The organism is Gleimia hominis (genome assembly GCF_002871945.2).
GTDB lineage: Bacteria > Actinomycetota > Actinomycetes > Actinomycetales > Actinomycetaceae > Gleimia > Gleimia hominis_A.
The window spans coordinates 922446-980116 of the sequence record NZ_CP126963.1 but is presented as its reverse complement, the minus strand read 5'-3'; the positions used below and the strand labels follow the sequence as shown (position 1 = coordinate 980116).

The 57671-nt window shown below is 56.3% G+C and carries 44 protein-coding genes and 3 rRNA genes (2 of these 47 cut by a window edge); 36 read left to right on the top strand and 11 right to left on the bottom strand.

Going from position 1 to position 57671, the window contains the following annotated elements; genetic code table 11:
• Positions 1-592 carry the 5' portion of a 3-methyl-2-oxobutanoate hydroxymethyltransferase gene (gene panB / locus CJ187_RS04395; protein WP_102217265.1) on the bottom strand. 245 nt of this gene lie to the left of the window's left edge, so 592 of the gene's 837 nt are visible here — the first part of the coding sequence; the start codon lies at positions 590-592; the stop codon falls past the left edge of the window.
• Positions 593-727: 135 nt separating this feature from the next.
• On the opposite strand from panB, the gene pheS reads away from it, so the two are divergent.
• The 11 genes from pheS (at position 728) to CJ187_RS04340 (ending at position 18902) form a co-directional block, all read left to right on the top strand.
• A complete protein-coding gene (pheS, locus tag CJ187_RS04390; protein ID WP_102217266.1) occupies positions 728-1792 on the top strand; it encodes a phenylalanine--tRNA ligase subunit alpha in 1065 nt (354 codons plus the stop codon).
• 5 nt (positions 1793-1797) lie between these two features.
• Entirely contained in the window at positions 1798-4422 is a 2625-nt protein-coding gene (pheT, locus tag CJ187_RS04385; RefSeq protein WP_102217267.1) for a phenylalanine--tRNA ligase subunit beta, read from the top strand.
• A 122-nt stretch (positions 4423-4544) separates the two neighbouring features.
• Positions 4545-5036 (top strand): flavodoxin domain-containing protein, encoded by a 492-nt coding sequence (locus CJ187_RS04380; protein ID WP_102217268.1) that lies wholly within the window; start codon positions 4545-4547, stop codon positions 5034-5036.
• A 325-nt stretch (positions 5037-5361) separates the two neighbouring features.
• The gene (locus tag CJ187_RS04375; protein WP_102217278.1) at positions 5362-5886 is read left to right on the top strand and encodes an arginine repressor; all 525 of its coding nucleotides are present in this window, start codon (positions 5362-5364) and stop codon (positions 5884-5886) included.
• A gap of 96 nt (positions 5887-5982) precedes the next feature.
• On the top strand, positions 5983-7227 hold the full coding sequence (locus CJ187_RS04370) for an argininosuccinate synthase (protein WP_102217269.1): 1245 nt from the start codon (positions 5983-5985) through the stop codon (positions 7225-7227).
• A 36-nt stretch (positions 7228-7263) separates the two neighbouring features.
• Positions 7264-8682, top strand: coding sequence for an argininosuccinate lyase (gene argH, locus CJ187_RS04365; RefSeq protein WP_102217270.1), 1419 nt, complete (start codon positions 7264-7266; stop codon positions 8680-8682).
• 58 nt (positions 8683-8740) lie between these two features.
• On the top strand, positions 8741-10006 hold the full coding sequence (gene tyrS / locus CJ187_RS04360; protein WP_102217271.1) for a tyrosine--tRNA ligase: 1266 nt from the start codon (positions 8741-8743) through the stop codon (positions 10004-10006).
• A 522-nt stretch (positions 10007-10528) separates the two neighbouring features.
• Positions 10529-12083: ribosomal RNA gene (locus CJ187_RS04355) — 16S ribosomal RNA — on the top strand.
• A gap of 430 nt (positions 12084-12513) precedes the next feature.
• Positions 12514-15660, top strand: a 23S ribosomal RNA gene (locus tag CJ187_RS04350).
• A 218-nt stretch (positions 15661-15878) separates the two neighbouring features.
• A 5S ribosomal RNA gene (gene rrf, locus CJ187_RS04345) occupies positions 15879-15996 on the top strand.
• The 16S, 23S and 5S rRNA genes sit together here, the layout of an rRNA operon.
• A 635-nt stretch (positions 15997-16631) precedes the next feature.
• Complete coding sequence (locus CJ187_RS04340; protein ID WP_102215588.1) at positions 16632-18902, top strand: bifunctional metallophosphatase/5'-nucleotidase; 2271 nt, start codon at positions 16632-16634, stop codon at positions 18900-18902.
• 177 nt (positions 18903-19079) lie between these two features.
• On the opposite strand, the gene CJ187_RS04335 is transcribed toward CJ187_RS04340, so the two are convergent.
• The 3 genes from CJ187_RS04335 to CJ187_RS04325 are packed head-to-tail and all read right to left on the bottom strand — an operon-like array spanning position 19080 to position 22966.
• Positions 19080-20549 (bottom strand): cupredoxin domain-containing protein, encoded by a 1470-nt coding sequence (locus CJ187_RS04335; protein ID WP_102215589.1) that lies wholly within the window; start codon positions 20547-20549, stop codon positions 19080-19082.
• Positions 20536-21777 (bottom strand): hypothetical protein, encoded by a 1242-nt coding sequence (locus tag CJ187_RS04330; protein WP_102215590.1) that lies wholly within the window; start codon positions 21775-21777, stop codon positions 20536-20538. The genes CJ187_RS04335 and CJ187_RS04330 overlap by 14 nt, the downstream gene beginning before the upstream one ends.
• A complete protein-coding gene (locus CJ187_RS04325) occupies positions 21764-22966 on the bottom strand; it encodes a hypothetical protein (protein ID WP_102215591.1) in 1203 nt (400 codons plus the stop codon). Before CJ187_RS04325 ends, CJ187_RS04330 begins: the two co-directional genes overlap by 14 nt.
• Before the next feature lie 188 nt (positions 22967-23154).
• On the opposite strand from CJ187_RS04325, the gene CJ187_RS04320 reads away from it, so the two are divergent.
• The 17 genes from CJ187_RS04320 (at position 23155) to CJ187_RS04240 (ending at position 41154) form a co-directional block, all read left to right on the top strand.
• Entirely contained in the window at positions 23155-25848 is a 2694-nt protein-coding gene (locus CJ187_RS04320) for an HAD hydrolase-like protein (protein WP_102215592.1), read from the top strand.
• The gene (locus tag CJ187_RS04315) at positions 25832-25954 is read left to right on the top strand and encodes a hypothetical protein (RefSeq protein ID WP_269843558.1); all 123 of its coding nucleotides are present in this window, start codon (positions 25832-25834) and stop codon (positions 25952-25954) included. Before CJ187_RS04320 ends, CJ187_RS04315 begins: the two co-directional genes overlap by 17 nt.
• Positions 25954-26775: a TlyA family RNA methyltransferase gene (locus CJ187_RS04310; RefSeq protein ID WP_102215593.1), complete on the top strand. Its 822-nt coding sequence runs from the start codon at positions 25954-25956 to the stop codon at positions 26773-26775. The genes CJ187_RS04315 and CJ187_RS04310 overlap by 1 nt, the downstream gene beginning before the upstream one ends.
• 97 nt (positions 26776-26872) lie before the next feature.
• Positions 26873-27718, top strand: coding sequence for an NAD kinase (locus tag CJ187_RS04305; protein ID WP_102215594.1), 846 nt, complete (start codon positions 26873-26875; stop codon positions 27716-27718).
• Complete coding sequence (gene recN / locus CJ187_RS04300) at positions 27715-29370, top strand: DNA repair protein RecN (RefSeq protein ID WP_102215595.1); 1656 nt, start codon at positions 27715-27717, stop codon at positions 29368-29370. The genes CJ187_RS04305 and recN overlap by 4 nt, the downstream gene beginning before the upstream one ends.
• 2 nt (positions 29371-29372) lie before the next feature.
• On the top strand, positions 29373-30566 hold the full coding sequence (gene steA, locus CJ187_RS04295) for a putative cytokinetic ring protein SteA (protein WP_102216509.1): 1194 nt from the start codon (positions 29373-29375) through the stop codon (positions 30564-30566).
• 13 nt (positions 30567-30579) lie between these two features.
• Entirely contained in the window at positions 30580-31509 is a 930-nt protein-coding gene (locus tag CJ187_RS04290; RefSeq protein ID WP_102215596.1) for a copper transporter, read from the top strand.
• Positions 31510-31540: 31 nt separating this feature from the next.
• Entirely contained in the window at positions 31541-32371 is an 831-nt protein-coding gene (locus CJ187_RS04285; RefSeq protein ID WP_102215597.1) for a hypothetical protein, read from the top strand.
• On the top strand, positions 32368-34014 hold the full coding sequence (murJ, locus tag CJ187_RS04280; RefSeq protein ID WP_102215598.1) for a murein biosynthesis integral membrane protein MurJ: 1647 nt from the start codon (positions 32368-32370) through the stop codon (positions 34012-34014). The genes CJ187_RS04285 and murJ overlap by 4 nt, the downstream gene beginning before the upstream one ends.
• Positions 34004-34636 carry an NUDIX domain-containing protein gene (locus CJ187_RS04275; protein WP_102215599.1) on the top strand — a complete coding sequence of 211 codons (633 nt, stop codon included), beginning with the start codon at positions 34004-34006 and terminating at the stop codon, positions 34634-34636. Before murJ ends, CJ187_RS04275 begins: the two co-directional genes overlap by 11 nt.
• 178 nt (positions 34637-34814) lie before the next feature.
• The gene (locus tag CJ187_RS04270; protein ID WP_102215600.1) at positions 34815-35504 is read left to right on the top strand and encodes a helix-turn-helix transcriptional regulator; all 690 of its coding nucleotides are present in this window, start codon (positions 34815-34817) and stop codon (positions 35502-35504) included.
• A 33-nt stretch (positions 35505-35537) separates the two neighbouring features.
• Complete coding sequence (gene sufB, locus CJ187_RS04265; protein ID WP_102215601.1) at positions 35538-36983, top strand: Fe-S cluster assembly protein SufB; 1446 nt, start codon at positions 35538-35540, stop codon at positions 36981-36983.
• Positions 36980-38164 carry a Fe-S cluster assembly protein SufD gene (gene sufD, locus CJ187_RS04260; RefSeq protein WP_102215602.1) on the top strand — a complete coding sequence of 395 codons (1185 nt, stop codon included), beginning with the start codon at positions 36980-36982 and terminating at the stop codon, positions 38162-38164. Before sufB ends, sufD begins: the two co-directional genes overlap by 4 nt.
• Before the next feature lie 70 nt (positions 38165-38234).
• On the top strand, positions 38235-38987 hold the full coding sequence (gene sufC, locus CJ187_RS04255; RefSeq protein ID WP_102215603.1) for a Fe-S cluster assembly ATPase SufC: 753 nt from the start codon (positions 38235-38237) through the stop codon (positions 38985-38987).
• Positions 38988-38993: 6 nt separating this feature from the next.
• Entirely contained in the window at positions 38994-40277 is a 1284-nt protein-coding gene (locus CJ187_RS04250) for an aminotransferase class V-fold PLP-dependent enzyme (protein WP_102215604.1), read from the top strand.
• 6 nt (positions 40278-40283) lie between these two features.
• A complete protein-coding gene (gene sufU, locus CJ187_RS04245) occupies positions 40284-40757 on the top strand; it encodes a Fe-S cluster assembly sulfur transfer protein SufU (protein WP_102215605.1) in 474 nt (157 codons plus the stop codon).
• Positions 40750-41154 (top strand): metal-sulfur cluster assembly factor, encoded by a 405-nt coding sequence (locus CJ187_RS04240; RefSeq protein ID WP_102215606.1) that lies wholly within the window; start codon positions 40750-40752, stop codon positions 41152-41154. Before sufU ends, CJ187_RS04240 begins: the two co-directional genes overlap by 8 nt.
• An 86-nt stretch (positions 41155-41240) precedes the next feature.
• Here CJ187_RS04240 and CJ187_RS04235 read toward each other — a convergent pair whose 3' ends face one another.
• The 5 genes from CJ187_RS04235 to CJ187_RS04215 form a co-directional block, all read right to left on the bottom strand.
• Positions 41241-43217 carry an ABC transporter permease gene (locus CJ187_RS04235; RefSeq protein ID WP_158237687.1) on the bottom strand — a complete coding sequence of 659 codons (1977 nt, stop codon included), beginning with the start codon at positions 43215-43217 and terminating at the stop codon, positions 41241-41243.
• A gap of 371 nt (positions 43218-43588) precedes the next feature.
• On the bottom strand, positions 43589-44248 hold the full coding sequence (locus tag CJ187_RS04230; protein WP_102215608.1) for an ABC transporter ATP-binding protein: 660 nt from the start codon (positions 44246-44248) through the stop codon (positions 43589-43591).
• A gap of 515 nt (positions 44249-44763) precedes the next feature.
• Positions 44764-45795, bottom strand: a complete 1032-nt coding sequence (locus CJ187_RS04225; RefSeq protein WP_102215609.1) for a CPBP family intramembrane glutamic endopeptidase — start codon at positions 45793-45795, stop codon at positions 44764-44766.
• 210 nt (positions 45796-46005) lie between these two features.
• A complete protein-coding gene (gene tgt, locus CJ187_RS04220) occupies positions 46006-47304 on the bottom strand; it encodes a tRNA guanosine(34) transglycosylase Tgt (protein ID WP_102215610.1) in 1299 nt (432 codons plus the stop codon).
• A gap of 13 nt (positions 47305-47317) precedes the next feature.
• Positions 47318-48058: a queuosine precursor transporter gene (locus tag CJ187_RS04215; protein WP_102215611.1), complete on the bottom strand. Its 741-nt coding sequence runs from the start codon at positions 48056-48058 to the stop codon at positions 47318-47320.
• Between the two features lie 25 nt (positions 48059-48083).
• On the opposite strand from CJ187_RS04215, the gene CJ187_RS04210 reads away from it, so the two are divergent.
• Complete coding sequence (locus CJ187_RS04210) at positions 48084-49694, top strand: ABC-F family ATP-binding cassette domain-containing protein (protein ID WP_102216510.1); 1611 nt, start codon at positions 48084-48086, stop codon at positions 49692-49694.
• A 109-nt stretch (positions 49695-49803) separates the two neighbouring features.
• Here CJ187_RS04210 and CJ187_RS04205 read toward each other — a convergent pair whose 3' ends face one another.
• Positions 49804-50055 carry a hypothetical protein gene (locus CJ187_RS04205; protein WP_284668004.1) on the bottom strand — a complete coding sequence of 84 codons (252 nt, stop codon included), beginning with the start codon at positions 50053-50055 and terminating at the stop codon, positions 49804-49806.
• A 95-nt stretch (positions 50056-50150) separates the two neighbouring features.
• Between CJ187_RS04205 and lipB the strand changes: the two genes are divergently transcribed.
• Both lipB and lipA read left to right on the top strand, forming a co-directional pair.
• Positions 50151-50801 carry a lipoyl(octanoyl) transferase LipB gene (gene lipB, locus CJ187_RS04200; protein WP_102215613.1) on the top strand — a complete coding sequence of 217 codons (651 nt, stop codon included), beginning with the start codon at positions 50151-50153 and terminating at the stop codon, positions 50799-50801.
• A 1-nt stretch (position 50802) separates the two neighbouring features.
• Positions 50803-51822 (top strand): lipoyl synthase, encoded by a 1020-nt coding sequence (gene lipA / locus CJ187_RS04195; protein WP_102215614.1) that lies wholly within the window; start codon positions 50803-50805, stop codon positions 51820-51822.
• A gap of 157 nt (positions 51823-51979) precedes the next feature.
• Here the strand turns inward: lipA and CJ187_RS04190 are convergent, their stop codons facing one another.
• The gene (locus CJ187_RS04190) at positions 51980-53515 is read right to left on the bottom strand and encodes a class I adenylate-forming enzyme family protein (RefSeq protein WP_102215615.1); all 1536 of its coding nucleotides are present in this window, start codon (positions 53513-53515) and stop codon (positions 51980-51982) included.
• An 83-nt stretch (positions 53516-53598) separates the two neighbouring features.
• Here CJ187_RS04190 and CJ187_RS04185 point away from each other — a divergent pair, with 83 nt between their 5' ends.
• From CJ187_RS04185 to CJ187_RS04165, 5 genes are all read left to right on the top strand, one after another.
• Positions 53599-54066 (top strand): SixA phosphatase family protein, encoded by a 468-nt coding sequence (locus CJ187_RS04185; RefSeq protein ID WP_102215616.1) that lies wholly within the window; start codon positions 53599-53601, stop codon positions 54064-54066.
• A gap of 461 nt (positions 54067-54527) precedes the next feature.
• Positions 54528-54959 (top strand): division/cell wall cluster transcriptional repressor MraZ, encoded by a 432-nt coding sequence (gene mraZ, locus CJ187_RS04180; protein ID WP_102215617.1) that lies wholly within the window; start codon positions 54528-54530, stop codon positions 54957-54959.
• Between the two features lie 109 nt (positions 54960-55068).
• On the top strand, positions 55069-56058 hold the full coding sequence (gene rsmH / locus CJ187_RS04175) for a 16S rRNA (cytosine(1402)-N(4))-methyltransferase RsmH (RefSeq protein WP_102215618.1): 990 nt from the start codon (positions 55069-55071) through the stop codon (positions 56056-56058).
• Entirely contained in the window at positions 56055-56471 is a 417-nt protein-coding gene (locus CJ187_RS04170; RefSeq protein WP_102215619.1) for a hypothetical protein, read from the top strand. Before rsmH ends, CJ187_RS04170 begins: the two co-directional genes overlap by 4 nt.
• A gap of 81 nt (positions 56472-56552) precedes the next feature.
• On the top strand, positions 56553-57671 hold the 5' portion of the coding sequence (locus CJ187_RS04165) for a peptidoglycan D,D-transpeptidase FtsI family protein (RefSeq protein ID WP_102215620.1). The gene runs 639 nt beyond the window's last position; the window shows 1119 of its 1758 coding nt (coding positions 1-1119); it begins with the start codon at positions 56553-56555; its stop codon lies beyond the right edge, outside the window.

The following is a 57671-nucleotide window of genomic DNA, read 5'->3' as shown; positions in this document are numbered from 1 at the left end:
GCACCATCTCTAAAACCAATGCGAATGCCCCCGCTTCCTGCACTGCTTCCGCGTCGGCTATCAGCTTCTCTGCCCCTAAACCGCGCCCCTGCATCCGCGGGCCACCCAGCGTGTTAACGGACTGGGGTGTGAACCCTAAGTGCGCGCACACCGGGATCCCACTGGTGGTCAACTGCTCGATCACGTCGGCGCGTTCCACTCCACCTTCCAACTTCACCGCGTCCGCCCCAGCACGCATAAGTTCCGCAGCGGCCTCAAACCCGCGGTACTTATCACCCTCGTAAGTGCCAAACGGCATGTCCGCAACCACCAGTGGGCGGTGCACAGACCGGGCGACCGCACCGGTGGCGCGCACCATGTCATCCAACGTGACTTTCACAGTGGTGTCATACCCCAACTGCACGTTCCCGTACGAATCACCCACCAAAATCATGTCCACCCCAGCGGCTTCCATAATGGGGGCGGTGAGGGCATCATACGACGTTAACATCGTCAGCTTCCGCCCAGCAGCCTTCGCCGCAGCCACGTGCTGCACTCGCCAACGCTTCGGTTCTTTAAAGGAAATCTCAGTATCCGAGTTATTTGTAGTCATGCTTCTATTATCGCCTCAAGAAAAAGAAAAGCTGGCACGGCGTGTCTAAAGATGGACGGAATTGTCTCAACTACCCATGTGCGCGATAGTCTAAAAGATGTAAACGTACGTTAATCGTGGTGGTTGAATCTAATTATGGAACTAAATCCTCTAGACAAAACAGCAATGGAGCAGGCGGTGAAACAGGCCGTCAGCGCCATAGAAGCGGCAGGGGACCTGGAAGCACTAGCTCGTGTCAAGAGTGAACACATCGGCGAGGCTTCTGCGGTAACGGCTGCTAACCGGGAAATCAAAAACCTTCCCGGAGCTGACAAAGCAACAGCAGGCCGCGCGGTCGGAGCTGCCCGCAAAACTATTAACGAAGCCTACTCCGAGCGCAAAACCCAGTTGGAACGCGAACACGAAGCACACCAACTCGAAGTGGAAACCGTGGACATAACCACGCCCGCAAACCGTTCCCTCCCCGGCGCGTGCCATCCGCTGCAGACAATCCAAGACGAAATCACCGACTTCTTCGTATCACTCGGATGGGATATCGCCGAAGGCCCTGAAGTAGAACACGAGTGGTTCAACTTCGACGCCCTAAACTTCGACGCAGACCACCCCGCGCGGCAAATGCAAGACACGTTCTACATCGACGGACGTTCAGTTGGCGGACAAGACCCAACGGATGCACACCTCGTGCTCCGCACCCACACTTCGCCCGTGCAAGCCCGAGAACTACTGAGCCGATCCGTACCGCTCTACGTGGCGTGCCCCGGCAAAGTATTCCGCTCGGACGAACTGGATTCAACCCACACCCCAGTTTTCCACCAAGTTGAAGGGCTGGCGGTAGACAAAGGCCTGACCATGGCAAACCTCAAAGGAGTGCTCGACCACTTCGCGCGCGCCATGTTCGGCCCGGAAGCGAAAACCCGGCTGCGCCCAAGCTACTTCCCATTCACCGAACCCAGTGCCGAAATGGACCTATGGTTCCCACAGAAGAAAGGCGGCGCCGGATGGATCGAATGGGGTGGCTGCGGCATGGTCAACCCCAACGTCCTCAAAGCCTGCGGCGTGGACGCAAGTGAATACACCGGTTTCGCATTCGGCATGGGCCTGGAACGCACCCTCATGCTGCGCCACTCCATCGCTGACATGCACGACATCGTAGAGGGAGACCAGCGTTTCTCCCTCCAGTTCCCCGGGAAGGTGAAGTAACAAAAATGCCTAACGTACCTATCTCTTGGTTAAAAGACCACGTTGAGGTCCTGCCGGGCACGGACGCGCGGACACTCGCGCAGGCCCTCGTGAAAGTCGGGCTGGAGGAAGAAGAAATCCACCCCGCGCAGGTAACGGGCCCCCTCGTGGTGGGTAAAGTCCTCACGCTGGACGCGAAAAAGCAAACGAACGGTAAGGTCATTAACTACTGCCGCGTTGACGTTGGGACGCACAATGACCCGCCCGGAACGGGCAAGGAACCGTCCGAACTGCCATCACGCGGCATTATCTGCGGGGCCCATAACTTCGGTGTCGGCGACTACGTGGTGGTGTCGCTGCCGGGCGCAATCTTGCCGGGCGAGTTCAAAATCAGTGCCCGCAAAACATACGGCCACATTTCCGATGGCATGATTTGTTCTGAACGGGAACTGGGGCTGGGCACAGATCACGATGGCATTATTGTGCTCAACAAGCAGCACGCAAAAGAGGACATTCCCCCCATCGGGGAAGACGTGATTGAGTTCTTGGGATTAGGACAAGAACTACTTGAAATCAATGTCACCCCCGATCGCGGATACTGCTTCTCGATGCGCGGGGTGGCGCGCGAATACGCGCACTCAACGGGCGCGCACTTTGCCGACCCCGGGCTGGCAACTACTCCGGAAGCAAACGAGAAGGGCTTCCCCGTAGAAGTTGAAGACGACGAACCATTGCGCGACCACGTTGGTTGCAACCGCTTCGTCACCCGCGTGGTACGCGGCGTTGACCCACAAGCCCCAACTCCTCGGTGGATGGTTGAGCGGCTCGAAGCAATGGGGATGCGTTCGGTTTCGCTCGCGGTCGACATCACCAATTACGTGATGCTCGACCTGGGCCAACCATTGCACGCCTACGACCTATCCGACCTAGCCGGCCCACTAGTGGTCCGGCGCGCTCACCCGGGGGAGAGCCTGCGGACCCTCGATGACGTGGAGCGGAACCTGGATCCGGAGGACCTGCTGATTACAGACTCGCCCGACGGTAAGCGGGCGAGCCGCATCCTGGGGCTTGCCGGGGTAATGGGCGGGCAGTACTCCGAAGTGGAGGAGTCCACGACCGACGTCTTGATCGAAGCTGCGCATTTTGATGCCGTATCGGTTGCCCGTTCAGCACGCCGGCACTTCTTACACTCGGAAGCGTCAAAGCGGTTTGAACGGGGCACGGACCCGTTGCTCCCACCCGTGGCGGCGGACATGGCTGCACGTCTGCTCGCAAAGTACGGGAATGGCTCAGTTGATCACGGCGTGTTCGACCTGAATTTCGTGCCGGATCCCGAACTCATCATCATGCCGGTCATGGAGCCACAACGTCTCACGGGCGTCGCGTATCCGCCCGAGCGGGTAGTGGAACTTCTGGAAGAAATCGGGGCGCAAGTGGAAGGAGATGATCCACTGCAGGTCACGGTGCCGTCTTGGCGGCCAGACCTGAAACAACCGTGTGACCTGGTCGAAGAGATCGCCCGCCTAGACGGATACGACAACATTCCTTCCGAACTTCCACAGGCACGGGCCGGTCAGGGTGTTCCCCCGCGGATGATGATGCGCCGCCGCACGCAGCATCTACTCGCTGACCTTGGGTTCGTTGGGGTTGGATCCTACCCGTTCATCGGTGATGCACACGACCTGCAGCTGATCCCTGATGATGACGAGCGCCGGCAGACAATCGAACTGCGGAACCCGCTCGTAGAGGCGCGCCCGAAACTGCGTACCAACGTGTTGGATTCGCTGCTGGACGTGGCTCGGCGCAATCGCGCGCGAGGAGCGGAATCAATCCGGGTTTTCGAAATGGGAATGGTAGCCCGCCCGCAGGGCGTAGTCCCGCACGATATTCCTTCAGCGCAGCAGCGTCCCCACCCCAAAGAAGTAGGTGGCTTGCATCGCGGTACACCTAAGCAGCCGTGGCACCTGGGGGTTGTTGCCGGAGGTCGTGCGCAAGGCGGGGACCTCGAGCGCGACTACGATTGGAAAGACGCCACGGAACTTGTGCAAGAACTGGGCCGTGAACTGGGAGTAACCATCCAGATCAGCGCGCTGTACCGGCAACCGGGCGGGCAACTGCCTCACGGGCGTCCGACACCAAAACCACTGCAAGACCCCGCGTATGCAGCGCCCTGGCACCCGGGGCGCAGCGGAATCCTATTCGTTTCACAAAAGAAGCGGATTGTTTCCATTGGACGCGTTGGTGAGCTGCACCCACGCGTAATCGATGCGTACGCCCTGCCTGCCAGGTCGATCGCTTTGGAACTTGACCTGGAGGCTTTGTTCAAACTAATCCCAGACACGCCGGTGGAGCCGCACGCGATTTCCAGTTATCCGCCTGTCAAGGAAGATATTGCGATCGTTTTGGACCAGCAGATTCCAGTTTCGATGGTGCTCGACACGATCCGCTCGGCTGGTGGTCCGCTGCTAGAAGACGTTTCGCTGTTTGACGAATATGTGGGAGACCAGATTGAGGAGGGGAAGCGTTCCCTCGCGTTCGCGCTTCGCATGCGGGCCACAGATCGCACGTTGAAAGCGAAAGAAGCTGCGAAGGTGCGTGGGGAGATAGTGGATAAATTATCGAACCAGTTGGGTGCCAAACTGCGGGCTTGACAAACTGACGCGCGGTTTTGCATACAAATGGAAACAGTTTTTACCTGAGTATGTTGCGGAAATCTCCCCACTCTGGGACCTTATGAGTGGGGAGAAATCCAATTGAATGACAAAATGAGGGTATGAAGATTTTGGTTGTTTGGGCTTCCCGCCATGGAGCGACGAAGGAAGTCGCTGATGTTGTGCGAGAAGAGTTGTCAAACGGTGGCCACGAGGTGACGTTAAAAGAAGCTAGCGAAGTGACCACGCTCGATAACTACGACGGCGTAGTTCTTGGGTCTGCAGTTTATTTGACGCAGTGGGTTGACACGATGCGTCGGTTCGTTTCGAAGTTTTCGAAGCAGTTGCGCGAAAAACACTTGTGGGCATTCTCTGTGGGCCTGTCTGGAGTGCCGGGTGGAAACGTGGTGGATCCGGTCCGGGTCGGGCCAGTTTTGCTACGGATTAATCCGATTGACGAAACTACTTTTGCCGGCCGTCTGGAGCCGCGGGAGTTATCTTTGAGGGAACGTTCCGTAGCCCGGCTGGGTGGTGCGCAAGAGGGAGACTATCGGGATTGGGACGAGATTCGGCGCTGGAGTCGCTCCGTTTCTGATATGGCGAAAACTCTTTAAACACTCGTGCGCGCGAGCGCGACTGCGGACTCGAGCACGTGTGGTCGGCTGCGCGTACAAGAGCGCGCACAGGATAAGTTCGCGAGTGAGTGGGATCGCTCGCAGTTAAGTGGGCTAAGTTGACGATTCGGGCACCGAGATCATTCTCGGTGCCTGTCGTGTTTAGTGGCCTGAATGCGGGTTTGGCATCGCTGCGGGTTCAGTTGGTCCGCAAAGATATTTGCATGTATACTCTTTTGCATGAATGACTATTCGTTAAGTGGGGGGGTACCCACATGACGCGGATGATACTCGTGCAACCAGTGAAGAACGGTAGTGGATGCAAATGAGCGAGCCAGAAATTATGCGTAGAACACCTGACTCAAAGGCGGGGCGCCACGCAATTATCGAACAGATCCTGTCTACCCAGGCAATTACGTCGCAATCCGAGCTGCGCGAAGCCTTGCAGGAGCGGGGTATCAGCGCCGCGCAAGCCACATTGTCGCGCGACTTATTGGAGATCCGCGCTACCAAGGTTAGAGACGCCGACGGCCGCCAGGTGTACGCGATTTCTAAGCACGAGGAGATTTCTGGTAGCGACACTCCAACTGCCGCCCAGTTGCAAAAATGGGCGTCAGACCTGCTTGTTGGCGGTGCGACAGCCGGGAACCTCATTGTATTAAGAACGCCCGCAGGAGCCGCGAACCTACTGGGGTCCGCGCTCGACTATGCCCGTCACGAACCCGTCCTGGGGCTGGTGGCGGGGGACGACACGATCATTGTGGTGTGCACTTCGGCGCAAGCCGCATCGGAATATTGCGAGCAGTTGCTCGACTGGGCTGAAGGCAAAACGCAAACCGAAGGCAAGTAACCGAAGGCAAAGCCCAAACCGAACGCAAGTAACCGAAGCTAAGGCATAAACCGAACGCAAGTAACCGAGCGGGAGACCGCGCAATTAGGAGTTGAAATGACTGATAAGAACCGTATTGTATTGGCCTACTCCGGTGGTCTAGATACCTCAGTGGCAATCGGTTGGATAGGTGAGCAGACCGGCAGTGAAGTGATTGCGGTGGCCGTGGACGTGGGGCAGGGCGGTGAAGACCTGGAGGTCATCCGCCAGCGCGCGTTGGACTGCGGGGCTGTGGAGGCCTACGTGGCGGATGCGCGCGAGGAATTCGCGGATGATTACTGCATTCCCGCGCTTAAGGCAAACGGGTTGTACCAGGGTAAGTACCCGCTTGTTTCCGCGATTTCGCGGCCGTTGATTGCGAAGCACCTGGTGCGGGCGGCCCGCCAGTTCGGGGCGACAACTATGGCGCACGGGTGTACGGGTAAGGGTAATGATCAGGTTCGTTTCGAGGTGTCGTTCACGTCGATGGCTCCGGATTTGAACTGTATTTCGCCGGTGCGGGATTTAGCGTTGACGCGGGATGTGGCGATTGATTATGCAACGAAGCATGATTTGCCGATTGAGACGACTAAGAATAACCCGTTTTCGATTGACCAGAACGTGTGGGGCCGGGCGATTGAAACGGGTTTCTTAGAGGACTTGTGGAATGCGCCCACCAAGGACGTGTATTCGTATACTGACGATCCGACGTACCCGCCGCTGCCTGATGAGGTTGTGATTTCGTTTGAGCAGGGGGTACCCGTTGCGCTCGATGGTAAGCAGATGAGCATGCTGGAGATTATTCAAGAGCTGAATCGTCGCGGTGGAGCGCAGGGGATTGGGCGGATTGATATTGTTGAGGACCGCTTGGTTGGCATTAAGTCTCGCGAAATTTATGAGGCCCCTGGGGCGATGGTGTTGATTGAGGCACACAAGGAGCTGGAGAACGTAACGATTGAGCGTGAGCAGGCCCGTTTTAAGAGCCGGGTTGACGAGCGGTGGGCGGAGTTGGTTTATGACGCTCAGTGGTTTTCGCCGTTGAAGGGTTCTTTGGATGCGTTTATTGAGGATACGCAGCGTTACGTCACGGGGGATATTCGGATGACGTTGCATGCGGGGCGGGCAACCGTCACGGGGCGGCGTTCAGATTCGTCCTTGTATGATTTCAACTTGGCTACGTACGAGACTGGTGACACGTTCGATCAGTCGCATTCGCGCGGGTTCATTGAGATTTATGGGATGGCTGCGAAGTTGGCGGCGGCACGCGACGTGCGGTTCGGAAATGGGGTCGACTTCGGGGTTGGTAACCTAGCGAACGAGTGAGTTAGCTAGTTAGCCCGCGATATTTTGGAGGTAGTTGTGGTTCAAGGCGCTGATCAGAAGGTGAGTTTGTGGGGTGGCCGGTTTAGTGGTGCGCCCTCGCAAGCGTTGGGAGCGTTGTCGGTGTCCACGCATTTTGATTGGCGCTTGGCACACGTGGATATTGCGGGTTCGAAGGCCCATGCCCGGGAGTTGGCGCGGGTTGGTTTGTTGACGTCCGAAGAGTTAGAAAAGATGCTTGAGGCGTTGAGTCAGTTGGATGCGGACGTTACCTCGGGTGTTTTTGCGCCTAATTCGGATGATGAGGACGTACACACCGCGTTGGAGCGGGGCCTCATGGAACGGGCGGGTGCGTTGGGTGGCAAGCTGCGTGCGGGCCGGTCGCGGAATGACCAGATTGCGACGCTTATCCGGATGTATTTGCGTGAGGAAGCGGGGCATCTGGCGGGTAACGTGTTGGATTTGGCGTCGGCTTTGATTGGGCAGGCGAAGGCTGTGGGGGATGCGGTGATGCCGGGGCGGACGCACATGCAGCATGCACAGCCGGTGCTCGTGGCCCACCATTTGTTGGCGCACGTGTGGCCGTTGTTGCGCGATGTGCAAAGGCTGGTGGATTGGGATCGGCGTGCGGCGAAGAGCCCATATGGGGCGGGTGCGTTGGCTGGGAACACGTTGGGAATGCATCCGGAGCGGATCGCTAGTGAACTGGGTTTCGACGCGGCGTGTGAGAACTCGATTGATGCCACGTGCGCGCGTGATGTTGCGGCGGAGTTTTCGTTTATCGCCACCATGCTGGGGGTTAATCTCTCGCGGCTTGCGGAAGAGATTATTATTTGGAACACCGTGGAGTTTGGGTATGTCACGTTAGATGATTCATTTTCTACGGGCAGTTCCATAATGCCTCAGAAAAAGAACCCGGATATTGCGGAGCTGGCGCGCGGTAAGGCAGGTCGGATGATCGGCGATTTGACGGGGTTGATGTCGGTTTTGAAGGGGCTTCCCCTGGCGTATGATCGCGACCTTCAAGAAGATAAGGAACCGGTGTTCGACCAGGTTGATACGTTGGACGTGCTGCTGCCTGCGATGACGGGGATGGTGGAAACCATGGTGTTGCACACGGAACGCATGGAGTATTTGGCGCCGCGTGGGTTTTCGCTCGCGACTGATATTGCAGAATGGCTGGTTAAGCGCGGGGTCGCGTTCCGGCAGGCGCATGAGATTTCGGGTCATTGCGTGGCGCTTGCCGATAAGACGGGGCGGGAGCTGTGGGATTTGACGGATGCGGAGTTCGCGCAGATTCACTCGGCCTTAACGCCTGAGGTTCGCAGCGTTCTGTCTGCTCACGGTTCGGTGTCTGCGCGTAGCGGCAAGGGGGGTACTGCTCCGCAGCGGGTGCGTGAGCAGCTTGCGGATGCGCAGCGCGAAGTGGACAATTTACGCGCCAAGTTTGACGCGTAGGCGGCTGTGTGCGGGATAATAGCCACGTCTAATTTCATTTTCTTGGAAGGAAGTTTCAGTGACTGACCTGATTGAAGAGCTGCAATGGCGTGGGTTGATTCGCCAGCACACGGATTTGGATGCGTTGCGCAAGACGCTTAACTCCGGGCCGGTCACTTTCTATTGTGGTTTCGATCCGACCGCACCTTCTTTGCATCATGGTCATTTGGTGCAGTTGATTTTAATGAGGCACTTGCAGCGCGCTGGGCATAAGCCGCTTGCTCTCGTTGGGGGAGCGACGGGCTTGATTGGTGACCCGCGTATGTCTGGTGAGCGGAAGTTGCAGTCTCGTGACACGGTCGCGGGTTGGGTTGAGAAGCTGCGGGAGCAGATCAGTAGGTTCCTAGATTTTGAGGGGCCCAATGCGGCTCAGATGATTAATAATCTGGATTGGACGAGCGAGCTTTCCGCGATTGATTTGTTGCGCGATTTAGGTAAGTACTTCCGGTTGGGCACGATGTTGAGTAAGGACACGGTTGCCAGGCGGCTCGAGTCGAAGGAGGGCATCTCGTTCGCTGAGTTCGCCTACCAGATTCTTCAGGCAAATGATTTCTTGCAGCTGTACCGCCGGTACGGGTGTGTGTTGGAAACCGGTGGGGATGACCAGTGGGGCAACCTGGTGGGGGGCATGGACCTCATCCATAAGACGGAGGGGAAGGATGTTCACGTCTTAACCACGCCGCTCATCACGAAGGCTGATGGCACGAAGTTCGGTAAGTCCGAGGGTGGTGCCGTGTGGCTTTCTGCGGACATGCTGACCCCGTACGCGTTCTACCAGTTCTGGTTGAACGTCGACGACGCAGACGTGATTCGGTTCCTGAAGGTGTTCACGTTCGTGCCTCGTGAGGAGATTGAGCAGCTGGCTGTACAGGTGGAGCAGGCTCCACACAAACGGGCTGCGCAGAAGCGTTTAGCTGCGGAGGTGACGGAATTGGTTCACGGCCCACAGAATCTTCAGCAGGTAATAGCTGCTACAGATGCGCTGTGGGGTCGTGCCGATTTGCATGAGGTAGATGCGGGGACTCTAACGGCAGCGACGAGCCAGTTGCCTAATGGCACGGTAAAAATTGGTGAGGACACGATAGTTGACGCACTCGTCGCAGCTGGTTTGGAGAAGGGGCGGGGAGCTGCTCGGCGTACCGTAAGCTCCGGTGGTGCCTACATTAATAACCAGAAAGTAGCCGGGGAAGACACGGTGATTAAGGCTAGTGATCAGCTTGCCGACGGGTCAGTACTAATCCGGAGGGGAAGGAAGAACCTCGCCGTCTTGTTCCCACAGGGCTGACGGACGTTACTTGAGGCCTCTTCGCGGCTGAACGCTATTTCGGGAGCGCGCCAGCAAGGCGAAAAAACAAGTGGAAATGTGGTGTCGCGTAAGTCACCACATATCCATTTGCATATCTAAAAGCAGATCGTCTAAAGTTAATGATCGTTGCGAGGGAGTGATTCGGGAAACCGAGTCTTCCGCAGCAACTAAAGCAAACTAAAGATGACGTGTTTGAAACAACAAAGTTTGATTTTGACATCCGATTCTTTCTCGGTTATGCTTGAGAAGCTGCACAAATGAAGCGGTAACGCTCGTGCAGCAATATCACACTCACATGAATGACTAGCGATTAGTATTCGCTTCTCGCGTGTGTGGTGGGGTTGTTTGTGAACTTGATAGTGTGTTTTCTTGGCTTTTTTGCTTTTTGTTTTTGTTTTTTCTTTTGTTTTTTGGTTGGGGTTGGCTGCTGCTGGCTGGTTGATTGGTTTTTTGGCTGGTTGTCTGGTTGGTGGTGGTTTGCTTTCTGAATGTTTTTGTTTTTGTTTGGAGAGTTTGATCCTGGCTCAGGACGAACGCTGGCGGCGTGCTTTACACATGCAAGTCGAACGGGATCCATCTTGATTCTTTTTGTTTCTTGGTGGTGAGAGTGGCGAACGGGTGAGTAACACGTGAGTAACCTGCCCTTTTCTTTTGGATAACCGCATGAAAGTGTGGCTAATACGGGATATTCTGCTTCCTTCGCATGGGGGTGGTGGGAAAGGCTTCAATGTTTTTGTTGTTGTGGATTGGGATGGGCTCGCGGCTTATCAGCTTGTTGGTGGGGTGATGGCTTACCAAGGCTTTGACGGGTAGCCGGCCTGAGAGGGTGGGCGGTCACATTGGGACTGAGATACGGCCCAGACTCCTACGGGAGGCAGCAGTGGGGGATTTTGCACAATGGACGCAAGTCTGATGCAGTGACGCCGCGTGAGGGATGACGGCCTTCGGGTTGTAAACCTTTTTCGCTGGGTTGAAAGGCCGCTTTTGTGGTGGTTGATTGATACTGGTAAAGAAGTACCGGCTAACTACGTGCCAGCAGCCGCGGTAATACGTAGGGTACTAGCGTTGTCCGGTTTTATTGGGCGTAAAGGGCTTGTAGGTGGTTTGTCGCGTCTGTCGTGAAATCCCATGGCTTAACTGTGGGCTTGCGGTGGGTACGGGCAGGCTTGAGTGCGGTAGGGGAGACTGGAATTCCTGGTGTAGCGGTGGAATGCGCAGATATCAGGAGGAACACCGGTGGCGAAGGCGGGTCTCTGGGCCGTTACTGACGCTGAGGAGCGAAAGCGTGGGGAGCGAACAGGATTAGATACCCTGGTAGTCCATGCTGTAAACGTTGGGCACTAGGTGTGGGGGGCCGTTTTGGTTTTCTGCGCCGTAGCTAACGCATTAAGTGCCCCGCCTGGGGAGTACGGCCGCAAGGCTAAAACTCAAAGGAATTGACGGGGACCCGCACAAGCGGCGGAGCATGCGGATTAATTCGATGCAACGCGAAGAACCTTACCAAGGCTTGACATGCACCGGGCGGGGTTTTAATCGACTCTTCTTTTTGCTGGTGTGCAGGTGGTGCATGGTTGTCGTCAGCTCGTGTCGTGAGATGTTGGGTTAAGTCCCGCAACGAGCGCAACCCTTGTCTAGTGTTGCCAGCAACATTTTTTATGGTTGGGGACTCTCTAGGGACTGCCGGGGTTAACTCGGAGGAAGGTGGGGATGACGTCAAATCATCATGCCCCTTATGTCTTGGGCTTCACGCATGCTACAATGGATGGTACAGAGGGTTGCGATACTGTGAGGTGGAGCTAATCTCTTAAAGTTGTTCTAAGTTCGGATAGTAGTCTGCAATTCGACTGCTTGAAGGTGGAGTCGCTAGTAATCGCAGATCAGCATTGCTGCGGTGAATACGTTCTCGGGTCTTGTACACACCGCCCGTCACGTCACGAAAGTTGGTAACGCCCGAAGCCCGTGGCCTTATGGGGAGCGGTCGAAGGTGGGATTGGCGATTGGGACGAAGTCGTAACAAGGTAGGCGTACCGGAAGGTGCGGCTGGATCACCTCCTTTCTAAGGATTTTTGCTTTTTGCTTGCTGGCTTGGTTTGTTCCTGCTGTGTTTGGGTGGGGGCTGGGTTGGTGAGTTTCCTTGGTTTTGGATTTTTTTGAGGGATTAAACAGGGGCTTTGAGTGTTTTTACTGCTTGGTGGGTGTGAGTGTTTTGCTTGCTCTGCTGGGTTGGGCTGGGATTTGCTTGCTGGTGCTGCGCGTGTTTTTGTGTGTGGTGTTGGTGGGGCATGCTATCGGGTTTAGGGTCAATTCCTTTTGTGGCCTTTGGCTTCATGTTTCTTGCTGCTGGTTTTTGCTGGTGGTGGGGGGTGTGGTGGTTGGGTTGTTGGTGAACTGTATAGTGGTTGCGAGCATCTTTTTTGTTTGTTTGTTTGTATTGTGTTTTGTTGTTGTTTTTTGTTTGTGTTCTTGTTTGTTTTTTGGGTTTGGTTTGTTTTTTGTTTTGGGGCGTTCGGTGGATGCCTTGGTGCTTGGAGCTGATGAAGGACGTGGTGGTCTGCGATATGCCTTGGGGAGTTGACGAGCGAGCTGTGATCCAGGGGTTTCCGAATGGGGTAACCTGACTGGGCTTTGGCCTGGTTACCAGCCTTTGAATGTATAGGGGGTTGGGGGGAACGTGGGGAAGTGAAACATCTTAGTACCTGCTGGAAGAGATATTCTGTGAGTAGTGGTGAGCGAAAGTGGATGATGGCTAAACTGTGTGCGTGTCAAGGCGGCAGCTGTTGCGCATGTGGGGTTGTGGGATATGTTTTTTGGTTCTTCTGCCGGGGGGCCGGGTAGTGATAAATGCAAGTGGGGAGCTGAATAGTTTGGGATGGCTGACCGTAGTGCGTGATAGTCGTGTAGGTGGTTCCTGTTTGCCTGCCTTGAGTGTGTCCCGAGTAGCAGTGGGCTCGTGGAATCTGCTGTGAATCTGCCCAGACCACTGGGTAAGCCTGAATACTACCAAGTGTCCGATAGTGGATAGTACCGTGAGGGAATGGTGAAAAGTACCCCGGGAGGGGAGTGAAATAGTGCCTGAAACCGTGCGCTTTTAATCCGTCAGAGCCAGTCGACCATGTTTTTTTGTGGTTGTGGTGATGGCGTGCCTATTGAAGAATGAGCCTGCGAGTTAGTGGTGCGTGGCTTGGTTAACCCTTTGTGGGGTAGTCGTAGCGAAAGCGAGTCTTAAATGTTTTTGGGCGTTTGTGGTTGCGTGCTCTAGACCCGAAGCGGGGTGATCTACCCATGGCCAGGTTGAAGCGATTGTAGTAGGTCGTGGAGGACCGTACCCACCTAGGTTGAAAACTGGGGGGATGAGTTGTGGGTAGGGGTGAAAGGCTAATCAAACTCCGTGATAGCTGGTTCTCCCCGAAATGCATTTTGGTGCAGCGTTGCGTGGGCCGGGTGGTGGTAGAGCTACTGGTTGGTTGAGGGGCCGTTTGGTTACTGACGTCAGCTAAACTCCGAATGCCGTCTTGGTTTTTGCGTGGCAGTGAGACTGTGGGGGATAAGCTTCATAGTCGAGAGGGAAACAGCCCAGATCATCGGTTAAGGCCCCTAAGGGTGTGCTGAGTGGGAAAGGATGTGCAGTTGCATTGACAATCAGGAGGTTGGCTTAGAAGCAGCTATCCTTGAAAGAGTGCGTAATAGCTCACTGGTCGAGTGATTGTGCGCCGACAATTTAGCGGGGCTTAAGCACGCCGCCGAAGCCGTGGCAGCATAATGGTTTTTTGTTGTGTTGGGTAGGGGAGCGTCCTGCGTGTGGTGAAGCTGGCACGTGAGTGTTGGTGGAGTGCGTGGGAGTGAGAATGCAGGCATGAGTAGCGTTTGACGGGTGGGAATCCCGTCCGCCGATTGACTAAGGGTTCCAGGGCTAGGTTTATCCGCCCTGGGTTAGTCGGGTCCTAAGGCGAGGCCGACAGGCGTAGTTGATGGATGACCAGTTGATATTCTGGTACCGGTGTTGTTTCGATCGTGCTGACAAAGTTGTGCTAACCATCATCCACAATGCGACCGTGCTCTTTCGGGAGTGTGGTTGCGGGTGGGTTTTGGGGTCCCTTCTTGGGTAGGCAAGCGCGTTAACAGGGGTGACGCATTGAGGTAGCCTGCGCTGGCCGGTGGTTGTGCCAGTCTAAGGTTGTGGCCTGCTGTCTTGGTAAATCCGGGTGGCTGCACTTATTGTGCGAAGGTGAGGGCTGATGGGCCTGCGCGCGTTGGCGTGTGGGTGTGGGTGATCCTGTGGTGTCTAGAAAAGCCTCGGCGTTAGAAGCAATACTGCCCGTACCCATAACCGACTCTGGTGGTCAGGTAGAGTATACCGAGGCGGCGAGTTAATCATGGTTAAGGAACTCGGCAAAATGCCCCCGTAACTTTGGGATAAGGGGGGCCAAACCCGGACATGGCTTTTTCAGGGTTGTGGTTTGGGTTTGGTCGCAGTGATTTGGCAGAAGCGACTGTTTATCAAAAACATAGGTGTGTGCGAAGCCGTAAGGCGATGTATACGCACTGACGCCTGCCCGGTGCTGGAAGGTTAAGCGGAAGGCTTAGCCACTCTTTTGGGTGGCGAGGGTTTGAAGTTAAGCCCCAGTAAACGGCGGTGGTAACTATAACCATCCTAAGGTAGCGAAATTCCTTGTCGGGTAAGTTCCGACCTGCACGAATGGCGTAACGACTTCTGCGCTGTCTCGACCATGAACTCGGTGAAATTGCAGTACGAGTAAAGATGCTCGTTTCGCGCAGCAGGACGGAGAGACCCCGGGACCTTTACTATAGCTTGGTATTGGTGGTTGGGTGTGTTTGTGTAGGATAGGTGGGAGACTTTGAAGCGCTCATGCTAGTGGGTGTGGAGTCGTTGTTGAAATACCACTCTGATACTTCTGATTGTCTAACTTTCGCCCGTGATCCGGGTGGGGGACAGTGCCTGGTGGGTAGTTTAACTGGGGCGGTTGCCTCCTAAATGGTAACGGAGGCGCTCAATGGTCTTCTCAGCCTGGTTGGTAATCAGGTGTTGAGTGTAAGTGTAGAAGAAGGCTTGACTGTGACACTGACGGGTGGAGCAGGTACGAAAGTAGGAACTAGTGATCCGGCAGTTGCTTGTGGAAGCGCTGTCGCTCAACGGATAAAAGGTACCCCGGGGATAACAGGCTGATCTTGCCCAAGAGTTCATATCGACGGCATGGTTTGGCACCTCGATGTCGGCTCGTCGCATCCTGGGGCTGGAGTTGGTCCCAAGGGTTGGGCTGTTCGCCCATTAAAGCGGTACGCGAGCTGGGTTCAGAACGTCGTGAGACAGTTCGGTCCCTATCCGCTGCGCGCGTTTGGAAACTTGTGAAGGCCTGTCCCTAGTACGAGAGGACCGGGACGGACGAACCTCTGGTGTGCCAGTTGTACTGCCAGGTGCATGGCTGGTTGGCTACGTTCGGTATTTTTGGATAACCGCTGAAAGCATCTAAGCGGGAAGCCGGCTTCGAGATAAGGTTTCCCACCCACGCTTGTGGGGTGAGACTCCCAGTAGATGACTGGGTTGATAGGCCAGGTGTGTAAGCCTTGTGAGGGGTTTAGCTTACTGGTACTAATAGTCGAACAGGAAAAACAAGCTCATAACAGACCCAAGGAACAACGGGGACGCGAGTGCAGGAAACAACCCCCCCACCTACGGCACGAGGACACTAGCTGGTGCCACGTGTTAAAAGGAGGGGAGCACAATAAAGAGAATGAGCAAACATTAAGGTTTTGCACGCATACCACTATACGGTTCACCACCAACCCACCAACCAACCAAAACACATGGGGGGGGTTGACACGCATAGTTTTGTGTGGTGGTCATAGCCTAGGGGAAACGCCCAGTAACCATTCCGAACCTGGAAGCTAAGCCCTAGCACGCTGATGGTACTGCAACCGGGGGGTTGTGGGAGAGTAAGACACCGCCACACACAAAAACAATAAAAAAGGGGGGCCAACACACTAACGTGTGTTGGCCCCCCCAAAACACACCCACACACCCAACACGCACACACCCACACACGCATGCTGGCCAGGGCCTGTGGTGAAAACTTACATGGTGAGTACTTCTACGGTGAAGACTGGGTGTGTTAATTGGTTCCCACGTACCCCCCCCTATAGCGTGTCGGGTGGATGGACGGGTTGCAGGCTCGTGCTGGTTACATTGGCTTCGCCGTTTAGTGTCGGGCCACGCGTAACAAGCCAACCCCCCCCGTGGTGAAGCAACGAAGCACACAACAAGAGGGCAGGCCCAGCACCCATCCAAGCAAGACAAAAACAAAAAGCGGGGGCGGGGCGGGCTAGTTACCCCACCCAAAACACCCACGCGGAAACACCAGCGTGAACACTCCCCCCCCACCACACACCACAAACAACTGCCACTTTGTGAGACTCACGAAGTACTCTCTCAGATGAGCCGTCGCCGCAGATGAAATCTATGCTGTTAAGTTATCGGTTACCTAGAATTAAGATAGGTGCTAGCGAAAAAAGTGGCGACGTGTAACACTAAGGTCGTGACTAATTGGCCACAATCTGGTAACTGAAGCTGAGGAGCTTAGGAGAACGCATGAATACGTTCAGACGAACCGCCGCAGCACTGGGAGTTTCCGCTCTCGCACTGCTGTCCTTCCCGCAAGCCGCGCTTGCTGACGATACAACCAGCGACGGCGGCGCTGATGTCGTAGAGCTGGACCTTTACAAACTCACAGATGTTCACGGTCACATAGACCAAGTCAAAAAAGACGGTAAGGTTACAGAAGCAGGTATCGCATCCATGGGATGCTACCTAGATGCAGCCATGGCTGACAACGAGAACAGCTCGTTTACCTTGCTCGGCGATAATATTGGCGCGTCCCCTTACCTCTCCGCAGCGCTCAAAGACAACCCCACTATCGAAGCGCTAAACGAACTACATCCCGAAGCGTCAACCATTGGGAACCACGAACTAGACATGGGGCAGGATGTATTCAAAGCTAGGGTAGATGGCTCAGACCCCGAGTTCGTACAGCTGCAATTCCCCTACCTCGGAGCCAACGTCGAAGGCCTCGGGGAATACAAAGCAGCGGACGGAACAATGAAACCCTACCTGGGGGACTACGTCATTAAAGAAATGCCAGCTGGCGCGAAAGTAGCGTTCATCGGCGCAATCGCACAAGACGTACCCTACAAACTGTCACCCAAAACAACAGAAGGCATGGAGTTCAACGATCCTATCGAACGGATCAACACCCTCGCCAAAGACCTCAAAGAATCTGGCAAAGCAAACGTGGTCGTAGCCATGCTTGACGACGACGTTAAAAACAACTACCCGAAGATGGGTAAATACGTAGATGCCCTCATGGGTGGCGACACGCACGTGCCATATGACTTCGACATGGTCTCCGGATCTGAGGGCAACAAGCTCTCCGCAGTGGCCTCAGGGAGCTACACAGACAACCTCGGCCTCATAGAAATTAAATACAACACGAAAACCAACAAAGTTGTCGAATCAAACGCAGACCTCATCCCCGCAGAAAAAGTAGCCGAATGCGGGCAGAAGACACAGATCCAAGAAAAGATTGACAAAGCCAAAGAAGCTTCCGAAGCTAAAGGAAACGAAATCATTTCTTCGAACGTGAACGGCCCATTCAAACGCGGCGTGTTCACAGAAGCGGGCGGGCGAACCTCACCGGGTTCAAACCGAGGGATTGAATCCTCCCTTGGCGACCTGGTTGCCGACTCATTTAAAGAACGCGTCAAAACCAAAGAAGGTAAAGGCGTTGACATCGGCATCATCAACGCCGGTGGTTTGCGCGAAGACCTGATCCCCAACGAGAAAGGTGAAGTCACCTACCAGCAAACCTTCGCGGTACAACCATTCTCGAACTACGTGGGGTACACCTCCATCACCGGTGCGGACTTCAAAGAGCTCCTAGAACAGCAGTGGAAGACCAATTTGAGCAGCCAAAACTCGCGTCCAATGCTGAAACTAGGTTTGTCCTCAAACGTGTCCTACACGTACGACCCAGCTGCGGAGTTCGGCAAACGAATCACCTCCGTGCTGATCGATGGTAAGCCCGTGCAAGCAGACAAGAAATACACAATCGGCTCATCCGTGTTCATCCTCGAAGGTGGGGACTCGTTCCCAGCAATCACCAAACAGGGGGACCCGATCGTGTCCGACGGGGTTGACCGCGACCTGTTCAACGACTACCTGAAGAGCAAAGACACCATTAAACCACGCGAAATCAAAGGCTCGGTAGGTGTAACACTACCGAAAGACCCAGTGGAAAACGGTAAAGAAATCTCGATTGCTCTACGCGGACTCTCATTCTCTGAAGGACCATCAATCACCAAGCAAGTGAGCGTGAAGGTTGGTGACACGGAAGCGAAAGCAAACGTAAACAACGATCTCACGGATGCGAACGCAGAAAACGAGAAAGCAATCATCACTACCGATGGTGCAGGGCAAGCCAGCGTCAAAGTGAAAGCACAAGCGGACTGCGACGCGAACGCGGGTAAAAACGTGGCGCTACCGGTGCGAGTGTCCACCGACTTTGGGGAAGTAGTGAAAGCAGACAACGGTCTTGCTGTAACTGTTAACTGCCCAAAGAAAGCTACCACACCTGGCACTAACCCATCAGAAGGGGGCAACCAGCAAGGCGGCAACCAAGGTAACCAAACCACACCGCCAGCGAACAACAACGCTGGTACAAAACCGGGCCACGTTGCGAACGGCAAGCACAACGTAAGCGGGAAACTGGTTCGCACAGGTGCACAAGTAACCGGTGTTGTAATCGGAGCTGCCGCGCTGCTCGTACTGGGCGCTGGACTAGTTTACGCAATGCGCCGCCGCTAACAAACGGCACAACAAAAGTAGTTACGCGCAACCAAGCTAGCGCATAAACGCCGCACCCCGGTCAGAAAACGCTAGCGGACACAGGCAGCGAAACTACACAGAAGGTGGGCTGCAGTACCAATCCAATGGACTGCAGCCCACCAGTATATCGGAGCGCAAATAAGGCCTCTGAAAGTTCTAATCCGTCACGTGCACAAGGCCAAGAGCGCCCTTCTCAGCATTCATCATCTGATGGTCAACGAACTTGTATGTCCCCGCCTCAGGAAACACCATTTCCACAAAACCACCCTCCGAAGCATGCAAACCCAGAGTCTGCGCCCCCGCCCACTGAGGGGACGAACCGTTTTGCACCATGTACGTACCTTCTTTGAACACGGTGTCGAACTGGCCGCCGATGACGTGGAAACTCGTTCCGTAGTTTGGGCCGGCCGCCATCACCCAGAAACGCACGCGCTGACCAGTCTTAACTTCCAGCGGCTTCACGTTGTACTGGTAGGGAATCCCATTAAAAACCACATAGTCAGCTGTTCCCGCCATTGCCTTCTGCGCATCCGGTTCGTTCTTGTCATTGAGGTACACCTCGGACTGCACCAGCGTGAACTCCCGGTCAACGGGCGGCAGATCAGGCGGGTCTACGATAACAGCCCCATGCATTCCCGCTGACATGTGCATAGACATGGGCATCGCCCCACAATGATAAAGCCACATTCCAGCCCGCTCAGCTTTGAACGTATACGTTAGGGATTCGCCCGGGGCTATCTGTCGCATAGGCTTATCCGGAGCTAGGAACGACGCGTGGAAATCCACTGAATGATTCATAGTTCCCTTATTCACCAGCGTGACTTCGAAAGTATCCCCAACCTTCCCACGCAGCGTGGGGGCAACGGGTTTGCCGTTAAAAGACCAGATCGTGCGGTTAAGGCCAGCGCCCATGTCGAACTGACCTTCCCTTGCCTCCAGCTTAACGCGGTGCACGTTTCCGGGTTTTAAGCGCGGCGCCGTCGCATCCACAGTCTGCGCTGCAGGCTGGTTCGTGAAGTCCCCCATGGGAAGAGTCCGTGCCTCAGCTGCTGCGCCCTGGGCACCACTACTGCCGTGACCGCCATGGTCCGCGTTGTCACCGCGGGCACTAGTGTCATCGGATTTAGCGTCGCTGTCGTTAGAAGCCCCAGAATCCTCACCTGCGGTCGCCTCCGTAGTTGAAATGTCCAGCGTCATTCCCATTTGCCGGTGGCCGGGCAGCGTACACCACCCTTGAGTAGCTTCAGAAACCACACCAGCTTCAAGAGTCACGGATTCGCCGGGTTGGATAAATCCTGTTTTTGGTCCGGTATCAAGCTCCAGATCGTGAATCATCGTGTCCTCGTTCTTGAGGTGGATGGTCATCGAAGCTCCAGCTTGAACTTCGATCTTGTTTGGAACAAACTGCATTCCTTTAATTACGATATCCACGGTTTGGGTTTCCCCACTCGCCGCATGGCTAGCGATAGGCTGATTCCGGGTTTCGCCCGGCGAAGACGGTGGGTCCACGATTGCTAGTGAGGTGAACAGCACCGCAAATACCGCGGCAGCCGCCACCAGTAGGGGCCAGTTAGTCCCCGGGCTCGTGGGTTTCTTGTCTGCAGGGGAGAGATTAAGCGGCTGCATGGTTCCTCCGAAGAAGTGCCTGGCGAACAGAAGCGTGGATAAGTACTACAAACGACCACAACAGCGCGAGGCCCGCCAGTGCCCACCCCAGTGCGGAACCACCCGCGGGCAGCAGGAGGGCTGCGACGCCACTCGCGTTGAGGATGAGGAGCCGGACCTCACGGTACGAGTTTATGTACCGCAATGCGGTTTTAACGCACCGGGGCCCTCCTCCAATCAAAACTGGAAAAAGGTAGCTCATCGCGGCAAGCACGATCTGCACGACCCCCATCAGTACGATCGTGAGCGGAGTTTGCATGAGGGGACGCAAACCTCCGGCGCGCAAAGCAAAAACAGTGCCAACGGCGATCGCCACGAACCCGGCTAAAACCCAGGCGAGGCCGCAAACTAAACTCAGGGCAGCGAAATCACCGGGGCGTTTACCCCACCCAACCTTAAAGACTGGAACCAGCACAAGCAGTGCGCACAGCGAGTAAAGTCCAACGGCGAGGCATAGGGCCTCAGGAGATTGAAATAAAGCGGCCACGCCGATAGTAAAAACGGACCCGGCCAACAGGGGAAGCGCGAGTTTAGCTGATTGTGCCGCACTTGGGTCCATGCGGGTGCGGAAAATGGTGGGGCCCAAAGTGACGAGCGTTCCCAGCAAAGTGAGCCCAATGAAGCCCGTTACGTTAACGAGCGCGTGGGCACTGGTGGCTGCCTCCCGCCAAGCTGAAACGCGTGGTGGTGGGCTGCCAAGCATGTCCCAAACCGCGAAGAAAGCTAGGCTAATCCCAACTATAAGAAAGAAACACGCGAAAATGTAATAAGCGGCTAAGACCGCGAACTTCGACCGAAATGGTGCTTTAAGAAATGCAACTGCTAGTGCCGCGGCGTGCCAGCAAACTGCACCGAGGATCACAACACCACCTAATAGTGCGAACCCGAATGCGTGGGTGAGCATGGCGCCCATCAGCACCACTGCACCCACCGTGAAGCAAATAAGCCGGGTGGTTTGCCCCGCGTCACCGCGATCCCCAAACCGCAACAACGCGGCCGCGAAATGCCACGACCAAGTGAGAATCGAAGTGCCAATCAAACCGAGGGTAACCGTGTGCACACTGATCCACCACGGCTGCCCCAGCCAGTGGGCATTATCCGTAACGTTCACGACCAGGATGATGAGCGCGAAAACCACCCATGCGCTCAGTATGTGCCGCGAAACCACGTGTGCTTTAGTGTGCCGCATTATCGTTGGTGTCTTTCGAACTAGAATCATTGCCTGAGGCGGTGGGCGCTGGTATGCGTTGCGGTTGCGCCGCGCGTTTCTTGTGCCGGATCCACCAGGGACGCACCCCGGCTAGAGACAGAACGGAGAGGACAAACAGCAGTGTCGTCATGATGTTGAGCGCCCCGCCCCATTGCCAAAGAAACGCAATCTGGCGGGCAGCACCAAAAACAAACCGGATTATTAAACCAAGGTGCAACAGGGCCAGTGCCACCCATAGAACTGGGTGCAGCGGGATTGAGCGGTGCGCAATCGCGGGAATAATGATGGGAGCGTGCGCAAAAATCATGGACAGGGTAAACCCTAGAGTAATGGAGTGGATAAGCGTTTCATAAAGGAACCCGGCTTGCACGTTTCCACCCAGAGTCCATATCAGAGCGCCCGTGAGCAACCAACCGTAACCGGTGAGCATGGCGGCGGCCATGAACTGTGCCAGCCCAGTTGCACGCAAGGTTTTACGCGCAACGTCGAAGGTAAACATCGCAAGCGTGAGTGCCGCCAATAAAAACCCGAGCACAGTAAAAGCAACTGCGGGGGTGAAAAGTGTAAATGGTAACGTCGCGACGATGAGTGCGACGAGGCCAAGAACCAGGTGCTCGCGGCCGGGGCGGGTGAACTCAATCCGGGCCAGTTCAAGGCGCTCACCAATAATAGTCAGCACGGGGAACATGAGGACGAAGCCAACGATAGCGGGTACTTCCCAGCCGCTGGTCCACAGAACTATCGCCCCTAGTGCGCTGACCGCACCTGCAAGTTCGATAGTGGTAGCGCCCGCCCACTGCCGGTGTAAAAAGAGTCCGTAGAGACCGCACAGGGTGAGCATTCCTAAACTCATGCTCGTACCGCATACGAGCCGGGGCGCGCCAAATGCGGCCAGCAGCGCACCGGCACCACTGAGCATGGGGGCTGCGTACCCCCACAGTTTTTGGGCACTTACCGCGCGTTCCAATCCGATTGCGGTTCCAAGGAATCCGAATACCATAATGATTCCGTGGCGCAGTGCAAGTTCGGTGCTGTCAACGGGCGCCCATGCCCCCAGGCGGACGGCCGCAAAGTTTAGGCCCGCCAGGAGGCTGGCGCCGGCTAGGAGCAGTATTAGGACGCGTGGAAATACACGCGGTTTGGAACGTGCTCTACTTTTGGTAACCATTGCCTCCTATTATTACAGAAAAACCCGTGTTTAATTAAGGTGTGGTAGTGAGCGTAGTATCACCCAACTAGGCGGGTCAGTGGTAGTTTTGGTCGGTACAATATTTGACGTAGATACCTGAGGTAGGGTCTGCAGCGACACGAGCCAGTGGCTCCTCGCTTAAATGAATCAAGTGAAGGCGTGAATCCATGAGTAATGAATCGGGTTTCAGTAGGAAGTGGCGAGACGAGGGGTCCGACCACCAGCAGAAGAAAGGCTTTGGCGAACGCGGGAAACGTGGCTTCGGTAACCGAGGTGACCGCGGTAAACGAGGTTTCCAAGCGGATCGCAGTTCTTTTGACGGCAACCGATTCGACCGGGATGGCCAGGCGGATTCGAACGATCGACGCAGTGGCGCCGACCGTGGGGAGCAGCGTCAGTTTGGGCGCCGTGGCCAGCGCGATAACTACCAGCGCAGAAACCGCGATGGACAACGCCGGTTCGACCGTGAGGACGGGGGGCAGCAGCGCTTCTCTGAACGGCGTTTTACTCGGCGGCAGGGCGGTCAGCGCGATACTGGTTCGGGTGAACGCCGGTTTGATCGGTCCGGTTCGAAGCGCCGCTGGGATAGCAAAGGTGGCTTTGACAGACGCGGTTCGGGTAATCGAGAGCGCGGCGGTTTCTCTCGTGGACGGCGCGCAGACCGCAGGGATGATTACCGGGGGCGGCGCCAGTTTGATCGGGGAAACAACCGCGGACACCGCCAAGAGGAATACAACGTCAACGACCAGTTCGACCGTGAGTTCGACGAGCAAAATAACCAGATTGACGGTTTAGAAATTCCCGCGGGCGTGGAAGCATCAGAGTTGGATTCGCAGGCGTTCGCAGCGCTGCGCACCCTGGGGGAACGTAACCAGGAAGTGGTTGCGAAACTGCTCGTCATGTCGGGCCAGCTGATTGACTTAGAACCGGAGCTTGCGTATTCGTATGCGCAGGCAGCGGTGAAACGCGCAGGCCGGGTGGATGTTGTGCGTGAGGCAGCAGCGTTGACTGCGTACGCTTCGGGCCGGTATGCGGAAGCGCTGCGGGAAGTGCGGGCATTGCGGCGGATGCGCGGTGACTACTCATTGCGCGCTGTAGAGGCCGATTGTGAACGCGGGCAGGGCCGGCCTCAAAAAGCACTAGAACTCATTGAAGACACGGATTTGACACACGTGGAACTCGCTGAACAGGTCGAGCTGGTGCTGGTCGCAGCCGGGGCTCGCAAGGACTTAGGCGAGTTGGAAACAGCGCTAGTGCTGGTTGGGGATGCGCTGGCGAAACTCGGTCCAGACAGTGACGACGACATGCGGCGGCGGCTGATGAGTGCGCAGGCTGAGTACCTGAACGATCTTGGTCGCACATTGGAAGCAGAGCAGGTGGAAGCGCAGATCCCAGCTGAACCTGAGGATAACGACATTATTGACGCGCAACTACTCGCCACTGCGGATGTGGATGCGAAGCGGTCGGATCTGAAGGGAAGTGCGGAGCCACTAACGGACAGGTACGATGCGGTTCTGCTGGACCTCGATGGCGTGTGCTACATGGGGAAGAACCCGGTTCCGTACGCTGCTCAAGAGGTGGCGAAAGCCGTTGAGTCCGGTATGCAGCAGGTGTTTGTCACCAATAATGCGGCGCGCAGCCCTCAGGCCATTGTGGAGCAGCTAACTTCATTTGACCTACCGGCTGATACAAAGCACGTGATGACTGCGGCGATGGATATTGCCCATATTATGTCTGAGGAACTTCCCGCTGGTGCACGCGTTTATGTGATTGGTGGACAGGGACTGCGTGAGGCCGTGCAGGAAGCTGGGTTTGAGGTAGTTGCAAGTGCTGATGACCATCCGGATGCGGTAGTGCAGGGGTTTGACCGTTCGGTAGATTGGCAGACGCTGTCTGAAGGCGCGTTTGCGATTAACGCGGGTGCTAAGTACTACGCGTCTAACCTGGATGCGTCCCTACCTGTGGAGCGCGGATTCGCGCTCGGTAACGGGGCGTTGGTGCGTGCGGTGCGGTATGCGACGAACGTTAAACCGACAGCGGGTGGTAAACCGCTGCCGGGGATTTACCACCGGGCGACCGCTCTGGTTGGGGCGGAGCATCCAGTGGCTGTTGGGGATCGGTTAGAAACCGATGTGGCTGGTGCGCTGCAGGCGTCGGTGCCGTGTCTGCACGTGCTAACCGGGGTGCATGACGCGAAGGCAGTTATTTTAGCGGAGCGCGGTTTGCGTCCGCAGCTGGTGCATACCGATATGCGGGGTCTGAACGAGGCTCACCCACGTCCGCAGCACCACAAGGATGGCACGTGGACGTGCGGGGTTAGCCAAGTGGCGCAGGTGATTGGTAACCAGCTGACTTTGGATGGTGTGGTTTTAGATTCCGATAACGTCCAGGTGACATTAGATTCGTACCGCGCGCTTATCGCAGCCGCGTGGGAGTATTCCGAAACCGGTTCCAAAGTTGAGTGCCCCATAATCCAGGTGGTAGATAACGACGATCCGACCGGGATTGTGAATCCTCCTTCCCAGCCTGAGGGCGTTTCCAACCCCGAGGAGAATTCGCAAGCTGAGGGTGGTTCAGAGCCGCACACTGGTGCGCAACCCGCAACCGGTTCAACCGCTGAGGGGGAGGCTCAACCGGAGGGTAAGAGCGAGCCGGTAGAATCCCCTTCAACAGCCGACGAGGTGGAACGCGAAGACCTGGGGGTGCAACCGGGTGACCCGGACGCGCCCAGTGACGCGCAGCTCGATCAGGTTGATGTGGAATCAGTGCCGGCTTTCCTACCGGGGGAAGAAGACCTCAAGGAACTGATGGAAAACACCTGGCACCTGGAAGAAGACGAGGTAGATGGGGACGGAAACTGAACCCGACTGGGAGCACCTGCACGACCTCGACCTGGGGGAACAGTTGCGGGTGCTGCGCGAAGCGGAAGCCCGGTTACGCGCTGAGCTAGATCAGGTTGAGAGCTGATGGCTGCGCGCAGGCGTTTAGATACGGAGCTGGTGCGGCGCAAACTAGCGCCTTCGCGCACCATTGCCGCAGATTTAATCCATGCCGGTCACGTGCGTCTCGACGGGATGGTGGTGTGCAAACCCGCCCGCCAAGTAGATCCGGCACAAGCGATTGTGGTGGATGAACGAGCGCGGGACGACTACGCCTCGCGAGGGGCGTATAAGCTAGCGGGTGCCTTGGATCTGCTTGGTTCCAAGGGCCCGCAAATCCGCGGTCAACGTTGTCTAGATGCGGGCGCGTCAACCGGGGGATTTACCGATGTTCTCCTGCGCCGCGGTGCCCGCTCGGTGGTGGCGGTAGACGTTGGGTACGGGCAGCTGATCTGGCGGCTCCAATCGGATCCGCGCGTGCAGGTACTAGACCGGACCAATATCCGCTACCTAGAACCGGAGGCCGTGGCACCACTGCCCAGCGTGGTGGTGTCAGACCTGTCGTTCATCTCGTTGACCCTCGTGCTCCCGGCTCTGGTCCGATGCGCAGAGGCGAACGCCGACTTCTTATTGATGGTAAAACCCCAGTTTGAAGTCGGTAAAGGCCATGTTGGTGCCGGCGGAGTCGTGCGCGACGTGAACTTACACCACCGGGCAGTGATGGGCGTTATCCACAGTGCAGCGCAAGCAGGGCTAGAACTGTATGCTGTGGCTGCGAGCCCTCTTCCGGGGCCAGCTGGGAACGTAGAGTACTTCATTGCCCTCAAACGCGAACACAAGAACCCAATCGAAGACCCATCTAAATCCGTGTGGCAGGCAATCGAAACTGGGCCAGCGGGAACTAGCTGACCGCGCATCGGCATCCGGGACGTCCACCAGCGGGCAGGTGTGGGAAGGATTCGCATACACTCATTAATAGACGTGTGAACAGGAAGAAAGGGGCCTAATGGCGCATCGGCGCATAATGTCGGTTATTAACGTTAATCGCGACACGGCTCAAAACGCCGCGGATTCTGTTCTAGACGGCTTGCGTTCAGCAGGTATCGAAGTGGTAGACGCAGACAGTAAGGAACCTGTTGAACTACTCCTCGTCTTCGGCGGTGACGGCACTATCTTGTGGTCCGCCCCCAAAGCGCGCGAACGCGACATTCCCCTCCTGGGGGTGAACATGGGGCACATGGGATTTATCGCAGAAGCGGACGTGCACTCACTCCAATCGGTAACGCAAAAAGTTATTGCCCGCCAGTACACGGTAGAAAAACGCATGACCCTAGAAATTGACGTGCTCCTCCCGGATGGGAGCGTGCAGCACGACTGGGCGATTAACGAGGCCGCGGTGATGCGAACGGACCTGGCGCACCCAGCGCACCTCGGGGTGGGAGTCGACGGGCAGGGCGTATCCACATACGGGGCGGACGGCATAATCCTCTCCACCCCAACCGGGTCAACCGCATATAGTTTCTCCGCCGGTGGCCCAGTGCTGTGGCCCGACACGGAAGCAGTGCTGATGGTGCCGCTCGCAGCCCACGGGTTATTTACCCGGCCCCTCGTGGTAGGTCCAAAATCGGAACTGGAAGTAAGCGTCATGGAGGACCAGTGGGCAGACCTGGAAGTGTGGTGCGATGGGATCCGCAAAATTACCGCGCCTTCGGGTACCCGCATTCTGTGTCGGCCCTCTAAACAACCCCTAAAACTGGCGCGGCTAACGGACATTCCTTTTTCAACGCGTTTGGTGACTAAGTTTGACCTTCCCGTCAGAGGGTGGCGAGAAAACCCGGGGGACGCACTGTGATAGAGACTATCCACATTGAGAACCTGGGGGTCATAAAAGAAGCGGACCTGGATCTAAAACGCGGTTTAACGGCTTTGACCGGGGAAACCGGGGCGGGTAAAACCATGGTGTTAACCTCCCTGCAGCTGCTGTTAGGGCAGCGGGCTGCGCCGGGGAAGATCCGCTCGGGACAAGAGCAAGCGTTAGTTGACGGCGTATTCGTGATTGACACGGAAGCGGCGAACAGTCTGGAGCTGGACGATGACGAAGTGGTGATTACGCGCAAATTGATGTCTTCACGTTCGCGCGCGTATTTGAATCGCCGGCCCGTGTCCCTTTCCGTGCTCACAGACTTGGCGCCTAAGGTCGCGGTGATTCACGGGCAGTCTGAACAGTTGACCTTGCGGTCCAAGAGTAGGCAACGGGCCCTTTTGGACGAGTTTGCGGGTGAAAAACACGCGGATTTGCTTAGTACGTTCCATGAGGCGTGGGCGCAAGCGGTGGCTGCGAAACAAGCGAAAGATGCGTTTGAAGCGGATTTAGCGAATGCGCAAAGTGAGGTGGCGGCTCTTTCTGGCGTGGTGGAGCAGATTGACGCGTTGGATTTAAAACCGGGTGAGGATGAACGCCTGCGGGTAGAGACTGAGCGCATGGTGAACGCGGAGCAGATTCGTCAGGGTATCGCTGGGGCTGCGCAGTTTCTGCAATCCGGAGACGTGCCAGCGGCGGATGCGTTAGGCCGCGCTGCGGGGATGCTCGCTAAAGTGCAGCAGTACGATCCGCAGCTAGCCAAGCTGGGTGCGCGGTTGGAATCGGCAAGTGCCCAGGTGTCTGACCTGACTGCGGACGTTTTATCTGCCCTGTCAGACCTGGATGCGGATCCAGCGCGCTTGGATGAACTGCAGAACCGCCGCCGCACTATCAACTCTTTGCTGCGTGGGCGGGCAGTGGACGTGACTGGTTTGTTGGAATGGGCGCAGTGGGCACGGGAGCGGTTACACCAGTTGAACACCAGCGATGAGCATGTTGAAGCACTTACCGCGGCCCTTGTGCAGGCACAGCAAAAAGTTCTTGAGGTCGGAAAGAAACTCAGTGTGTCGCGCGCGCGAGCTGCGAAGACGTTCTCTAAACTCGTGGATACTGAGCTGGCCGGCCTGTCAATGCGTGGGGCGCATTTGGAAGTAGATTTACCGAAGCGGGACAAACCCGGCCCGGACGGCCTTGAGGACGTGCGGATGCTGCTTCGGCCCCACGCCCAAGCGAACCCAGTGGAACTGGGGGAGGGCGTGTCGGGCGGGGAACTGTCGCGGATAATGCTCGCTATTGAAGTGGTTATGGCAGAGGCACAGCATGGTGCGAGTAACGTCACTTACGTGTTCGATGAGATTGATTCCGGAGTGGGCGGGGTCGCAGCCCGGGAAGTGGGGAGCCGCTTAGCTCGCTTGGCGCGGCATCGGCAAGTGGTGGTGGTGACGCACTTAGCGCAGGTCGCAGCCTGTGCCACCCAGCATTTGGTGGTGGAAAAAGAGGGAGCCACTACGCGCGTGCGGGCACTGCATGGGCAGGAGCGGATCGATGAGGTGGCGCGCTTGCTTTCGGGCGCGCGCGGGTCAAAAACGGCGCGCGCGCACGCGGCTGAACTCATAGACGCAGCAAAAGTGGCACAATCTTAATGATGAAACGTTTCTTTGGAAGATCTTCGGGGGAAGCTCCGGCGAGCATGCGGGTGCGGGTCGATGAACGCACTAAGCGTCTAGCCCGAAGGATAGAGCAAGGTGAGGTCGCGGTTATTGACCACGCGGACCTAGATCGCGTGGCCGCCGAATCTTTAGTGGTCAGAAAACCAGCTGCCGTTTTGAACGCTGCGAAATCCTCCACGGGCCGCTACCCGAACTTGGGGCCAGGGATTTTGTTGGACGCAGGTATCGCTTTGATAGACGACCTCGGGCCCGACATCATGACCCTCAAGGAAGGGCAAACGGTTCGGATTGAAGACAACGAGGTCTACGTCGGAGACGAACTGATTGCTCAGGGGACACGCCAAACCAGTGAACTCAATGAGACTGCGATGCAAGAAGCGCGCGACGGCATGTCCACCCAGATTGAAGCATTTGCTGCCAACACGATGGAATACCTCGCGCGCGAACGCGACCTGCTGTTGAATGGCGTGGGGATTCCGGATGTGAAAACGGAGTTCAAAGGCCGTCACATGCTGGTCGTGGTGCGTGGCTACCACTATAAGGAAGACCTGGGCACGCTCAAGACTTATATTCGCGATTTCCACCCCGTCCTGGTTGGGGTCGATGGGGGAGCGGATGCGATTTTGGAAGCCGGTTTTAAACCCGACATGATCCTTGGGGACATGGATTCGGTGTCGGATAAAGGGTTGGCGTGTGGCGCGGAAATCGTGGTGCATGCCTACCGTGATGGGACAGCGCCCGGTTTGGAGAGGGTGCAAAGGCTCGGGTTGTCACACGTTATTTTCCCCGCTACTGGCACTTCTGAGGACGCGGCGATGCTCCTGGGGGATGAGAAGGGAGCGAGCCTGATCGTCACGTTAGGTACGCACACTACCCTCACGGAATTCTTAGATAAAGGACGTGCCGGCATGGCATCCACGTTCTTCACCCGCCTGGTGGTTGGTTCGAAGCTGGTGGATGCGAAAGGGGTTTCCCGGCTGTATCGAACGCGGATTTCGTCGTGGCAGCTTTTCATGCTGGCAGCAGCGGGTTTGTTAGCGATCGCACTGGCGTTGATCATGACCCCTGCGGGGCAAGCATTCATGTCGATAGTGTGGGTTCATATACTAGACCTGGTAAATATCTTGCGTGGCTGGTTGGGGATGGCACCAAACGTGCCGACCACTTGATTGGAAGTAGTTTATGGTTGATTTTCGGTACCATTTGGTTTCACTTATCTCCGTGTTTCTAGCGTTGGCCTTGGGAGTGGTGTTGGGCGCGGGCCCACTGCAAACCCCGATTGCGTCGGGGCTGACGGGACAGGTGGAGTCTTTGCGTGAGACCCAGACGAAAACGACGGCTCAGATTGAACAGGCGCACGCGGATATTGCGAATCGCAATGATTGGATTGATGAGGCCGCGCGCCAACTGCTGCCGAATAAACTCAAGGGCGTGAACGTGGCGGTGGTTTCTTTACCGCAGACCCGTTCTGAGGACGTGGATGCGGTCCGTTCTTACGTTGAGGTGGCGGGCGGTAAAGTGAACCAGACCGCGGCTTTGACTGACAATTGGACAGCCGGTGGGATGACGCAGTTCCGGGCATCCTTGTCGTCGCCGATCGCGGAGCACCTCAGTGGGGATGACCTGAAAGACGCAGGTAGTGCGCAGATCTTTGGGCAGGCGTTGACGCAGGTGCTCACGGATGATTCTGAGGATTCGAAGCTGATCCGCGAAATGCTTACGGATAAAGATAATGCCCTGGTGCAGTTCGATCAGGATACGACGAAGTCGGAGGCAATCTTACTGGTGGGGCCGGTGCGGCCTGAAGCGGGGGAAGAACCAACCCCGACTCCTACGGGTCCCAATGCGGAACCGGACACGTCGATGCTCACGCAGCTTGGGACCGCGATTGCGAAGGCCCCGAAGTCCGGGGTGGTGCTGGGCCAGTCCGCCACTAAGGATGGTTTGGTTTCGGTGCTGCGCGATGAGGGGGCCGTGGTGACTACGGTCGATGGTGTGGGCAGTGCCATGGGGAATGCGTCAGCCGTTCTCGCGCTCGTGTCCGCGGGTGCGCAGGCGCGGGCTTTCGGCCAGGGGAACGATGTGAACTCGGCTATGCCACCTTTGCCGTAGTTGAATCGGAAGTGTTAGGCGATCGAAGTTAATGGGTAAAAATAAGTGGTGGTTGGCGGTAGCAGCGTCTGCAGTGGCGGGTGCTGTTGCGGGGGGTCTGAACTGGAAACTGCGCCACCAGCCGCGTTTAGCGCGGGTCAATCACTGGGGCCAGACTGTTTCTTTATCTGAGGGCGTGGCAATCGCGAGTGCTACCGTGGGGGCCGCATTGGTGCACGACCCCGCGCTTAGCGCCGCTACTGCGGCGGTAACCGCTGCGGGAGTGTGGGACGACGTAGATCAGGGTCGCGCAGATGGTGAGAAACAGGCGAAGGGATTGCGCGGGCATTTAGCCGCATTGAAATCCGGGCACGTTTCTTCGGGTGCAATCAAGGCTGTTGCTATCACCGCCTCCGCCGCAGCACTAGCCCTTGAGCGCAACACGCGCTCACGCGCAGCCGGTTGGTGGATCGACGCGGGCTTAGACACAGTGATCATGGCCGGCAACGCGAACCTGTTGAACCTGTTTGATTTGCGCCCCACCCGAGCCCTCAAGGTTGCGGCCCTTCAGACAGCAATCGTCGCCCGGCCCGCCCCGGCGGTAGCAGCAACCACCGCCGCAGTTGTGTTGGCCACTGCGCGCAGCGACGCGCGGGCACACACTATGATGGGCGACACGGGCGCGAACGCACTTGGGTTCTACTTGGGATCGGGACTATGCAAGATCCGCTCGCGCGCCGGGCGAGCGGTACTGGCTGCCACAATCGCGGGCCTAGTGTTACTGTCCGAACGCGTGTCCTTCACCCAGGTCATAAACCAAACCCCGTGGTTACGTGCCGTAGATCAGTGGGGGCTAGCGCAGGCGGATAACAGCGGCCTATGAGTAACGAGTCCAGCTCGGTTCCGCGGCGGGCAACGCGCCTGTTCAACGCTGCACTAACCAAGGTGGGGTTAGGGACCGTTGGGATGCTGGCGCTAGCCACGCTCGCTTCCCGCGCGTTTGGGTTCTTGCGGTGGATGGCGCAAAGCGCGTTCGTTGGCTCCGGTAGCCTTGCGGGAGCCTACGCCAGTGCGAACCAGGTGCCGAACATTATTTTTGAAATCGTTATCGGCGGCGCGCTGTCGGGAATTACTGTTCCGCTACTAGCCGGGCTGGTTAAGCGCGGGCTTAAAGATGATACGTCACGCATTGCCTCGGCTCTGCTGACGTGGGTTAGTTTAACGTTGAGCATCCTTGCGGTGGGTGTGTGCGCAGGCGCCCCCCTGATTGCGCAGCTGATTCCCGTGCCAGCGGATACTGTAATCGCAGATCAGCACGCGCTGCTAACCACGTTCTTGCGCATTTTTGCGTGGCAAATCCCCCTGTACGGCGTGTCCGTAGTGTTAACGGGAACGCTGCAGGCGCACAAGCGGTTCATCTGGCCGGCTCTGATGCCACTGTTCTCTTCTTTGGTTACTATCGGCACGTTCGTGGTTTACGCCGCGGTTCCTGACCCGCATGCGGGGGTGCTGGTGCTCGGTTGGGGCACCACCTTGGGGGCGGCTAGTTTGTCCCTGCCGCTGCTGGTTCCCGTGTCGCGTCTAGGGGTGCGTTTGCGGCCTACCTTGAACCTGCGTCGCAGTGAGGCGCGTCGTGCCTGGGCGCTGGGAATGTCTGGGGTGGGCGCGTTAATCGCCCAGCAGGTGAGCGTGGTAGCGGGCCTTTGGGCGCTGCGTACCTACGGTGAGGGGGGTACGGTTGCGATTTTTCAGTACACGCAGGCCGTGTACTGGTTACCGCACGCGGTTTTCATCTACCCGTTGGTAACGGCCGCGTTCCCGATTCTTTCTGAGCATGGGGAGCAGGGCTGCTCGTCGATCTTTGAACGCACGTGTGCGCGCAGTGCACAGCGGGTGAGTGTCGGAGCGCTCGCGGGAGTGAGCCTGCTGGTCGCTATGGCACCGGTAGCAGCACGCTTTTTCAACCTCTTAACGCCGGTGCCCGGCATGCACACTGCTCTTTGCGTCATGGCCCCGTCACTGTGGGGGTATGCACTCTTGTACTTTGGTCAGCGGGCACTCTTGGCCGTTGGGCAGCCCCGGAGGGCATGGCAAGTCGCTGCGTTGTCCTGGTTGGGGGTGGCCGCAGCTACACTCGTTTTGGCGCGGGCGCTGACCCCCGCGGAAGGCAGTGGGTACTGGGCGATCACGGCATTTGCCGCAGCCCACACGGTTGGGCTCACGCTGGGTGGGTTAGTGGTATTGTTTACGATTCGCCGGCAGTGTTCACCGGCGTGCCTATCTGGATACTGGGGTGTGCTCGTGCGGGCCGCGGCGTTGCTCATTCCCCTGAGTGCGCTTTGTTACGCGTGCACTCGGTTGATTGTTACGTGGGGGCAGGGTTTCCTGCAGGGCCTCCTCGCGTGTATAGCGGCGGCATTGGTGGGGATTGGTTTGCTCGTCGCCTGCATCTTGACCGTCGGGTCAAAGAGCGTTCTGGCGATTTTGAGAACTCGGATAAGTGAAAGTGATGAGGATGATTGCTGATAAACCCACGAGCTTCCCAGTTGTTGCCCACGATCGCGTGTGGCGCGGAGCCGTGTTTGACATGGATGAGGACCGCGTTCAACTTAGCGAAAACACTACGGTGGTGAGGCACTACGTGGCGCACACCGGGGCGGTTGCGATCGTGGCACTGAGGTGGAACGATGGCCGGCCGCAAGTGGCGTTGGTTAATCAGTATCGCCACCCCGTGCAGGCCACTTTGTGGGAGATCCCAGCTGGCCTGCTGGATAAGCCGGGCGAACGCCCGCTGGACGCTGCTAAACGCGAGCTAAAAGAGGAAACTGACCTAAAGGCGCAACGCTGGGACGTGCTTGTGGATTTCTTTACTTCCCCGGGCGGGTCGACGGAAGCGTTGCGGATTTATTTAGCGCGCGAGGTTTCCGAAGTTCCCCTTGGTGAACGGTTTGAACGCGAGGATGAGGAGGCGCTGATGCAGACCCGGTGGGTGAATCTGGAGGAGGCCGTTGCAGCCATTCATAGCGGGCAGTTACATAACCCGTCGGCGGTGATGGGGCTATTAGCCACGAAATCTGCCCTCGATAAAGATTGGGCCCCCTTACGTCCTTCTGACGCGCCGTGGATGCGTTCGCCTCTGGGTAGATAAAAGCACTGTCCAGCACGTACTAGCAGGTTCCATCTTGGTGAGGGTTACCTAAGTGTTGTAGGTAATCACTTTAAGTAATGAGTTTGTTGCGTAAAAGCGCTAGGCTAGTTGCGCAGCGTATTTGACGCAGCGGGCTCTCCTGTCACGTGAGGGCTCCTGAATTTGGAAGGAGGACAACGTGGCCCCAAGCGAAGAACCGCAAGGCACGCGCGAACAGGTCCTCGACCTCGTTGTCGAGAAAGGGCCGGTGACGTCCACTGTTATAGCCCGTATCCTCGGATTAACAACTGCTGCGGTGCGACGCCACATCACCTCGCTGGAAGCGGCGGGGGAAATCGAAGAACACGAAATCGTTAGCACTAAGCCGCGTGGTCGAGGCCGACCGGCGCGACACTACGTGGCGACGGAAGCAGCTCACGACCAGCTGACAGATAGTTATTCAGAGATCGCGAACCGGGCGCTATCGTATTTGGCGCAGACAGCCGGCGAAGGTGCGATCGAAAGTTTTGCTGCGGCGCGCAGCCGCGAGATTGAACGCAAATACGCGCCTATTATCCGAGCGGCAGGTAACGACCCCCGGGCGCAAGCGATGGCCCTGGCAGATGCGTTAACCCAAGATGGGTACGCGGCTAGTGTGCGCGACGTGGGGGCGGGTAACTTTGCTGTCCAACTGTGTCAAGGTCACTGCCCCATATTGACGGTGGCGGAGGAGTTCCCACAGCTGTGTGAAGCGGAGACACAGGCGTTCGCACGCCTGCTCGACGTGCACGTACAGCGGTTGGCGACCCTAACTGGGGGCGAACACGTGTGCACCACCCACATTCCCGTGGCTTCGATTACTAAACGTCCCCGGTGGAACAACAGCTGAGCTCGATCGCGGTATTGAGTAGAAAGGAAATCTATGTCTACAACATCTCCGGTTGCGAAGAATGAGAAGCAACTGGCCGATGAAGAGATCATCGATTCAATCGGTGCTTACGAATATGGATGGCATGACACGGATCTGTACGGTAAAGACGCGCAGCGTGGTTTAACGGAAGAGCTGGTCCGCCACATTTCTAAAATCAAAGGTGAGCCCGAATGGATGCTGGAGCGCCGCCTCAAGGGATTCAAAGCATGGCAACGTAAACCGATTCCTAAATGGGGCCCGAAAATCGATGATATCGATTACGACAAGTTCAAGTACTACGTGCGGCCAACGGATCGGGTTGCGCAGTCTTGGGACGATCTGCCAGATGAAATCAAGCACACGTACGACCGCTTGGGGATTCCTGAGGCAGAACGCAACCGCTTGGTAGCAGGCGTCGCGGCACAGTACGAGTCCGAAGTGGTTTACCAGCAGATCCAAGAGGACCTGGAGCGTCAGGGCGTAGTGTTCCTCGACACCGACACGGGGTTGAAGAAGTACCCGGAGCTGTTCGAGAAGTACTTCGGTAAATCGATTCCAGCGGGGGACAATAAGTTCGCGGCATTGAACACGGCGGCATGGTCGGGTGGTTCCTTCGTTTACGTCCCACCGGGGGTTCACGTGGAGATTCCGCTGCAGGCTTATTTCCGGATTAATACGGAGGCGATGGGCCAGTTCGAACGTACCCTCATTATTGCCGATGAGGGTTCGTATGTTCACTACGTTGAAGGGTGCACAGCGCCGATTTATGACACGAACTCGTTGCACGCCGCGATTGTGGAGATTTTCGTGGCGAAAGACGCGCGCGTGCGGTACACGACCATTCAGAACTGGTCCAACAACGTCCTCAACCTGGTGACGCAGCGCGCAATGGTTGAAGAGGGCGGATCCATGGAATGGGTCGATGGCAACATCGGTTCCTCCGTGACCATGAAGTACCCGGCGTGCTACCTGATGGGTGAGCATGCGCGTGGGGAAACACTGTCAATTGGTTTCGCCGGGGAAGGTCAGCACCAAGACACGGGCGCGAAGATGATCCACATGGCGCCGCACACTTCCTCTTCGATTGTCGCAAAATCGGTGGCGCGCGGCGGCGGCCGATCCTCATACCGCGGTCTGGTGGAAGTACACAAACGCGCTACACATTCGAAGTCCAACGTGCTGTGTGACGCCTTGCTAGTAGATAAGATTTCGCGTTCTGACACGTACCCGTACGTGGATGTGCGAACGGACGACGTGGAGATGGGTCACGAAGCCACTGTGTCTAAAGTCAGTGAAGACCAGTTGTTCTACCTGATGAGCCGCGGCCTGGAAGAAACGGAAGCGATGGCCATGATTGTGCGTGGTTTCGTGGAGCCTATCGCGCGTGAGTTGCCGATGGAATACGCGTTGGAGTTAAACCGTCTAATCGAGTTGCAAATGGAAGGATCTGTCGGATGACGATAGCCGATACGATGGCACGTAAACACAGTCACGGAGATGGTACGCAACACACGTATTCCTCCAGGGCGGATCGGCCGACCTCATTCGACCCCGCGGATATCCCAGTGCCAACGCGGCACGCTGAAGATTGGCGTTTCACCCCTCTGCGTCGCATTGACGCACTGTTCGAACCCAAAGATTACTCGGCGGTTAACTGCCCGGTAAACGTAACGCTAGCGGGCAACGCGACGTTCGAGGTTGTGGGCATGGACGATGACCGGGTCGCGCCCGTGTTGGCGCCCGGGGACCGCACCGGAGTGGTTTCGTGGGCTGCGGCACGCGAGACGAACCTCATTGAGATCCCAGCGGACTCGAAAATTGATGAGCCTATAATGGTGTCCACTGCGGGCACTGACGGCCTGCAGAGCCAACGGATCTATGTGCGCGCTCACACCGGTTCTGAAGCGGTGGTGGTGCTTTCACATTCTGGAAGTGGCAAGCTTAACCAAACCGTGGAAGTGGACGCGCAAGATGGCGCTAAACTCACGGTCGTGACATTGCAGGAATGGGATCGCGCCGCGATCCACGCGTCAAACCACCGCCTCCGCGCGGGGAAAGAAACGGAGCTGCGCCACATCGTCATTTCTTTCGGTGGCGACATGGTGCGCATTTGTACAGACACGGAGTTCGCGGCTCCACGTGGGCGGATCGAACTGTACGGACTGTACTACGTCGACGAAGGCCAGCACTTGGAGCACCGCCCCTACATTGCGCACACGCAACCAGACTGCTACTCGCGCGTCACCTACAAGGGCGCGTTGCAGGGTGAGGACGCGCATTCCGTTTGGGTGGGCGATTGCCTCATCGGAGAGGATGCGGACGGAACGGATACGTACGAACTGAACCGCAACCTGGTGTTGACGCAAGGGCCGAAAGCGGATTCCGTGCCGAACCTCGAGATTGAGAACGGTGAAATTGAAGGTGCGGGACACGCGTCGGCAACAGGCCGGTTTGACGATGAACAGCTGTTCTACCTGATGAGCCGCGGGGTGCCGGAGATGGAGGCGCGCCGCCTGGTGGTGCGCGGATTCTTCGCGGAACTAATCAACGAGATCGGGGTGCCGGCCATCCAGGATCACCTGATGGAGTCCGTGGAAGAGGAACTGCAACGCGGCGGCTCTTTAGTATTTGAAAAGTAGGCTGCAGCGCAGCGCAGGGACACCTTGCCAACAGTTTGCGTAGACGTTTAAGACAAGTAGAAGGATTCTGATGACAACGCTTGATATTAAAGACCTACACGTGAGTGTGGAAACGCCGGAGGGCACAAAGAACATCTTGAAGGGCGTGAACCTCACGGTTAACTCCGGGGAAATTCACGCGATCATGGGGCCGAACGGGTCGGGTAAGTCCACGCTCGCGTACGCGCTGGCGGGCCACCCGAAGTACATTATCGATTCCGGTTCGGTGATGTTGGATGGCGAAGATGTGCTAGAGATGACGCCGGATGAGCGTGCTCACGCGGGCATGTTCCTGGCTATGCAGTACCCCGTTGAGGTTACAGGGGTTACGGTTTCGAACTTCTTGCGCATCGCTAAAACCGCGATTCAAGGGGAGGCTCCGAAGCTGCGGTCTTGGGTTAAAGAGGTGAACGAGGCGATGCACAACCTGCGGATGGATCCGCAGTTCGCGCAGCGCGATGTGAACGTGGGGTTCTCCGGTGGGGAAAAGAAGCGTTTAGAGATCCTGCAGATGGAGCTGTTGAAGCCGTCGATGGCGATTTTGGATGAGACGGATTCGGGCCTGGATGTGGACGCGCTCAGGGTTGTGTCTGAGGGCGTGAACCGCGCGCATGAGAAGACGAACATGGGCGTGATTTTGGTGACGCACTACACGCGGATTTTGAAGTACATCAAACCTGACTTTGTGCACGTGTTCGTGGATGGTCGGATCGCGGATCAGGGCGGTCCGGATCTTGCGGATCGGCTGGAAGAAGAAGGTTACGACCGCTATCAGAAAGCGTAAGTATTGATGGAAGAGCAGAAATCCGGGGCGTTGAACGTGCAGGAAGTGGAGGCGTTGCGCCACCAGTTTCCGATACTTTCACGCTCCGGCCGCTCTGGGGATCCGATTGCGTATTTGGATTCGTCTGCTACCGCGCAGAAACCACAGTGTGTGATTGACGCGGAAACGCAGTTTTATGAGCACACGAATGCGGCGGTGAATCGGGGGACCCACCTGTTGGGGGACGAGTCCACGCAGGCGTTTGAGGATGCGCGCGAGACAGTTGCGGCTTTTGTGGGGGCGCGTCCAGACGAGTTGGTGTGGACGAAGAACGCCACGGAAGCGTTGAACTTGGTGGCCTACGCGTTCTCTAATGCGACTGCGGAGGATCTCAATGGGCCTTTCAAGTTGGGGCCGGGTGACCGCGTGGTGACGACCCGCAGTGAGCATCATGCGAACCTGATTCCCTGGCAAGAGCTGTGCCGTAAGACGGGTGCTGAGTTTGCTTATCTGGATTTGGATGAGCAAGGTCGGATTGACTTGGCGACTTTGGACGTGATCACGAAGAACACGAAGGTCGTTGCATTTACGCACGTGTCGAATGTGACGGGCGCGATTTCGCCAGTTAAGCAGATCGTTGAGGCAGCTCGCGCAGTGGGTGCGTTGGTGGTGTTGGACACCACGCAGTCGTCCGCGCACATGCCGATTGATGTGCAGCAACTGGGCGTGGATTTTGCTTGTTTTTCGTCTCATAAGATGTGCGGACCGACGGGTGTTGGCGCGTTGTGGGGGCGGGCGGATTTGTTGGAGCAGATGCCGCCGGTGCTCACAGGTGGTTCGATGATCGCGACTGTGACGATGGAGCGGGCGATTTACCAGGATCCGCCGGCACGGTTTGAGGCGGGTTCGCAACCGGTGGCTCAGGCTGTGGGGTGGGCGCGGGCCGTGAAGTTCTTGCGTGAGGTGGGGATGGATCGGATTGCCGCGTATGAGGATCAGATTACTGCGCAGTTGCTTGAGGGGGTGCGCAGTGTTGATGGTGTGCGTATTCTTGGCCCGCAGGATCCGAATGGGCGCATCGGGGTGGTTTCGTTTGCGCTAGATGGGGTGCACCCGCACGATGTGGGCCAGTTTTTAGATGGTGCTTCTGTAGCGGTTCGGGTGGGGCATCATTGCGCGATTCCGTTGCATACGTTCTTTGGCGTGCGGTCTTCTACGCGAGCTTCTGCGTCGTTGACAACTACGCCTGCTGAAGTGGATCGGTTGGTGCGTGCGCTGCGGGGTGTTCGCGAGTTTTTCGTAGGAGGTTAAGCGGTTGTGGATGATTTGCAGACTTTGTATCAGCAAGTGATTTTGGATCACTCGCGGGAGCGCAATGGGTTTGGTGATTTGCCACAGAACCCGTCTGCCACGTCGTATCAGGTGAATCCCACGTGTGGGGACGAGGTCACTGTGGCTGTTGATGTGTCTGATGGCGAACTTGAACGCATGGTGTGGAATGGTGATGGTTGTTCCATTTCGCAGGCGTCTTTGTCGATCATGACGGATTTGATTGATGGTAAGTCGGTGGAGGAGATTGGTTCTCTGTACCGGGATTTTGAAACCATGATGCATTCGCGTAACCGGGGTGTGAATGAGCAGATTCTGGACCATTTGGAAGACGGCGCCGCTTTAGAGGGGACGTCACAGTTTCCGAATCGGATTAAGTGCGCGTTGCTTGGATGGTATGCGTTAAAGGATGCGTTGGCTAAAACTGGTGTGAATATTGTTGAGGAGGGGCAGGATGGATAACCCGATGGCTAATCCGGAGCCGGTGGAGCAGCGGTTTGCACCGGTGGAACCGGAGAAAAAGGCTGGTTGGGATAAGTCTTCTGAGGGAACGTTGTCGGCGGATGACGTGGAGGAGGCCCTTAAGGACGTGATCGACCCTGAGCTTGGGATCAATATTGTTGATCTGGGGCTTGTGTACGGTATTGCGGTCGATAAGGATAATTTTGTGGACATCGACATGACGCTCACTTCAGCAGCTTGTCCACTTACGGATGTGATTGAGAACCAAGCGCAGATGATGTTGGCTGATGTTGCATCTGGAACCGCAATTAATTGGGTGTGGATGCCGCCGTGGGGGCCAGATCGGATTACGGATGATGGTCGTGAGCAGCTTCGTGCGTTAGGGTTCAACGTTTAACCACATTTCATTTTCTATGCCCCGCTGGGATGACCCGAGCGGGGCGTTTTTTATTCATACGAGGGTAGGTGTAGGCGCTAGAGGAACTAAGATTTTCCAGCTCCTATATTTGTAGGTAACAACAAGGCTACGGTGCAGATTAGAAGTGGAAATAGGGCAGCTGCTGTGGGGATGGAGAATAATGAGCCCATCTGTTGGCTTCTCAAGAAAGCCCAGCCTAGGAGCGTTCCAGCGAGCCCCCCAACTGTTGTGGGAGCGAGTAGAATCACCGTGTTTGTGCACCGTGTTCGCAGTTCTAGTGCGCTCTTGCTAACCCCAAGAATTTGAAGGAGTTTTAGAGTGTGACTGCGGCGCGCGTTCCAGATGGAGACTACACACCCCACGAGTACCGTTAGTAAGAACCCAACTCCGAGAATTAGTAGCAATAAGAGGTTAGCGGCGCTTTTCTCCACTTCCTCTCCTGCTTGCGGTACCTGCGAAGACACACCTAGGTTACGTAACGCAATGTCGGCGCGTGCCCCTAGTGACGAAAAAGGTTCGTTGGAATCGGAGTGAATAACTACAGACTTATCTTGGCTGTAGGAGCGAAATATGGTGCCATCAGTTAACGGCGGACTGCCATTTTGTTCAATACCGTGTTTATTAGCGAGCTTTGGTGAAATAAGGACAGCTGGAAATCCTAGACCTCGCGTTGTAATGTTGGCTATATTCCGCGTTGGAACCGAGCCTACTTTCAGATTTGGATCTAGTGATGTGATGGTGACCTGCTTTGGGCAGCGCATATCGACACAAAATATTTTCTTGGAGTAATCGGTGCGTTCTTCACTGGTAAAGTCTCGGTCGAGGTAGACCTGTGCATTCTTAGAATCCATAATCGCTATGGTGGGGCTGGAGCGCATGTCTTTTGCTTGCAGAGCACACGTTTTGGTATCAAATACTTTCGTTTCTATAGATTTTAGGTATGCTTTTTGTACGCAGCGGAATGCGTCAGTGTCGATAGCTAACGTGTTGTTTTCACCTTCTTGGCCGGGAAGAGACGCCCATGCGAGGGTACTAATTGACGCGTTAAGCTGTTTGGACAGACTATCTATTTGAGCGTGCGTTAGGTTCTGCGTTCCCATCTCTACTCTTGCCCAGCCAGGTGCGAACGAGGGGTGTTTTTCCAGTAGTTCCAACCTGTTTGTCAGTGCTTGCAGGACAGTCGTTGCTGCTAGTGCTGCAAGTACTAGAGCACAAACGGATGCTAATCCCACTACGGACCGATCGGGAGCATTTAGAAATTCCCTAACAGTCAGCTTGGGCCACCACGAAGCTGTATTCCAAATGGTTGTTTGTTTGCTTCGAATCTGTTTCTTTTTGAAGTTGATTAGAGCAGCTGGGAGTAAACTAACTAAGACGTATAGAAAGAACACGGTGAATTCGACTGGCCAATCTACGGTCAGTTCCCCATATTCCATGCCTGTCATATGTTGAGTTAACCGGGTTAGACACCATCCGAAACCCAATGAAAATAGGAATCCAGTAGCTCCTGCTATGAAAAGTCGTAGCAGGAGAGTTAGCGCTGCGACCGACCTTACTTGCATGGGGCCTAACCCGAGTTTTGAAAGCACGCTCCACTGGATGCGATCTTCGCGGTTGAACCCAAGAACCAGCATCGCGTAAACCATAGTGCAAAGGACAGCTACAACCCATGGCACAAATGTCTCTACTACAGATGGGAACGTGCTATTGGAAATTGCGTCTGACCGACTCATAATGTCGTAACCGTGGCTTGTGATTGCGTCGAAGTCCGCGTCACCTTCCAAATACCATGCGGCTCCTGTAACCGTAACGCCATCGGGTAAGATTTCGAGGCTGTCTGCGTTTATTAGGAGCTCTTCGGCGCCGGGATTAGCAGGTTGGGTGTAAACCCCACCAACTTGCCAGGATTCTCCAAATAGCTCTAACTGTTGGGGTGCGGTAGTGTGTGCGTGGTCCAGCCCGAGTCTTTTAAGTGTAGCTGTAGGAAGTAAGACAGAAGGCTGGGTCTTGGTAGGCTTGGGGTCGAATCTCACATGGTACATACCAGCAACCGTGGGGGAGTCTAAGGGAAATGCGGATGCGTTGAGATGATGCAATCCTGTGGCTGTTTTTAGTTTGCTTTCCACAAAGATTCTAGGCACGAGGTGGCCGTGTTGGATATAAGACTTTATCTCTTGGGTTGCCTTGTTAACGGCATCGACTGACTCGGTTGTTCTGCTGCTTCTAATTATGTAATCCGCGTTGCCCATTAGTTGGGTACCGCGTTCGGTTTCTGTGTATTCTGTGGTTGCCTGCCATATCGATACTGTCGATGGCAAACAAACAAGTAATACGATTAGTAGAATCTGTAGCTTACTGTGCCTGCTTCTGGTTGCGAGTTTACGGCAAAGTGCTGCGACAGATCCGACGTGGTTCATGAGAGTTTACCATCCCTGATGGTTAAGATGGTGTCGCTTGTTCGGGCAACGTCGTGATCGTGGGTCACGAGAACAACGGTTTTCCCACGCTCTGCTAGTATACGAAGTGATTTGCATACTTGTCGACTCATTTTCGAGTCTAATGCTCCGGTAGGTTCGTCGGCTAAGACTAAGTTAGCTTGTGATACCAGAGCCCGTGCGATGGCGGTTCTTTGCTGTTCACCGCCACTCATTTGACTTGGGAACGAGTTTCTCACATCGAGCATACCCAGTGTTTTGAGGGCAGATTCGGTTTGTTCTTTGCACGCCTGTTTTCTCTGTCCTTGTAACTCGCCTATGAGCATAATGTTTTCTGCAGCTGTGAGTGATTCTATAAGCGAATAATTCTGAAAAACTCGTGATATGTCGTGGAGTCGAAAATGATTCCGTTGCGATTTGGATAGCGTACCGTACGACGCATTATTCCAACATATTGCACCTGTATCTGGAGTCGTTTCCATAGCTAATAGGTCCAGTAAAGTGGTTTTACCAGCGCCTGATTTTCCCATTATGCAGGTGATACTACCTTCAGCTGCTGTAAAAGAAATGGATTTGAGAATTTGTCGACGCGTCCGCCCTTTCCCAAACGCAATCCCCAGCGACTCCACACGCAGCATAGCGCTACTTGAACTCTAAACTTACGCCGCGAGCACCGAATGCACAATATCCAGACGACGCTCTACCATTGGCTTTTATCCATGATGTATACCGGTCAGGGGCACTCGTACAATCAATGGCACCTCGCGCCTGATGGGCATTTCCACCAATCTTATTTCCACATGCAGCGATCACATTGCTTTGGCCGGTCCAACTCTTCTGTAGAGTCGCATCGCATCCGTTTGCTGAAACGTAGTTTGCGCTAATAGCCGGCGCGGCTACAAGTAGCGGCAAAGGAAGTGTTAGTGCGATACCTATGAGTTTTCTTTTCCGCATTGGAGTTCCTTCCAGCAGGCTTTCCGACAAAATCTTCTTTGATTAATATGCTTGACATTGAGAATGGTATCAAGCCAAAAAAAACGTGTCAATAGATTAAGCTGAGAATACATGTTTACCAATTGGTTATGTGAATAGAGTGCCTAATGAAATACACGTAAGCTAGAGGGAATTTATCTCTGTGCCTTTTGGCTGCCTCCTAAACTTGCCAATGATTGGCGGCCTTGTCTGGGACCTGCGGGGGATACAGATGGGCGAACTCGTCTATGAACTCACCTTTTTGGTAGCGCGTGTACAAGTAATCCAAGGTTGGTTTGGGGCGTGCAGACGGATCAGTGCGCGCGGAAAGCTTGGAATGCTTAAATGCCCACAATATGAGCACCATGATCAGCAAATCTACGCAAATAGCAATTAGCGTTGGAATAATCGCTTGCGTCGTCTCTTCACCGATAAGTGAGTTCGTTTGCCCAGCAAAAACTTCCATCGTAAAAATAACTGTGTTGTTCCCAGCGTGTTGCGCAATCGCAGCTTCTAAACCACCGGTGCGTTGCGTCAAATAGCAGTTAAAAGCTGCCATAGCTGCAAGCGTAGCTAGCACCCCGGGATCTAAAGAACCATGTGCCATTGAGAACACTACCGCAGACAGCACTGTTGCTACCACAAACGCAGCCACTCGATTTGGAATCCAAGCACCTACCAGCTGCAGCAAGTATCCGCGGAACGTAACCTCCTCGGCAGCGCTCTGCAAAGGGGACAGCACGAGCGCGAGCACTAGCGACAAGACCAGTGTCTTCGCGGGGTGCCACGCCACGTCCTCAAACAAGACAGCCGAACCCACAATGACCGGCACCTGTACCACCAAACAGATTGCGACGCAGGTAAGTAACCAACGCCACCTAATGCGCCCCGCTACTGAAAACAAGAACCCGGGACGAACCCGCAAACCAACAATCGTGGCGACGATTACACACGGAATCAAAATGATCAGCGATGCCATCAGGTAGATCATCTCTGGCGGATTCGTCAGGTTAATGTCATCGATTGCAAGAGACGAAAGCATATTCGGATTAGCTAGAGCAGCAACCAAAGCCACCAGTATAGAAGAAACTACGAAAAGCCCTACCCCTAAAGCGAGGCCAAGCAGCGGCCGCCACCAACGACGATCTGGCCCGGCCCCCACCTGGTTATAAGCAGCGGGAGTCGATGGAGTAGAACGGGGAAGGTAAAACATGAGCCTCGTTTCTTCTTCGGTCTCGTAATCACTAACTCAACGCGGGTGCAATGCGACGAACCACTCACTCGAAGCATCAGAACAGTGTTCCGTACTCACCGCAGTTGGCCTCGTAACCAACGAAATAACAGCATTGAGTGATTGTGGGACTGGAATTTTACGGTCTAAAGTTTAACGGAAACATGAAAGCAAGAAGACTCATCCGAGCGTCTACTGCGTGCGAGCGCCGTAGAAGCGGCCTAAAGTGTCTTCTTTGAACTCTGCGTAGGTGCCATCCAAAATCGACTGGCGAATACGCTTCACCAAGTTGACCGTGAAGTATTCATTGTGGATCGTCGCCAAAATCGGGCCCAACATTTCGTGAGCTTTAAACAAATGGCGCACGTAAGCTCGCGTGTAATGCGCACACGTGTAGCATCCGCAAGTTGAATCGAGGGGGCTGAAATCCGTGCGACACGAGGCGTTAGTTACATTGAAACGCCCATCGCGCGTATAGATCGCGGCGTTACGCGCCACCCGGGAGGGATTCACACAATCAAACGTGTCTGCACCTGCTTCGATTGCGCGGAAAAAATCATCCGGCTCAGAAATGCCCAGCAGATGTCGCGGTTTATCTTCTGGTAACTCCGAAGTCATCCACCCCACAATGCGTCCCAAATTCTCTTTCTCCAAAGCACCGCCCAGGCCAAACCCGTCGAACCCCTCACCGTGGCTAGTCATCGCCGCCAGCGTGCGGGCTGCGTGGCGGCGCAAATCCTCGTACTGCGCCCCCTGCAACACCCCAAACAACTGTTGATATGGCTTTTCGGGCTGTTCCTGCGTGAGCCGCCAATGCTGATCCAACGACCGCTGCGCCCACCGGTGTGTGCGCTCCAGCGACTCCTCCTGATATGAACGCGGGTGACGCAGCGACGTCAACTCGTCGAATGCGAACATGATGTCCGCACCTAAATTATGTTGAATAGACAGCGAAACCTCTGGGTTAAACCGGTGTTTAGAACCGTCGCGGTGGGAACGGAACACCACCCCATCCTCATCCACTACCGCGCGGTTTCGCCGCACAGCCTCAAACGCTGCCTCCTCACTGGTTGGTTCGCGCCCCGAAAACTCGTCAGACAGGACCTTCTTATAACCAGACCCCAAAGACAACACTTGAAACCCACCTGAGTCCGTGAATGTCGGGCCCGGCCAATTCATGAACGCCCCCACACCACCAGCTTGCGCAACCAACTCATCACCGGGCTGCAAATATAAGTGATACGCGTTCGCCAACAGCGCCTGCGCCCCCAACTGAGCCATCTGCTCAGGAAGCACCCCCTTGACGGTGGCGAGTGTGCCCACGGGGATAAAAGCAGGCGTGCGAATAACTCCGTGCGCAGTAGTAAGAACCCCAGCCCTACCGAGTGGACGGCCCGCAGCATTCACCGCGGTATTTGACCGTGCCTCTAGACGTTGCTGGACAACGAATCCTCGCTGGCTATCAATTTGACTACGACTAATCCGATCCACGTTGCACCCCTAACTACTTTGCAACGTGCTTTGCAACACCAGCGGCACCACTCGAGTCCACGGCCTTCGCAATACTAGAGTCCACGCGCTTTGCAAACCTGGTTTCCACGCGTTTTACCACCGCGATCGTTGGATACGTGAGGGGCAAGCACACGACCTCAACCCCAACTTTGTAAAAATACCCAACCAAAAGGTAGTTCAAAAAATCCGCGCCCGTAATAATCCCGTAGAACGCGATCGTGCAAAAAATGAGGGTGTCCGCGAACTCACCAACCACCGTGGAACCAATAAGACGCGCCCACAGATGCTTCGAACCCCATCTTTGCTTAATCTTCACCAGCACCCAGGCGTTCAATAACTGACCCGCTAAGTACCCTGCAATCGACGCCGCCACAATCCGGGGAACGAAACCCAACACAGCCACAAACGCGGCCTGGTTCTCATACCCCGGCCCCGGAGGAGCGATCCCCACCAGCCAAAACGTTAGCGATGCCAAAATAGAGAACCCAAACCCCCACGCAATAACGCGGCTGGCCTTAGCGAACCCATAAACCTCAGAAAGCACATCCCCCAGAATGTAGGTCAGGGGAAACAAAACCGCGCCACCATCAAAAATCGGTTTCCAAAACCCCAAGTCGAACGCAATCAGCTTGGTAGCAGCAATATTGGAAAGCAGTAACAGCGCAACAAACGCTACCGCTATGAAGTCATACAGGCGCGTGGGCCGCACCCGCGAATCGAAGAATTGTTCCACGAATCTAAATTACTATACTGATCACGTGATTAACGTGGTCAACTTGAATGTGCGCATCGGCGCACGCATCCTCATCGACGGCGCTAACTTTCGGATCGACAAAGGCATGAGGATTGGCATGGTGGGGCGCAACGGCGCTGGGAAAACCACGACCATGCGCATGCTGGCCGGAGAAGAAGACCACGGACAAGCCGAGTTCGCAGGGCAAGTTACCAGGCGAGGGACCATCGGCTATCTCCCTCAAGAAACCCGCGTAGGTGACCCGGAACAAACGGTGCGAGAACGCATTCTGTCGGTACGCGGCATCGACGAAACCATCCGGCGGATCCGCAAAGCCGAACAACAAATGGCACGATCCACAGGCGCGCGGCAAACCAAAGCCATGGAACGATACGTGCGGTTAGACCAAGAGTTCACCAACGCAGGCGGATGGGCCGCAAACGCGCAGGCCGCTCAAATGGCCGCTGCCCTGGGGGTGGACGAAAACATGCTCGACCAGCCTTTGCACACCCTCTCGGGTGGGCAACGTCGACGCGCCGAACTTGCCCGAGCCCTATTTGCAGAAGCCGACGTGCTGCTGCTTGACGAACCCACAAACCACCTAGATCACGATTCTCTGATCTGGTTGCGTGACTTCCTACGCACCTACCCGGGCGGCTTCATGGTCATCAGCCACGACGTCGAACTACTTCAAGAAACTGTTAACCACGTTTACCACTTGGATGCAGACCGTGCCCAACTGGACGTGTACAACATGGGGTGGGACGCCTACCTCAAACAACGCGCAGACGACGAACACCGGCGCCGCAAAGAACGCACAAATGCACTGCGCAAAGCCCAGACCCTGCGCGCACAAGGCGAGAAAATGCGGGCAAAAGCAACCAAAGCCGTGGCGGCGCAACAAATGCTTCGGCGTGCAGACGAACTAGAACAATCCGTGGAACCCGCACGTGCCCCCGAAAAAGTTGCCCGCCTGCGCTTCCCAGAACCCGCCCCGTGCGGACGCGTTCCCCTCACCGCCACGGGATTAACCAAAACCTACGGTTCACTCGAAGTGTTCGCAGGCGTTGACCTCGCGATCGACCGCGGATCAAAAGTTGTCGTTCTAGGCTTAAACGGGGCCGGTAAAACCACGCTGCTACGGATTCTCGCGGGAAAACTCGAATCAGACACCGGCACCGTAAACCCCGGCCACGGCCTCAAACTAGGCTACTACGCACAAGAACACGAAACCCTGCAAGGTGACAAAACAGTACTCGAAAACATGACTGACGCAGCGCCCACACTGGATGACACCCACGTGCGGAACGTGCTGGGACAATTCCTGTTCTCCGGCGATGACGTCGACAAACCTGCTCGCGTACTATCCGGGGGCGAGCAAACCCGGCTGGCGCTCGCGGTGCTCGTGGCCTCATCCGCGAACGTGCTTTTGCTGGATGAACCTACCAACAACCTCGACCCCGCGTCTCGAGAAGAAATTCTGAACGCACTGCGGACCTATGAAGGCGCCGTTGTGCTCGTGACTCACGACGAAGGGGCTGTGCGTGCACTGAGCCCAGACCGGGTCCTCTTACTCCCAGACGGGGATGAGGACCTGTGGGACGATTCATACCTAGAACTCGTCACCCTTACCTAACGCACGGACCCCACAACACCTAACTCGCGGGCTAACCAATAGATGTTAGGCGTTAGCTGCATGGGCATTAGTTTCAGCTGGTTTGCGGCCTTAACTTAAAACGGGCGGTTCACAGAGAGCGGCGATCCACTGGTTTCGCGGAAGGGCCGGTAGCAGGCCCAATCTCTCTGATCGGGACCACGCGGTAAGGGAACTCCCGCAGGGCAACGAACTCAGCTAAGAAATCTCGATGTCCTTCGCAGGCCAACCACGTTTTTTCGCGGCCATAGTGGATTTTTGGATTGCGCCAAATCACCGCCCACGCGGCTGGTTCCGTGCACTGCCGGGCGGAACACACGTGTACATACTCGTCGTTACTCACGTTGATTAGAGTAACCGCTCACAACACAAACACAAGTGCGGACCTTAGACCCATGCGAAGACGCGGTTTTTGTGCGTAGTCGTTATCATGGAGGGGTGCAGGAGTTAAATCTATTGGATCGCGGGCCCATTCCCTACATGGAAGGGGACCGGATTCAACGTGAAGTTTTTGAACAAGTAGCCGCTGGAGAACGCGACCACACCCTGATCGTCGCCCAGTTTGAGGCCACTTACACCGCGGGGAGGCAGACGAAACCAGAAGATATTCTCAACTCCGACCTGCCGGTGGTGCGGATCGACCGGGGTGGTTCCGTTACGTGGCATGGGCCAGGTCAACTCGTGATCTACCCGATTGTGAAACTCGCGCCGCCCGCGGACCGCATCAAATACATCCGCGCAGTGGAAGCCGCTGTGATTGAGGCAGCGCAAGACACGTGGAACATTCCTGCCACCATCATTGAGGGGAAAGCGGGGGCTTGGCTGCGTGACCCCGACCGGAAAATCTGCGCGATTGGCCTCAAAGTTGCGCGCGACACCACGATGCACGGCGTGGCGTTCAACATTGACCCCGATTTTAGTAACGCGTTCACCGGTATCATTCCCTGCGGCCTGGTTGGCATGGGGGTCACTTCTTTGAAAGCTGAGGGCGTGAGTGCCACAGTGGATGAAGTGCGGGCTGCCCTCGTGAAGAAACTACGAGAAAAACTAGATCCCCTGCTCGAAACGATAAGCGAAGGAGCTCACTGAAGTGTCTACTCTGCCTAAACCTGAAGGTAGGAAACTGCTGCGCATTGAAGCGCGGAATTCGCAAACCCCGATCGAGCAAAAACCCGGTTGGTTAAAAACCACGGTTTCTACCGGACCCGGGTATCAAGATGTGCGCCAACGCGTGCACTCAGGTGGGTTACACACAGTGTGTGCGGAAGCGAACTGCCCGAACATTTACGAATGCTGGGAAGATCGGGAAGCATCCTTCCTCATTGGTGGTGCGATCTGTACGCGGCGCTGCGACTTTTGTGACATCGCAACCGGTAGGCCCACGGAATTTGACGAGGATGAACCCCGCCGGCTCGGTGCCTCCGTTGCGTCCCTGGGGCTGCGCTATGTGACGGTGACGGGGGTGGCTCGTGATGATCGCCAAGATGGGGCTTCCTGGCTGTACGCAGAGACTGCTCGGCAAATCCACGCGCAATCCCCAGGTACGGGTGTGGAACTGCTGGTGGATGATTTCAAAGGTGATCCGCAAGCACTGGAGCAAGTGTTCGAATCTGAACCTCAAGTTTTCGCACACAACCTCGAAACTGTGCCGCGAATCTTCAAGAGAATCCGCCCGGCATTCCGCTTCGACCGCTCCCTGTCCGTTATCCAGTCGGCAAAAGAAGCGGGTCTGGTGACTAAGTCGAACCTCATTCTAGGAATGGGAGAGACCACGGAAGAAGTGGAATCGGCGATGCGGGATCTGCTGGACGCGGGCTGTGACATTCTCACCATTACGCAGTACTTGCGGCCATCTAAACTGCACCATCCGATTGACCGGTGGGTTAAACCGCAAGAGTTTTTGCGTCTGCGTAATCTTGCTTACGACATGGGGTTTGCCGGCTGCATGTCCGGGCCACTGGTTCGTTCCTCGTACCGGTCGGGCAAACTGTGGGTGCAGGCGATGCGTCACCTGGGGCGGGACATCCCCCCGATTTACGCCCACCTAGCTGAGGAGAAACCGGTGCAGGCAAGGCAGGAGGCCGAATCCGTACTAGCCCGCATGAGCTAGGGCGGTTCTCGCCTGCATGAGCTAGCGTGCTCTCTCCCGCATGAGCTAGAGCCGCATGAGTAAGGACTCATGAAATAAGCGGCGGGGCGAACTGGTTAAAGCAGGCTACTGGGCTAGCGGACTTGGTAAAACAAGCTACAGGGCTCGCTGAAACGAGCTATTGGATTAGCAGATCTACTAGCGCACTGTGAGATGGTTTCCCATTCGTGTTGGTAGGAACCTTGTCTGTGACGGCCAGGTAGTGCGGAAGCTTGTACCGCGCCAGATACTGCCCGGCGTAACGACGTATCTCTTGCAAGCTAGGTGCTTTTGCTCCGTCGTTGAGTACCAGTACCGCGCCTACGGCCTGCCCCCACTTAGGGTCGGGAACGCCAACCACCACGCAGTCACGCACGTCCGGGTGGGTAGAGATGACCTCGGCAATGGGCGTGGGGAGCACTTTCTCACCCCCGGTGTTAATCGTGTCCACCACGCGGCCAAGGAACGTGACGAATCCATCTTGATCCTGACGTCCCCAGTCACCGGTTCGCAGCCAGCCGTTCACAATAGTTGTGCGGGTCAGTTCACTATCGCGCCAATACCCGCTGGTTATCGAAGGGCCAGAGCACAATAGTTCCCCGTCCTCACCGGGATCTGCCCACTCGATGGTACCGGCGTCAGGATTAACCGCGCGCGCCACCCGCACCCGCGTGTACGGGAACGCGGTTCCGCTACCGGTCAGGTCACTGCGGCGGACCGCGGTGGACGCGCGCATACAAGTGCCGGAAGCTGACTGCTCCGTCATTCCCCACACGTTGATCACGTCCAGTTGACGGTCCAATAGTTGCTGCGCAAGTGCGGACGGCAGGGGAGCTCCGCCGGTGAGAGGCCGGGTGAAATCCGGCAGGGGCCGCCACGCACTGTCGTTGAGTAGAGCCTGGTACATGGTGGGAACCGCGAACATCATTTGCACCCGGTGTTCCTCAAGCGCATCCAAAACGGCGCAGGGAGTGAAGTGGTCGATAATCACAACGTGCCCGCCGTTGGCGAAAATGTCGGTGGTGGCACCGTTGAAACCACCAATGTGCGACAGGGGAGCCACCACTGCGTGCACGGTTGCCGAAGAGTATTCGAACACGTCCCGGAAGTTCCGGCAGCCCCACCACAGCTGGTCGTGCGTCAAAGTCACGCCTTTCGGGTGGGCGGTGGTGCCAGAGGTGTAAATAATTGCCCCCATGGTTCCCGCGGGGCATGGAACAGGCGGCGCCTGGTCCACCGGTTCGGCATCTAATGTCTGCTCCAGTTCCGCATACGTGATCGCGTTTTGCATCTGGCTTCGTTCCGCCTGTGCCAGCCCCACAATTGCGACGCGCGGCTCGCAGTGATGCACTATCGCTTGGATTTCTGCGCTAGTTAAATGCTCTTGCACGGGAACTACTATTGCCCCAAGGTGTGCGCACGCGATGTAGGTCCACAGGTGCCACGCGGAGTTAGGGCCCCACACGAGGACGCGGTCACCAGTTTGAACGCCCCTGCGGCGCAGCAGGGATACGAGTTGAAGGGCATGCTTTTGCGATTGGGCCACCGAGTATTGCCGGCTCCGTGCCTCTACCTCAATGTAGGTAATGGACGTGCGTTCTGGGGACCGCAAAGCGGCTTCGCGCAGGAGGCGGGCAGGGGAATAATCAGGATCCGTATTTGTCACACCGCCCATTATCACCCTGGAATGGTCCGATACCAAGGCGCGGGCGTGCTTCAATCTGTTCAAAGAACGGGCTTTTCACGTAGCCTGAGGGTATGCGGGTTGTACTTATGCGTCATGGGGAAGCGAACTGGGGGTATCACGATTTGGGGCGCCCGTTGACGACCATGGGGATGCAGCAGGCTGGTTTCGCTGCACGTCACATTGCCCGCTACGTTACCGAGCCGTTGCTACTGACTTCGCCGGCTGCACGCGCGCAGCAGAGTGCGCAGATTATAGCGGTGGAGCTCGGGGTAGAGCCGATTGTGATGAACGAGATCTACTACGGTGATGAGGATGACCTCTGCCGTTTAGTCACGAGTTTCACCGACCCACAGATCGTGGTGGTTGGGCACATGCCGACCGTGCTCGCCGCTGCTGAGAATCTAGTGACGGACGAAGAAAGTCACCGTGTCCGCGCAGTTGGTGGTGCGCCCGCGACCCACTGGATAATCGACCGCGCCCCAAACAGCCCCACCCGCTCCGGCACCCTAGTAGCTGCTGGCGCCCCCACCCTTTCGTAAACTTTTCGGCAATAGGGCCCCCTCACTTTCGAAACAGCACATCCGACTCTCGTCGCAGGGCATTCAGCTTTCGTAACAGCACGTACGACTTTTGTAACAGTGCATTCAGCATTCATAACAGTACATTCGGTTTTTGTAGCAGGGCGCGCGCTTTCGTAACAGCGCATTCTGGAAACGCGCGTGGAGCGCGGAATGTGCCTGCCAATCACACAGCTGTCCGCGGGCGCTTCTATTTGCGGTCAGTGCCTACCTCCTGCATTGTCACAAGTGCGCTCGCGGCTCGCTTTGACAAAAAGTGACACAATTCCCTCCACCGCGTTTACTGCGACTTTTCCTTGTAATCATGAGGTTCTGTGAAAACAATACGCGCGTTGCGAGCCAATAGTGGTGGAAAGTGGAGTAGAGTGGGGAACAGTGTTAGTTGAAGTGGGCTGCGAAATGACATGAGGGGGTGAGCAGTCGTGTTCCTAGGCACCTACGAGCCAAAGCTCGACACCAAGGGACGCGTCATCTTACCCGCAAAGTTTCGCAGCCAGTTGGAAGACGGGGTGGTGATCACCCGCGGACAAGACAGGTGCTTGTACGCCTTCCCCAAAGCAGAGTTCGAGAACATGTTCAACCAGCTCCGTCAGGCCCCCCTGACGTCAAAACAGGCGCGCGACTACATTCGCGTGATGCTGTCCGGAGCAACGGATGAAACCCTCGACAAACAGGGAAGAATCACCATCGCACCGCAACTGCGAACCTACGCAGACCTGAGCCGAGACCTCGCGGTTATCGGCACGGGAACCCGCGTGGAGATTTGGGATGCGGAGCACTGGAACAACTACCTCGCCGTCCAAGAAGAAGCTTTCTCTAACACTGCGGACGAAATAATCCCTGGAATGTTCTAACGCGCATAGGTCTTCTACCGACTGATCCGAAGCCACTTCCCCGGCGGCGGAACCGGTGGGAGTCCCATGCGGGTTAGAGCCCTCCACTTTCCACCACGGAGGAGGAGCATTGAGCGAACGCGACCGGATCGCTAACCTACACCAACCGGTGCTTTTGCAAGCATGCCTGGACCTACTCTCGCCCGCACTACAAGGTCCCGAACCAGTTCTTGTCGACGCAACCCTCGGCATGGGTGGGCACGCCGAAGGTGCGTTAACCCGGTTCCCCAACCTCCGCCTCATCGGAATTGACCGCGACCAAGAAGCGCTTGCGTTAGCGAATAAACGATTGGAAGGCTTCAAAGACCGGTTCCGCGGCGTCCATGCCACCTACGACGAAATCCCCCGGGTCCTGTCTGAACTAGGGGTGCAGGCGGTGGACGGGATTCTAATGGACCTGGGAGTGTCGTCACTGCAGTTAGATAACGAACAGCGCGGCTTCACCTACGCCCGGTCAAGTGCGCTCGATATGCGGATGGATCAAAGTGGTGGCCGCACCGCAGCGCAACTACTCGCCGAAGAAAGTGAACGAGAAATCGCCCGGATACTGCGCGTATACGGGGAGGAGCGATTCGCCTCTCGGATCGCCCGCGCCATCGTGCGTGCGCGTGAAACAGAACCAGTAACCACCTCGGACCAGCTAACGGAACTGATCCGAGACGCGATTCCCGCCCCCGCGCGCCGCACGGGAGGCAACCCGGCGAAACGCTCATTCCAAGCCCTGCGGATCGCGGTGAACGACGAGCTCCACATTTTAGAACAAGCTCTCCCGCGGGCACTGAGCTGTATTCGAGTGGGGGGCCGCCTTGTAGTTGAGGCCTATCAGTCGCTCGAAGACCGGGTCGTGAAGCACATAATCCGCCAGGGGTCGCGCGCTCAAGTACCCGCCGACCTTCCGTTCATCCCCCCGGGAACTGAACCGCCCTTGCGGGAAATCACCCACAAAGTGATCAAAGCAAGCGAACAAGACATCCAAGACAATCCGCGCTCAGCATCCGTTCGGCTACGGGCCGCTGAAGTGCTGCACCCTTTCGACCCAACCCATAGGAGTAACCGATGAGCAACACAGCGGCGCTACGGCAAACCACTCGACCCGGTGCTCGCAAACGCGAATCCACCCGCCCCGTGCTGCGCGTCATCGAAGGCCGCGCCGCCCCCCGCAGCGCCTACCCGGTGATCATCGCGATCGTGGTGGTACTGGTCGCCGTGTTTGCCTTCCACCTGTACATCCGCACTCAAATGGCATCCACCGCCTATGAACTGCGTGACATGCGAACAGAACTGGTGCAGTTGAACGAAACGAAAGACTCCCTGCAGCACCGACTCCAACTCGTGTCCTCCGCGGGGGAGCTAGAAAAACAAGCAGCGAAAAACGGGATGGTCCACGCCGGCCCCACCGGTTACGTCACGCTCTCGACCGGTAAAGTTGAGGGCGGTACCCCGGCAGCCGAGAATGCTGAAGACAAGGACTAGCGCCGGCTGGCCCGTACCTACCTCAAGAAAACACTTCTAGAAAATCGGAAAGTAAACGCGTATTAACGTGGAAGGAGCGATTTGAAACTGCGGCAATACGTTCGGAGCAAACCGGCTCCGTTCTGGATCCTCACGATCTTCCTGGTGGGACTCGTCGCGATCGCTCTGCAACTAATTAACCTACAAATAGTGCGCGGCCCAGAACTCGCTGCACAAGGCCAAAGAATCCGCTTGCACACCTCCACGCTAGAAGCGCGCCGCGGAGACATTGTGGACGCGTCCGGCTCCCCACTCGCCACATCGCTCGAAACCTACCACATCGCCGTCAACCAACGGCACGTAAAAGAAGCGAAAGTGCTGCGTAAAGATAAGGACGGCAAAATGCAGGTCGTAGGAATCGGGCCGGCAGCAGTCGCGCAGCAGCTAGCACCCGTGCTGGGAATGGATGAGGCCGAACTTGGGGGGAAACTCGTGGGCGAATCGACCTACCAGTACCTCAAGAAAGACGTCCCCACGGAAACGTGGCGGGCAGTGCGCAAACTCAACCTCTACGGCATCGAATGGGAACCATCGTACCAGCGCGTGTACCCAAACGGATCCACTGCCGCATCCGTAATCGGATCCATTGACGCGCAAGGCGAGGGCAACTCCGGGTTAGAACTTACCCAAGATGAGCAGCTCAAAGGTAAACCGGGGATGCTGGAAAACGAGTACGGACCAACCGGGGAAGTAATCCCCGGAGGGAAAAGTGAGACCAAACCCGCGGTGAACGGCAAAACACTGCACACAACCCTAAGAGCGGACTTGCAGCATTCAGTGGAAGAGATCCTCAACAAGACCGTGGAAAAAACCGGAGCCGAATGGGGTGGGGTGGTGATTACCGAGGTGTCGAGCGGGAAAGTGCTGGTACTTGCCGACTCGGGAAATAAAGAAATCACCACTAAACCGCAAACGTCGCGGATTGTGCAATCCCCAATCGAACCCGGGTCAGTGGGGAAGATCCTCACGTTCGCGACCGCGCTGGAGCAAGGGAAAATAACGCCGCTAACTCCAATTCAAGTACCTTACAAGTACACGACGGCCGATGGGGAAGAGTTCATCGACTCGCACGAACACGAACAGTACACGCGCACCACAACCGGGGTGCTTGCGGAATCTTCCAACACCGGTACCGTGCAGATTGGCCAGCGGGTAACTGAC

Coding starts and splice junctions, on each gene's coding strand:
- murJ (WP_102215598.1), top strand. CDS start 32,368: ATGAGTAACGAGTCCAGCTCGGTTCCGCGGCGGGCAACGCGCCTGTTC.
- CJ187_RS04305 (WP_102215594.1), top strand. CDS start 26,873: ATGGCGCATCGGCGCATAATGTCGGTTATTAACGTTAATCGCGACACG.
- CJ187_RS04290 (WP_102215596.1), top strand. CDS start 30,580: ATGGTTGATTTTCGGTACCATTTGGTTTCACTTATCTCCGTGTTTCTA.
- sufC (WP_102215603.1), top strand. CDS start 38,235: ATGACAACGCTTGATATTAAAGACCTACACGTGAGTGTGGAAACGCCG.
- CJ187_RS04315 (WP_269843558.1), top strand. CDS start 25,832: ATGGGGACGGAAACTGAACCCGACTGGGAGCACCTGCACGACCTCGAC.
- CJ187_RS04375 (WP_102217278.1), top strand. CDS start 5,362: ATGAGCGAGCCAGAAATTATGCGTAGAACACCTGACTCAAAGGCGGGG.
- CJ187_RS04275 (WP_102215599.1), top strand. CDS start 34,004: ATGATTGCTGATAAACCCACGAGCTTCCCAGTTGTTGCCCACGATCGC.
- CJ187_RS04230 (WP_102215608.1), bottom strand. CDS start 44,248: ATGCTGCGTGTGGAGTCGCTGGGGATTGCGTTTGGGAAAGGGCGGACG.
- CJ187_RS04240 (WP_102215606.1), top strand. CDS start 40,750: ATGGATAACCCGATGGCTAATCCGGAGCCGGTGGAGCAGCGGTTTGCA.
- CJ187_RS04250 (WP_102215604.1), top strand. CDS start 38,994: ATGGAAGAGCAGAAATCCGGGGCGTTGAACGTGCAGGAAGTGGAGGCG.
- CJ187_RS04185 (WP_102215616.1), top strand. CDS start 53,599: ATGCGGGTTGTACTTATGCGTCATGGGGAAGCGAACTGGGGGTATCAC.
- CJ187_RS04320 (WP_102215592.1), top strand. CDS start 23,155: ATGAGTAATGAATCGGGTTTCAGTAGGAAGTGGCGAGACGAGGGGTCC.
- steA (WP_102216509.1), top strand. CDS start 29,373: ATGAAACGTTTCTTTGGAAGATCTTCGGGGGAAGCTCCGGCGAGCATG.
- pheT (WP_102217267.1), top strand. CDS start 1,798: ATGCCTAACGTACCTATCTCTTGGTTAAAAGACCACGTTGAGGTCCTG.
- CJ187_RS04335 (WP_102215589.1), bottom strand. CDS start 20,549: ATGCAGCCGCTTAATCTCTCCCCTGCAGACAAGAAACCCACGAGCCCG.
- CJ187_RS04380 (WP_102217268.1), top strand. CDS start 4,545: ATGAAGATTTTGGTTGTTTGGGCTTCCCGCCATGGAGCGACGAAGGAA.
- CJ187_RS04225 (WP_102215609.1), bottom strand. CDS start 45,795: ATGTTTTACCTTCCCCGTTCTACTCCATCGACTCCCGCTGCTTATAAC.
- CJ187_RS04310 (WP_102215593.1), top strand. CDS start 25,954: ATGGCTGCGCGCAGGCGTTTAGATACGGAGCTGGTGCGGCGCAAACTA.
- CJ187_RS04340 (WP_102215588.1), top strand. CDS start 16,632: ATGAATACGTTCAGACGAACCGCCGCAGCACTGGGAGTTTCCGCTCTC.
- CJ187_RS04370 (WP_102217269.1), top strand. CDS start 5,983: ATGACTGATAAGAACCGTATTGTATTGGCCTACTCCGGTGGTCTAGAT.
- CJ187_RS04190 (WP_102215615.1), bottom strand. CDS start 53,515: ATGGGCGGTGTGACAAATACGGATCCTGATTATTCCCCTGCCCGCCTC.
- CJ187_RS04285 (WP_102215597.1), top strand. CDS start 31,541: ATGGGTAAAAATAAGTGGTGGTTGGCGGTAGCAGCGTCTGCAGTGGCG.
- pheS (WP_102217266.1), top strand. CDS start 728: ATGGAACTAAATCCTCTAGACAAAACAGCAATGGAGCAGGCGGTGAAA.
- CJ187_RS04235 (WP_158237687.1), bottom strand. CDS start 43,217: ATGTACCATGTGAGATTCGACCCCAAGCCTACCAAGACCCAGCCTTCT.
- sufB (WP_102215601.1), top strand. CDS start 35,538: ATGTCTACAACATCTCCGGTTGCGAAGAATGAGAAGCAACTGGCCGAT.
- CJ187_RS04330 (WP_102215590.1), bottom strand. CDS start 21,777: ATGCGGCACACTAAAGCACACGTGGTTTCGCGGCACATACTGAGCGCA.
- CJ187_RS04170 (WP_102215619.1), top strand. CDS start 56,055: ATGAGCAACACAGCGGCGCTACGGCAAACCACTCGACCCGGTGCTCGC.
- sufD (WP_102215602.1), top strand. CDS start 36,980: ATGACGATAGCCGATACGATGGCACGTAAACACAGTCACGGAGATGGT.
- CJ187_RS04325 (WP_102215591.1), bottom strand. CDS start 22,966: ATGGTTACCAAAAGTAGAGCACGTTCCAAACCGCGTGTATTTCCACGC.